This window comes from Sphingobium sp. (assembly GCF_048594625.1).
Lineage (GTDB): Bacteria > Pseudomonadota > Alphaproteobacteria > Sphingomonadales > Sphingomonadaceae > Sphingobium.
This window is the reverse complement of record NZ_JBMDWL010000114.1, coordinates 1-46,337: the sequence shown is the minus strand read 5'-3', so window position 1 is coordinate 46,337 and position 46,337 is coordinate 1. Positions and strand designations below refer to the sequence as shown.

Genomic DNA, 46,337 nt, shown 5'->3' with positions numbered 1-46,337 from the left:
CCGTTCAAGATCGTCAAATATGCCACGGCGGTCACGCGGGAAAAGCTGCGTCAGGCCGACCATCAGGGGCAGATCGCCGCGATCCACAAATCGCAGAGCGTGGTGTCGTTCGACGTGGACGGCACGATTCTGGACGCCAATGACAATTTCCTCGACCTGACCGGCTATCGCCTGTCGCAGGTGCGGGGCCATCATCATTCGATGTTCGTTCCCGGCGACGAACGCGATAGCGAAGCCTATAGGGATTTCTGGCGCGATCTGGCGTCGGGGCAGTATAAGAGCGGAGAATTCAAGCGCATCGGCCATGACGGCCGGGAAATCTGGCTTCAGGCGTCCTACAACCCGATCCTCGACATGAATGGCAGGCCGTTCAAGGTGGTCAAAAATGCCGTCGACGTCACCGAACAGAAACTGCGTCAGGGCGACTATGAGGGGCAGATTGCCGCGATCCACAAGTCGCAGGCGGTCATATCGTTCGACCTGGACGGCATCATTCTGGACGCCAACGACAACTTCCTGTCGCTGATGGGGTATAGCCTGCCCGAAGTCGTCGGCAGGCATCACCAGATGTTCGTGCATCCCGAAATATTGGCCGGGGAGGAGTATCAGCAGTTCTGGGCCGCGCTTCGTGAAGGCCGGTTCATGTCGGCGAAATTCCGCCGCATGGCGCGCAGCGGCGCCGATGTCTGGATTCAGGCATCCTACAACCCCATCTATGACCTGAACGGCAAGCCGTTCAAGATCGTCAAGATCGCGGCCGACATCACCGCCGACGTCATGCTGGCCGCCGATCTTTCGCGGGCGCAGAAGGAAGTGCAGCATGACGCCGCCACCGGATTGCCCAACCGGCTTGGCCTGCGCAGGTTCATGCGCGACGTGCTGGCCGCGACCGATAGCGAACTCGCCTTATTCTATCTCGATCTGGATCATTTCAAACCGATCAACGACACGTTCGGGCATGATGTCGGCGACCTGGTGCTGCGAACGGTCGCGTCGCGGTTGCAGGCCGCCACGGGCGCCGGACAGATTGTCGCGCGTATCGGCGGCGACGAGTTCGTCGTCGCGGCCACCGGCCTGTCGCACGATCGGATCGTGCAACTGGCCGAACATCTGATCCAAACGGTGTCGCAACCGATCCCCTATGGCGACAGGTGGCTGGAAGTCGGCCTGTCCATCGGCATCGCGCTGACCCCGCAGGACACGCTGGAGGAAGACGAGCTGTTCCGCTTCGCCGATGTCGCCCTGTACCGGTCGAAGGGCAGGCAGCGCGGCACATTCACTTTCTATGCCGAAGATACGGAGATGTCGGCGGAAGCAGAACGCCATCTCGCCAATGACATGATGTTTGCGATCAAGGCCCGGCAGTTCGATCTGGCCGGGGCCGTGCGTCGCTCCGACGACGGATCGGCTGCGGTCGAACTGAGCGCATTCTGGAATCACCCGACCCTTGGCCGCATCGGTGCGGAGCGTTTTCTGCGCGTGGCGGAACAGAGCGGCCTTATCGTGCCGCTGGGCGACTGGATGCTGCGTTCGGCCTGCGCCTTTGCCAGGGATTTGCCCGACGTCACGATATGCGTGCCCGTCTACCCCAGGCAGCTGCTGGTCAGCGACCTGCCCGAAACGGTAATGCTTGCATTGCGGGAGAGCGGTCTGGCGCCACATCGGCTGGAACTGCGTCTGGAGCGCGGCACGGCGCGGGTCAATCCGGATGGCCTGCGAAACGACCTGATGAAATTGCGGCGGATCGGAGTCACCATTGTCGTGGACGACGCCATTTTGAACGACGCCATCCTCGCCGCGCCTGCGACATGGTATATGAACCGGGTCATGGCAAATTCCCGGCTGCGCGCATTTGTGCAAAGGCATGCCGCGCCGGTGAGTGACGCGATCAAGCAGGCTGACGCGGCCCATGCCCAAATGGGACATGGGGGCAGGCGCCTGCTCGAAATCGATGCGGATCAGGCGATCCATGGCTTCGTGCTGGAGGATGCGGTCGCATTGGACAGCCTGTTGAAACAGTTCAAACCCCGTTCAATAGAAGCCTGATCGGCATTCCGTCGAAGGAGTAGGCGAACCGACGCACCCCGTCAGACGCAGCAGACGGGACGGTTGGCTGTCCGAACGGCTCAACCATCGCGGCATGAAAGGGGTCGTTATCGGCCGGATATGCTGCGGACGTTTATGCGTACCGGTGGCAATTGCCCGGCCTGAACGGTGATTGCGGCGCTGCCTGCCTGAACCTTGGATTGCAGCACCGCGACGGCGCGGCCGTGGAAGCTGTGGGTGCTGCCCGACGTCAGGCTTTGCGATAGCGCAGGATTGCCGCCAGCAGCGCCTCGGATCGCCCCTGCGCCCGATGCGGTAAAGCGGATCGGCAGATCGTCGCCCTGCGCATAGATGGGGGTGCCGTTCGCATCCACCAGTTGCGCCGTGACATAGATCAGATCTTCGCCATTGGCGCGGAAACCGTCCCGGTCGATCGTGACGCGGACGCTCGCCGGGCGGCCGGCCGTGCGCAATGTCCAGCTGGACAATGGCTTGCCGTTTTCATCCAGGCCGGTGGCGGTCAGGATGCCGGGCGCGTAGGGGAGTTTGAAACGGGCCTTATATTCCGTGGCGATGCCGGTATCGGCGCGGCCCACGACCCGGTCGTTCAGGCGCAGCTCCACCCTGGGATAGGCGGAATAGACGACGACATCCAGCGGCCTGCCTTCCTGTCCCGGCCAGGTCCAGCTGGGGTGGACATCGTCCAGCCGCCAGTCGAGCGGGGCGGGCGGGTCATACATGTCGCGACCGGGCAGATCCTGCGTCCCGGCCGGTTGCTGGACGAAGGCGGCGATGGGATTGCTGCCGGTTTTCCAGACGATCTCGCGATAATAGGCGGCGGGGCGCTTGCGTCCGGTCGCGTCGATCTCCCCCGCATAGGCAAGATGGAAGGGGTAGGGGGCGAGCTTTTTCCAGTCATGGCTGAAACCGGTCCAGCCTATGCCCGATTCGCCCAGATAGTCGAAGGCGGTCCACACGAAGTCGCCGATGACCCACGGCATGGTTTCCACCGCGCGCCAATAGGGAAAGGCTTCCTTCGACAGGGATTCCGACGTGTACATCACGCGGTCCGGAAAATTCCGATGATCCTTTTCGAACAGGTGCGCGCGATAATTATAACCGGCGATGTCGAGTTCAGCGAAATGCCGGGCGACATCGTCGGTCGCGAACGATCCGGTATTTTGCGGACTGTCGATATTGATGCCTTGCGTCACCGGTCGGGTGGGGTCCAGTTCGCGCACGCGGTTGGCCAGCCTGTGCGCGGTGGCGATGCCCTTTGCCGTGCCCTGTTCGGGGATTTCGTTGCCGATGCTCCACGCGATCACGCTGGGGTGGTTGCGCCCGCTGACGACCAGACTGTCGAGATCGGCGTGCCAGTCCGTGGCGAAGAAACGGGCATAATCCTTCTCGCGCTTGGGGTTTTCCCACATGTCGAAGGCTTCGTCGATGACCAGCAGGCCCAGTTCGTCGGCGGCGTCCAGCGTCGCCTGACTGGCCGGGTTATGCGCGCTGCGGATCGCATTATAGCCCGCGTCCTTCATCAGCGCGACCTTGCGCGCGTCCGCATCCGGCCAGCCGGCCGCGCCGATCATATAATTGTCGTGATGGAAATTGCCGCCGCGCAGCTTGATCGGCTGGCCATTGATGCGCAGGCCCTGTTGCGCGTCGATGCTGATGGTGCGGATGCCAAAGCGGGTGGTGCGCCGGTCCGTGACCGATCCGCCGACCCCGACTTCCTGCACCAGCGTGTAGAGATTGGGGCTGTCGGGCGACCAGAGATGCGGCCGTTCGACGGTCAGCGTCTGGGGAATGACGGCCTGACCGGGTTTCAGCGTCTGGCGCTGCTGCGCGGTGGCCACGACCCGGCCAAGTGCGTCGCGGATGGAGGTCGTCAGGACGACCGGGCTGCTTTTGCCGGTGCGATTGACGATGGTGGTGCCGACAGCGACCTGCCCCTTGTCCGCGGTGGCGACCGGGGTGGAAAGGGCGACGCCGTCCGGGTCGATATGCAGCCGGTCCAGAACCTCCAGATGCGCGGGGCGGATGATGCCCGATCCGGCATACCAGCGGGACGAGGGGTCTTCGTGATTGACGCGGATGGCGATGACGTTGCGGCCCGGCTTCAGCTTTCCTGTCAGGTCGATCGCAAAGGCCGAATAGCCATAATGATGCTGCGTCAGATGTTCGCCGTTCAGCCATATGTCGGCGTTCATATAGATGGCTTCGAACCGCAACTGCACGACGCTGCGCAGCATGGCGGCGTCGGCCTGCAATTCCCGGCGATACCAGCCCGTGCCGCCGGACAGATAGCCATAGTCCTGACCCGACTTCGCGGACCGTTCGAAGGGCGGGCTGCCATCGGGCCTGTCCTCTATCGCCCAGTCGTGCGGGACCGCGACCGGACGCCAGGACGCGTCCTGAAAATCGGTCGCCTGCGCGCCATCCGCCGCCCCTTTATGGAACCGCCAGTCCTGCGACAGGCTGATCCGTTCGGCGCGCGCGGGCATGGAGGGAAAGAGCGTCGCCATGGCCGCCACCCCGGTCAAAAGCCTGACTATGTGGTCGATGATGCTCTCTCCCCCCTTATCTTTCGTTTCTGCAGCCCGGACCGGCCGATCAAAGCCCTGACGGACAGGCTGCGGCGCCAAGGCTGGTGGCGACGCCCTTTGCCGCGAACCGACCGGCGCGGCCGTCTTCGGGCGAGCGGACCAGCACCGATGCGATCCCGCCTTCGGCCTGAACCTGCGCCGGGCCGACAATCTGCCATCCGTTGGTCGCGGTAAAGGCGATGCTGTCCGCGCCATTGAATACCGGATGCCCGGCGGCGTCCAGCATATGGGCGCGCAGGAACAGCAGATCCTTCCTGCCCGTCGCGACGCCCGCATCGTCCAGCCTGACGCACAGTTTCGTCGCCTTGCCGGGGGTGGTCACGCTGTGGCTGGCGACCGCCTTGCCGTTCAGATAGGCGACGGCTTCCAGCTTGCCCGGTTCGAACCGGGGCAGATGAAACTGCACCGGTGGGTGGGGCAGACGCTGGCTGATCCGGTCGCGCTGGGGCGCCTGCCGCGCGATCGCCTTGCCATTGAGGCGCAGTTCCACCTCGTCCGCATTGGTGAAGACGCGGACGTCGGTGCTGGAAGAGGGCGTCCATTCGCTGGCGATGCGGACCATCGGGCCGCCATCATAGCCCTTGCCACCTTCGATCGCATCGCGCTGCGACCGGAAGAACCAGTAGGCATATTTGGGCAGGCGATCGATGCTCATGATGCCCGACAGTTCCAGATCGTCGGCATAGCCGCGATTATAGTCGAACATCACCCAATACCCATCGGCAAAGGCCGGGGTCGACCGGTTGTCGTCGTGCGATTCCTGCACATTGGTCGCCTGTTGCAGCAGGCGTGCTTCGCCGCTGCCCAACGCCTGACGCGATGTGCGAGCCTCTTCCTTCAGGTCGCCCCAGTTATTCTGCGCGAACCCGGCATTCTGGGCATAATATTCCCAGTCGCCATATTCCGACACGATATAGGGGCGATCAGGCGTTTCATAATGTTGCAGGCGGTGCTGGCGGGCCTGAACATAGATGTCATAGCCGTCATTCTGCCAACCGGCGGACCAGCTTTGCGGCCCCGGATGTTCCTGATGGATCACATCGTTGAACTGCCGCACCATGTCCTTCGACATTTCGGTTTCGTTGAGCGAACATTCCCATGCCAGCACGCTGGGATGGTTGCGGTCGCGGCGGATCATGTCGCGGCATGTGCGCATGACCTGCGCCTGAAACGCCGGGTCGGGATTATTATACTGCCACGCCGGGATCGCATCCAGCACCAGCAGCCCCAGTTCGTCCGCCGCCGCCATGAAGGCGGGCGATTGCGGATAATGGGACAGCCGGACATAGTCGAACCCGGCTTCCTTGATCCGCTTCGCATCGCGATAGTCGGCCTGCGGCGACAGGGCATAGCCGATATAGGGATATTCCTGATGCCGGTTCACGCCGCGCAGGAACATGCGTTCGCCGTTGATGGAAAAGGCGCCGCCGTCATAGGCGAAGCTGCGCACGCCAATGCGGGTTTCGGTCATGTCGGGCGGATTGCGGCCATCATCGACGGTGGTGACCAGCCGGTAGAGGTGCGGTGCGCGTGGCGACCATAGCTTCGGCCGGTCGATCGACAGTTGCTGATCGTCACGCTGATAGCTGCCCGCCGCGATGGTGACCGTGCTGCTCTGTTCCGCGACCTTGCGGTTGCCATCGAACAGGGTCTGCGTCACCTTTGCCGTTGCCGGAACTGTGCCCGAATTGCGCAGGTCGGCGGCGATCTTCACGCTGGCCTGCGCGGCCGAAACGGACGGATAGGTGACGAACAGGCCGCCGCCCGCCACCTTGTCCGCCAGCATTTCATCGCTGAGGTGCACGGGCGGCTTCACGATCAGGCGGACGCCGCGATACAGCCCGCCATAGGTGTTGAAATCCAGCAGCTTGAGCGGCTTGGGACCCGTGACCGGATTGTCGCGATTGTCGAGCTTCACCCGGATGTCGTTGCTGCCGCCGATCTTGAGATAAGGCGTCAGGTCGACCGTGAAGGGCAGGTAGCCGCCCAGATGGGTCGTCAGATGCTGGCCGTTGATCCACACGTCGGCGACATTCATCGCCGATTCGAAACGCAGCATCACGCTCTGCCCGCGCCAGGATGCAGGCGCGTCGAACGTACGGGCATACCAGGCATCGCCCTGCCACTGATCATTCACCACGCGCGGTTCGATGCGCGTCGTGTGGGGCAGGGACACCGGCTCCGCACGGGCGGGGTCGAAGGCGGTGCCGTCGCGATGGAACAGCCAGCCATCGTCAAAGGGCTGGTCGCTGGCCCGCGCGGCCGACGCGACGGACAGCAGCATCGCCATGGCAGACAGGCCGGTGGCGATGCGCCGTGCGGTCTTGCGGGCCATCGCCATCAGAAGCGCGCCCGTACGCCGAAGCTGACCCGGCGATCGGTGACATAGGTTTCGCGCGGGCGGAACCGTTCGCCGAAATAGGTGATGGTGGGCGTGCGGGTCAGGTTCGCGCCGTCCAGCGTCACCGAAATATGGTCAGTCAGATCATAGTTGACCGACGCATCGAGCACGCCGCCCCCCTTGTTGAAGATCGGGTTCGCGCCCGACCCCGGACCTGCCGTGGTTTCCACGAACGAACCGCGCCAGTTATAGGCGAGACGGGCCGAAAACGGCCCTTTCTCATACAGGCCGATCAGGTTGTAGCTATGCTTTGACAATCCTTCCAGCGGCACGGTCTGGCCCACCAGCGGGCCAGGCGCGGCGCTGTGCACATAGGTGTAGTTCGCCTGGAAACCCAGACCGTCGAAGGGCGCCGGCAGGAAGTCGAGAAACTGGTTCCAGCCCAGTTCGAAGCCGCGAATCTTGCCGCTTTCGCCATTTTGCGGACGACGGATCTGGAAGACCTGACCATCGATCACTTCATCGGCGATCACATTGGTGATGAAGCCATCGACATTCTTCATGAAGCCTGCGGCGTAAAGCAGGCTGTTGTTGGACAGATAATATTCGAGCGACAGGTCGAATTGATCGGCCGTCAGCGGTTGCAGGTTGGGATTGCCCGCAGACCCCGTCAGGAACAGATAGTCGAGCGACAGCGAAGGAGACAGGTTGGAGAAGCTGGGCCGGGTCAGCCCGCGCGATGCCGCCGCGCGCAGCGTCAGCTTGTCGGTGAACTTCACGCGCAGGTTGAAATTAGGCAGCGCGTCCAGATAGGAGCCGCCCACCGACAAGGGCAGATATTCCCCGTTTTCACCAAGCTGGTTGCCGGTCGTGCTGTTCTTCGTTTCGATCACGCGGACACCGGCATTGCCGCTGATTTCCACCGCGCCGATCGAAAAGCCGTAATCGCCCGAAATGTAGAAGGCGGTGGTCTTTTCCGACAGTTCGAACTGGGACATGGGCGAGAGTGCAGGCTCACCCTGCCCCAGCCCGAATGCGTCCCGAACGCTCTGATAATTGCGGATCACGCTCAATGGCGCGGCCGCAAAGCTGCCGGGAAGCCGGGAGCCGCTATATTTGCCCTTGCTGAACAGATCGATGTCCACGATGTTCGATCCGGCCGGGAAATAGTTGCTGGCATAGCTGGTCAGGTCATAAAAGACGTAGACATTGCCGTCCGTCGCCTTTCGGTTCGCGTAGCGCAGGCCCATTTTTACGGACTTCAGGAAATTGCTGTCGATCGCAAATTCCGCGTCGGTCTGAACGGCAAATTCCGACCCGCTGTTGCGGGCGATATATTCGGCCGCATGATCATAGGTATAGTTGGCAAGGTTGGTGAGGTCGATGCCGCCGGGGACGAGCGTGGCGAAGCCGCCCGACAGATCCTGCGTCAGAGTGGGGGCGGTGCCGCGGAACGACAGCTGGCGGAAAGCCGACCGCGTCTTGGCATCGGTGTAGGCGACGTCGGTGCGGGTCTTGATACCGTCATTTTCCCAGCGGACGCCACCGGCCAGCTGCCAGGTTTCCGAACGACGTTCGTCGGTATAGGCGCTGGAATCGATGCGGACATTCTGCCAGGTGCCCGACCGGAAGCTGTTCGTGCCTTCGAAGACCGAGAAATTGCCCAGCGCCTGCATGTCCGCCGGGTTGGATGAATCCCCCAGCAGATAGAGCATGTGGGTGCCCGAATTGATTTCGTAGAGCGAATATAGCCCATCGACATAGAATTCGAGCGAGTCGGTCGGACGCCACTGGATCGCCAGATTGGCGCCATAACGGTCGCGGGTGCCCAATGTATGTTTGATGCCGCCGCCGCCCGGCGCATAGATGGCGTCGGCTTCGTCGCCCAGGGCGCCATTGCCGTTCAGGTCGACAAGGTCGCGGCGCAGGTTGAACGGTTCGACCGCATTATAGTCGGACCGGAAATTGGTCCGCTGATAGGCGCCCGACAGCAGGATGCCAAATTCGCCGATGCCCGTTTCCCAGCGGTTGCTGACCATCGCCGATACCTGAGGCGAGGCCTTGTCCACGAAGTCGTAATAGGTGCCGCGTGCCTGCACGGCGGCTTCGAACCCCTTGAAATCGAGCGGCTTGCGCAGGCGCAGGTTGACGAGGCCGCCAATGCCGCCTTCGATCTGGTTCGCGGTCGGGCTTTTGTAAACGTCGGCGCCGGCCAGCAGTTCGGACGGCACATCTTCGAACGAGAGCGAACGGCCGCCGGAGGTGAAGATGGAGCGGCCGTCGATTTCGGTCCGCACCTGCGTCAGGCCACGGATGGCGATGCCCGACCCTTCACCCTGATTGCGGCTGATCTGCACGCCGGTCACGCGCTGGAGCGCTTCGGCAAGGTTGACGTCGGGCAGCTTGCCGATGTCCTGCGCCACGATCGAATCCACGATCTGGGTCGCTTCGCGCTTGCGGTTCTGGGCGCTGCGCAGGCTGGCGCGGATGCCGGTGACGACGATTTCCTCGGCCACCTGATCGTCCGCTTCAGGATCGGCCTGGGCGACGGGCGCGGCTTGCGGCGCGGGGGCGGCGCCCATCGTCTGCATCGCGATGGGGCGCATATAGCTGTTTTCGATGACGAGCGTGCCCTGGCTGCCGGTACGGGCGGACAGGCCGGTGCCCCTCAGCAGATGGCCAAGCGCCTGTTCGGCCGACATGGTGCCCTGAACCGCGTTGCTGCGCTTGCCAGCCACGACCTGCGGTGAAAAGACCAGTTCACGCCCGGTCTGAAGCCCCAGTTGCGACAGGGCGGTGGACAGATTCTGGGACGGTATGTTGAGACCCCGGCTGACCGATGCCTGTGCCGCCGACTGAACAGGGCACAATGTGGCGGACGCGGCGATCAGCGCCAGCGTCGACAGGCCATGGATGTTTTTCACTAGAGAACCCCTCCCGAAAATTCGATGCGCAGTATTTTACTGCCTCGAACCGGAGGACGCAGGCTTTCTCAAAAGCCTTACATTTTGTCGGACAAAAAAATCGACGATAACATATGCTATTGTTTTACATCGGTTTTTAATTTTATCTCGATCCCCATCTGCGTATCGACAGGCTGGACCGGCAAGATTTCAGCAATATTGTTGACGAACTGTTCGGCCGAACCGGTCCTGAAAATGCCGCTGATGTGCAGCGCCGCGACGCCCGGATCGCGCACCGACAGCTGCTTTTGCGAATAGCGGTTGATCTGGCCGATCGCATCGCCCAGCGCGACGTCCTCGAACGCGATCAGCCCCTTTTGCCAGAGCAGGGCATTGTCGACATCGAACCGTGCGACCACGGGACGCATATGGGCGGCGCTGGTCAGCGACTGGCCAGCGTCGAGCAGGACGGGTTCGGGCCGGCGCCCCCGCGCGCTTTTGCCCGTGTCGATCGCCACGCGCCCTTCGACCAGCATGATCTTCAACCCCGATGGCTGATAACTGATGTCGAATACCGTCCCCAGCGCCTTTACCGCATGGTCGCCAGCCCCCACGACAAAGGGCCAGTCGGGACGCTTGGCGACTTCGAACAGGGCCTGCCCCTTTACCAGCCGCACCGATCGCGTGGTTCGGCTGAATGCGACATCGACCACCGTGTCGGTATCCAGCGTCAGGGTGGAGCCATCCGGCAATGTGGCGTTGAGCCGTTCGCCCCGCTGGGTGGCGTAGCGTTTATGGTCGAAAGTCTGCGTCTGATCCGTCGTGGCGACGGCCGCCGACCGGACGTCATTCTTCATGCCGATCGCCAGCACCGTGGCGGCGATGGCGCACAGGCCCGCGACCGCCGCGGCGATCCGCGCAACCGGGCGGAGGCGGCGAGCGGGACGCGCGCTCAACGCCGCTGCATGCATGGCCCTGAGATGCGGATCGTCCGCTTCATCGAACAAGGCCCAGATCGCACTGGATTTCTGCCACGCCGCCCGATTTTCAGGCGCGGCATCCAGCCAGTCTTCGAACATCCGATGCCGGTCGGCATTCATCATGTCCGATTCCATCGCTGCCCGCCAATAGGCAGCGCCTGCCTGTGGCGAGGATGGCGCGGGGGACGTGAGCGGCACGGCATGTCTCATTGCATATCCAGTCGCTGATACAGAAAGGCCATGGCCTGGCGCATATGTTTTTCCACGCCGCTGACCGACAGGCCGAGGCGGGCGGCAATATCCTGATACCGCAGCCCTTCCAGCCTGCGCAGAATGAACACATGGCGCGTGCGTTCCGGCAGTTCCAGCAGCGCGACGGATGCGTCATGCAGGCGTTTCTGTCCGTCCAATATGCGGTCGGGCGCAAAGTCCGTGCCGCCATGTTCGTCCACATCGAAGGGGTCGTGCAGTTCGGCGGCCCTGACCTTGCGGCGGCGCGCCCGGTCGCGCAGGACGTTGGAAGCGGTTTCGAAAATATAGCCGCTCAGATTATCGATGCTGCCGCCCGATTTGCGTTGCGCGATGCGCACGAACACATCGTGGACGAGATCCTCGACTTCGGAATCGTCGCGCACCTTCTTCTGGAAGAAACGCTGAAGCGCGTTGCGGAACAACGACAATTCTTCCATGTCGCGCAACCTGTCGTCGACCTCTTCGGTCTGGAACGGCGCCTCTCTCAAAACAAAGTCCACTTTTTCGGCGTACCGGGGGCCATGATCATGGGAGCATGATCATGGCATCTATCGACTGCCATTGGCCAATCGCCGAATTTGCGTTCTCGATCAAGGGATGGCCTGCCCGCAAGCAGATGGACGTCCATTTATCAGAGTGGGTGAAAGTCAAAATCCATGCCGTCCCGCATCGAAAGGACAGGCGGATGAAGCGGCTAAAGAGGCCGCGCTGTATGTGTCGCGAAAATTCCCTAGTATATCCGGAAGATCATCAGTGCATGAAACAATGCTTCCCGCGATGAAATGCCCATCTTGCTGTAAATCTGTCTGACGTGGCTTCGTACCGTGTCGACGCTGATGTCGAGATTGTCGGCGCATTTTTCGACGACATGTCCGGACAATAGTTGCTGGACGACCCTGTCTTCTGCAGGGGTCAGCCCGAAATAGGAGCGGTAGCCGGCATATTGCGCTTCATGATCCTGATTTTGCCGCCGCAGTTCGATGCCATACAGGGCATCCTGCTCCACGGCGTCCGGCAACATCCGGGCGACCAGCAGAATGTCGTCATCGCCGGTTTTGACGCCTGCATGCACCAGAATATCTTCATCATGCAGTTTCGACAGTTCGCTGGTCAACGACCCCAATCCGCAACCGGTCAGGAGCATCATCGAGTCCCCCTTGGTCTCGATCCATCTTTTTTCTGTCAAAATGTTTCTGGCGGACCGATTGGCCCAGATGATCATGCAATCTGCGTTAACGATCATGCGCGCGGTTCTGTCGGCATTCAGCCAGCCGAATGCCGCATTATGCACCAATGCCTTGTGGTCCGCCATACATCCCCCACCTCTTATATTCTCCGAACTTATTATTATTTTTCAATGTCCTGAATGGACATCCATCTAGCCGGAGACGGGCGACCGCAAATTAACATTACATTAATATCTTGTTCTCACCAATTTTGGTGATGCGAATCGTTGAGGTTCGATCTTACACATGCGCCATCACGGTGAGCAATGAGCATCTTTGCAACCTGATATAGCCACCTAATTTGCCCGATGGTGCAACTATAGCTGCGCCAATGGCAAATATTCGTGCTTAAAATGATTGTTTGATTGCGGGTCGCTTCGCAGTTTGACGGATTTTTTGACGGGGGGGGTGCTATGAAAAGACATCCATATATTTCGGGATCGATAGTGTCGCTGGCTGCCGCTATGGCATTGCCGCAAACGGCCAGGGCTTCGGATCTCGTCTACACGCCGGTCAATCCTTCCTTTGGTGGCAATCCATTCAATTCGGCGCACCTGCTGGGTGTCGCGAACGCCATCAACAAATATAAGGATCCCACGGCCACGACCAGTTCCGATCCCGCGGCGCAGTTCCTGCGGACGCTGCAAAGCCGTCTGCTGTCCACGCTGGCGTCGCAGATCACCGAAGTCATATTCGGCGAGAATGCGCAGGAAAGCGGCCTCATCAAATTTGGCGATCAGGAAATCAGTTTCGTGCGCGGGATCGATTCCGTCACATTGACGATCAGCGATCTGGCGACGGGTTCGGTCAGCGAAATCGTGGTGCCGCTGTTGCAGGGAGCGGGCTGATGGCGCGCTTTTCATCGCTGGCGCTGGCGTCCATCGTGGCGTTGCTGGCGTCGGGTGGCTGTGCCACCAACAATCCGGCAAGCTGGCAACCGCCCACCATGGCTAAGCCGTCCCCAGTGCAGAACCGGCTGCTAGCCCTGCCCAACAGCGGCAAGCGCATTGCGATCGCCGTCTATGGCTTTACCGACCAGACCGGCCAGTTCAAGCCGACCGACGGCGTGCAGACATTGTCCCGCGCCGTGACGCAGGGGGCCACGTCCATTCTGGTCAAGGCGCTTCAGGATGCGGGAAACCGCCAGTTCTTTCAGGTGATAGAGCGCGAACGGCTGGACAATGTGCTGCGCGAACGCGCGGTCATCCGGGAAATGCGCGCATCCTATCTGGGGGAAAAACAGGTCAATCCTCAGGCCCTGCCGCCGCTGCTGTTCGCAGGGCTGCTGCTGGAAGGCGGTATCATCGGTTTCGATTCCAACGTGAAGACCGGCGGGGCCGGTGCGCGCTTTCTGGGCATCGGCGGCAGCTCGCAATATCGGGAAGATACCGTCACGCTCTATCTGCGGGCGGTCAGCGTGAAAACGGGCGAGGTGCTGACGTCGGTCAATGTGCGCAAATCGATCGCTTCGGTTGCGCTGGGGGCCAACGCGTTCCGTTATGTCGGGTTCAAGGATCTGCTGGAACTGGAAGCGGGCGTCACCTTCAACGAACCGGATCAGCTGGCCGTGCAGCAGGCCGTCGAAAAGGCGGTCTATGCCCTGATAGCGGAGGGGGCGTTGCAGGATCTGTGGTGTTTCGGCACGACCGACGATTATGCCGCAACGCTGGTCCGCGATTATGTCGCCGAACGCGAATCCATCAAGGCGGCTGATGTGAAGCTGCCGATGCGGGCGGATGGCAGTACGATTTCCGGCGCATGCCGGCCGATGACGCGGCCGACGGCGATCGCCCCTGCAACAGGCGGACGCCCGGCCGTGCCACCTACGGCCATGCCGCGCGCGGCCAGCGGTTCGTAAAGGAACATGACATGAGACATTGAAGAATTGGACTGATCCGCCGGCGACAGTGATTGGCGTCAAGACGCCGACGGATCAGATCGGACATGGTTGCGGAACCAGTCCGGAATGCGGATGAATATCCACGCCTCATAATGGCACAGATTGGCGTTGCCGGGCAAGTACCCTGCACGTCGGCATGCACAGCATCATGCCTCATCCGTCTTCCATGCTTTCCGTCGGCTGCCAGGGGCCGGTCCGGCAGCTGCTTCACCCTCCGGCCAAGGCGCGATGCCGACGCTCCGTGTCGGCATCGGGGGCAACAAAGCCCAGTTATGGAGAGTATGGCATGAAGAAGATCCTTTTGACCGCCGTGTCGGTCTTCGCACTCAGCACAGCTGCTCAGGCAAACAACTCCACCAGCAACGTCACGCAAAGCGGCAACGGCCAGAACGCGACCGTGCAGCAGTCCGGATCGATGACCGGTGGCGCATCGGACATCGTGCAGAGCGGTGCGACCAACGTCGCCAATGTGACGCAGGCCGATGACGGCACCGGCAGTACCCCGGTCCAGTCGTCGTCCGTCCTTCAGGCGGGCACCGGCAACCAGGCCGACGTCACCCAGACGATGGAAACATCCTTCAACTACCCGCCGTCGACCGAAAACCGGTCGAGCGTGTCGCAGACCGGCAACAACAACGACGCCACCGTCACCCAGAATGACGATGGCCAGAGCAGCACCATCGACCAGACCAGCAGCAACAACGTCGCGACGGTGACGCAGGGCGTGGCCGCTTCGGGTGACAGCACCTACGAAAACAGCTCCTATGTGTCGCAGGGCGGATCGGGCAGCCATGAAGCCACCGTCAGCCAGACCGGTCGCCTGAACGACAGCGCCGTCGTGCAGACCGGCTTCAACCAGTTTGCCGATGTCGACCAGAGCGGCAATGACAACACCGCCGGCGTCAACCAGAGCGGCAACAACAACCTGTCCTACACCAATCAGGGCGGCAGCGGTAACGCGGCCTACACCACGCAGGGCGGCGTTGACGGCAGCATTTCGACCATCGACCAGATCGGCGACAACAATCTGGCGGTCGTCAGCCAGACTGACGACGGCAATAATCTGAGCGCCCCGCCGCTGAACAATTCCGCCATCACCCAGGGCGGCAACGGCAATCAGGCCTATGTCGATCAGAATGCCCAGACCTTCATCCTCGACAATGTGTCGACGATCAATCAGGGCGGCGACGACAACGTCGCCAGCGTCGCGCAGAAGGATGATGCCCAGACGTCGGGTATCGTTCAGAGCGGCAGCGGCAACAGCGCATCGGTCGCGCAGGGCGTGACCCAGGTCGGCAGCGGCGACACCAGCTGGGGCAACACCAGCTATGTCAACCAGTCGGGCGATGACAATCTCGCACAGGTCGAACAGATCGCACGCAGCGGCTATTCGAACATCGCCCAGGCCGGCGACGGCAATCAGGCCTATGTGTCGCAGACCGCCTTCGACGAAACGTCCGACATCAACCAGAGCGGCGAAGACAATCTGGCGTCGGTCATCCAGTCGGGCGGATCGAACTTCGCCTACACCACCCAGTCGGGCGACGACAACCTGTCGGGCATTCTGCAGAGCGGATCGGGCAATACCGCCACCGTCACGCAGCTGACCGACGGCAACAGCTCCTACGTTACGCAGCTGGGCACCGGCAGCACCGCCACCGTCACCCAGTAAATGCATCGGGTCCGGGCCGTCATCGGCCCGGACTTTTTCTCCTTGAGGGGATAAGGTCATGAAAATCTTTCTGTTGGGCGCGGTTTCGGCGCTCGCCCTTGCCACCGCCGCCCATGCCAGCGACAGCACCAGCAACGTCACCCAGTCCGGCGCCAGCCAGAATGCGGTGGTGCAGCAAAGCGCCGCGAACAGCTCCACGTCGGAAGTCGTGCAGAGCAACGCCAATAACGACGCTTTCGTGACGCAGGCCGGGGCGGATAATCTGGCGGCGGTCAACCAGTCCGCCAATGGCGCCTATGCCGACGTCAATCAGGACAGCGGGCCGGACGCGCCGACCAGCAACGATCCGACCAACGCCGCCTGGGTTACCCAGACGGGCGCATCGACCGCCGACGTCGATCAGGATGGCGAAGGCAATCTGACCTACGTCACCCAATCGGGCGCGGGATCGAACGCCACCGTGACGCAGCTCAATGCCAACCGTCCGGGGCCGGGCATGGCCAATCGCGTCCAGACGGCCGTGGTCGAACAGGCGGCGGACGGCGCCAGCGCGTCGATCAACCAGAATGGGGAGGGCGGCTATTCGGTCATCACCCAGTCGGCGGCGGCCGACGGATCGATCGCATCGTCCGTCCAGTTTGGTGAAGATAATATCTCCAGCATCAACCAGACCGGTCCCAACAACAGCGCCACCGTCTATCAGCAGTCCGGGCCGGGCATCGCGGGCAATGGCAGCTACAGCTATGTCGATCAGAGCGGCAGCGACAATGACGCCGACGTGTTCCAGCTGGGCATCGGCAACCAGTCCTATGTCATGCAGAATGGCACGGCTGGCGAAGTCGATGTGCGGCAGGAAGGCAATGGCAACTTCTCCACCATATCGCAGACCGCGATCGGCGGCAGCAGCGTCGATGTCGACCAGAACGGCCAGAACAACTATTCCGAAGTCTATCAGGCCGCGACATCCTCTGCCGTGACCGTGGATCAGGACGGCACGTCCAACGTGTCGACCGTTGGCCAGATTGCAGGCGCATCGGTGGTCAATGTCGATCAGCTGGGCGATGGCAACTATGCGCAGGTCGGGCAGCTGACGGCGCTGGGTCTGGTCAACGTCAATCAGGACGGCACGGCCAACATCGCGACCGTCGGTCAGGCGGGGCTGGGCGTGGTCGTCAATGTCGATCAGAATGGCGACAACAACCTGTCCAACACGCAGGAAATTGCCGCCGCCGCTGCCGTTGCCGTCGATCAGGACGGGGACGACAATGAATCGCAGGTCGGTCAGCTTGGCTTCACCGCGCTGGTCGGGGTCACGCAAAATGGCGATCGCAACTATTCGTCGGTGGGTCAGGCCAGCGGTCTGGACTTCGATGCGCAGTTCAGCACCGTCAGCGTGACGCAGATCGGCGACGACAATCTGTCCAGCGTCCTTCAGGGCGGGCTGGATCAGCAGGCCGTGGTCTATCAGGATGGCGACCGGAATGAATCCGCCATTCTCCAGACCGGGGCCGATCAATATGCGGCCGTGCTCCAGACCGGCGACGACAATTATTCGTCCGTCACCCAGTCCGGATCGCTCAACATGACCTTCGTGAACCAGATGACCAATGGGAACGCATCTTATGTGACGCAGTCCGGAACGGGCAACTTCGCTTCCGTGACTCAATAACCCCCCCCGGGGCGGCGGCGGATGCTTGCGTCCGTCGCCGTTCCCCCCTTTGATGGAAGGGACAATATCATGCGACCGACGATGACAGCCCTGTTCCTGCTGACGGCTTTCCCGACCATGGCTGTCGCCCAGACGACCGCCACGATCATCAGTCGCGGGACCGGCAATATGGTGCGGGTCGATCAGTCCACGGCGGTCGCCGCACTGGTGGATATAGAACAGATTGGCGATGCTGGCCGGATCGTCGTCGCCCAGGCGGGCGGCGCCCATCGCGCCATGATCAAATCCACGGGCATCGCCAACGGCATCGCCGCCACGCAATCGGGCGCTGGCGTCAACCATGCGCGGCTTTCGACGTCCGGCAACGATAATATCGCCAATGTCGAACAGCAGGCGCAGGCAGGGGCAGGGAACGGCCTGTCGCTGGAACAGATGGGCAGCGCCAATGTCGCGAACCTGACGCAGCTGGCCTATGCCGGGATCAATGACATGGTGCTGAACCAATATGGCGACGGCAACATGGCGACGCTGAGCCAGAATGGTGACGGCAACCAGTTGTCGCTGACGCAAAACGGCAATGGCAACAATGCGCAGTTGAACCAGATCGGCAACGGCCTTGCCCTTGGGCTGACCCAGTCGGGCGGCGCGACGATCGCCATCACCCAGACGACGCCCTGATCAAAAGGATATTCGGATGCCAGGCCTGACCCTGATCCTGACCTTGCTGCTTCAGTCGGAGGCAGCATTGCCGCAGCCCGAAGCGAAGAAGGATGTCGATGTGGAGCAACTGGCGGTGCCCGGCGGGCATGTTCGGGACATGGACATTCCCAATGTCGCATCCGGGAAAGGCGCCGATCCGTCCCAGATTTCGCAGCTTCCCCCGACGCTCGACGCGCCTGTCGGCGCCAGCAAGGGCGAAGATGTGCTGAAAGGCGGCGACCAGCATGATCGCAGGCGCTTTGCCGATGAAGTCGCGCGCGTGGCGGGCACGCTGCGCGAACGCGGCCAGCAGCCGACACCCGAAGCGCTGGCGCGGGAAATCGGGCCGGATACCCTCGCTCAATATCTGAGCGTCGATCCCGCCATGCTCGACAGCTATGGCGCGATCCCCGAACATGGCGATCCTGTCCCCGTGCCGGACGGCGGCGCGATCGCGATCCCCGTTCCCCCGCAATAAGGTGCGCCGATGCGATCCCGCCTTTGCCTGTTCATCCTGATCTGGGGAATGTCCATGTCGCCCGCAGCCCATTCCGGCGATCGCGCCGCCGATCGTCCCGTCGACCTGCTGGTGGAGGAGGGGGATAGGGACGTCAGGCTGTCGGTCGTCGGCCAGTCGTCCAGCGACATCCGGGTCGATGTCGAACTGACGGTCGAAGGGGCGTCGCGCCTGCACACCCGCAGCAGCGCGACATTGCGTGCCGGTGCGCCCGCCGTCACCATCAGCCGCGCGCAGGTGCAGGCCCATGTGCCATGGCATGCACGCCTTTCGGTGTCCGGCCCGGCGATGGAGGCCTATGACATCATCCGCGGAACCCGGCTGGATCGTTGAGCGTCAGGACATGTCGCAATGTCAGGACCGGTTGGGGTCGGGGCTTGGTCGGAGACAGGGCCGGTCGGGGCGGAACGCTGCCCTGATGGATGGACCGATGCTGCCGCGCGACATACCCCACTCCCGTCCTTCCCCATAAGCCCGGCCATATAAACTTGGCCACATAAGCCCGACTTGTCAGCATAGTGGATCATTGCGGCTGTTGCGTCGTTGCCGCCTGCGATATGGCGCGCATGCCTGTCATGGGAAGGGAATAGTCGATGGCCTACACGCTGATCACCGCCAACCGCAATTACAGCAGCTGGTCGTTGCGGCCATGGTTGCTGATGCGCGTTCTGGGCATCGCGTTCGACGACCGGATCGAACCCTTCGCTGCCGCCACCAACTATGCCGCCTTCCGCAGCTTTTCTCCCACCGGACAGGTGCCGGCGCTGATCGATGAAGATCGCACCATGTGGGATTCGCTCGGCATCACCTTATATCTGGCCGATCGTCATCCCGGCGTCTGGCCCGCCGATGAGGCCGCGCGCGCTTTCGCCCAGTGTGCGGTGACCGAAATGCACAGCGGCTTTGCGACCCTGCGCAACGATTGCACCATGAATGTGGGCGTGCGCGTCGAACCGCATATGCATTCCCCGGCGCTCAACCGCGACATCGCCCGGCTGCGCGAATTGTGGGAACAGGGGCTGGACCGGTTCGGCGGGCCGTTTCTGGCGGGCAAGGCGTTTACCGCGATCGACGCCTTCTATGCGCCCGTGGCCTTCCGCGTGCGCACCTATGGTCTGGATGTCGGCCCCCATGCGCAGCGCTGGGTCGATCATATGCTGGAACTGCCCGCCATGCGTCAGTGGGAGGAGGAGGCCCTCGCCGAAACATGGCGCGAAGATAGCCATGAAGCGGAGATCGCGGCGGCGGGCCGGATCATCGAAGATCATCGGGCGGTATGATCGGAGTGTAACTTTCTTGCCCGCCTGATAGGAAAAACAGCTAAATTCGGTCCCGCACCCCCTTTCCCGGAAAGCCGGACGGGTCTAGGGGGTGGGGACTATGGTTAAATCCCGCACCCTGTATGAAAAGATCTGGGACGCGCACGTTGTCGAACGGCGTCCCGACGGCACCTGCCTCATCTATATCGACCGGCACCTCGTTCATGAAGTGACGTCGCCGCAGGCGTTCGAAGGGCTTCGCCTTGCCGGGCGCAAGGTGCGCCGCCCGGATCTGACCCTTGCGGTGCCGGACCATAATCTGCCCACGACCCCGCGCCGCGACGCGGACGGCAACCGCATCCCCATCGCCGATCCGCAAAGCGCGGAGCAGCTGGCGGCGCTGGAACGTAATGCGCCCGAATTTGGCGTGCGCCTGATCGGCGACGCGGATCGGGAACAGGGCATCGTTCATGTGGTGGGGCCGGAACAGGGCTTTACCCTGCCGGGCACGACGCTGGTGTGCGGCGACAGCCATACCAGCTCGCACGGCGCGCTGGGCGCGCTGGCGTTCGGCATCGGCACCAGCGAGGTGGAACATGTGCTGGCCACCCAGACACTGCTGCTGAAACAGTCGAAGACGATGGCGGTCGTGGTCGATGGCGAACTGGCGCCGGGCGTCACGCCAAAGGATGTCGCGCTGGCGATCTGCGGCGCCATCGGCACGGCGGGCGGCACCGGCTATGTCATGGAATATCGCGGTTCCGCGTTCCGCGACATGTCGATCGAAGGGCGGCTGACCGTTGCCAACATGTCGATAGAGGCGGGCGCGCGGTCCGGCCTGTTCGCCCCCGACGAAAAGACGTTCGCCTATATCAAGGGGCGCCCGATGGCCCCCAAGGGCGTGGATTTCGACGCGGCGGTCGCTTACTGGAAGACGCTCGTCACCGACGAAGGCGCTGTGTTCGACAAGACCGTGGTGATCGACGCCGCCGACATCGTGCCCACCGTCACCTGGGGCACCAGCCCGGAAGACGTCGTCGCGGTGACCGGCGTGGTGCCCGATCCCGGCAGCTTCGCCGATCCGTCGAAACAGGCCGCTGCGCAGAAATCGCTCGATTATATGGGCCTCGTCGCCGGGCAGAAGATGGCCGACGTCGCCATCGAACATATTTTCATCGGCAGCTGCACCAACAGCCGGATCGAGGATTTGCGCGCCGCGGCGGAACTGCTGAAGGGGCGGCACATCGCGGCGGGTATCAAGCATGCGATGGTCGTGCCCGGCTCCGGCATCGTCAAGGAACAGGCCGAATCCGAAGGACTGGACCGCATCTTCCTCGACGCCGGGTTCGAATGGCGCGAACCGGGCTGTTCGGCTTGCCTTGGCATGAACCCGGACAAGGTGCCTGCGGGCGAACGCTGCGCATCGACCAGCAACCGCAATTTCATGGGCCGTCAGGGGCCGGGGTCGCGCACCCATCTGGTATCGCCCGTCATGGCGGCGGCGGCGGCCATCACGGGTCGCCTGACCGACGTGCGCGAACTGCTGAACGGCGTGTCTGAGAAAAATGGTGAGGGGATGGTCGCATGAAGAAGATTTTCTGGGTATTGACGCTGGGCGCTCTGGCCAGCGCGGCGATGGCGGCAACGCTGGGCCGGGCCGAAGACACGCCGCCACAGGCGCAGGTGAAGAAGGCGCGTTGATGGAAAAGCTGACGACCGTCGACGGCCGGGCCTACCCGTTCGGGATGAAGAATGTCGACACCGACATCGTCATCCCGGCCCATTGGCTCAAGACCATTTCGCGCAGCGGCCTTGGCAAGGGCGCGTTCGAAGTGCTGCGCAAGGAACCGGGCAACATATTCGACGATCCGGAATATGCGGGCAGCCCGATCCTGATCGCGGGCGACAATTTCGGATGCGGGTCCAGCCGCGAACATGCCGCATGGGCATTGGGCGATCTGGGCATCAAAGTGGTGATCGCGCCCAGCTTTTCCGACATTTTTTCCGGCAATGCGTTCAAGAACGGTATCCTGACCGTCGTCCTGCCGCAGGATGCGGTGGATCGCCTGCTGGATGTGGCAAAGACCGATCCGATCCATGTCGATCTGGAATCGCAGACCGTCACCACGCAGTTTCAGGATCGTTTCAGTTTCGAAATCGATGCGTTCCGCAAACATTGCCTGCTGGGCGGCCTTGATGAAATCGGGCTGACGCTGGGCGAAGCGGACGTGATCGACGGATATGAGGCGCGTCAGGCGCAGGAACGGCCGTGGCTCGTGCCCGCCGCCGTTGCCTAATCGCGCGACTCTGCCTATCAATTACTGCAATCATGGTACGCAACGGGGCTTTTGACGCATGACCACCTTCGACGATCGCGAACGGGCGTTCGAAAATATGTTTGCCCACGATCAGGAAATGCAGTTCCGCATTCAGGCGCGCCGCAATCGGCTGCTGGGTGAATGGGCCGCTGCGAAAATGGGCCTGACGCCTGAAGAAACCGACGCCTATGCCAAGGCCGTGGTACAGGCCGACTTCGAGGAAGCGGGCGATGAAGATGTCATCCGCAAGCTGCTGGGCGACATGACGCAGGCTGGTCTCGACATCGACGAAGCCGGTGTGCGCACCGCGCTGGACGAACAGGCGGTGATCGCCCGCCGCATGTTCATCGAAGCACAATAAGGGCGCACGATCCATGCCGATGGCAGCCGATGAGATTGCGGACATGATCCGCGCGGCGATTCCCGATGCGCAGGTCGAAATTACCGACCTGGCCGGGGATGGCGATCATTATGCGGCGAAGGTCGTGTCCGAAAGCTTTCGCGGGATGACCCGCGTGGCGCAACAGCGCGCGGTCTATGCGGCGCTGGGCGGTCGCATGGGCGGCGTGCTGCATGCCTTGCAACTGACCACCGGGCTTCCCAATTAACGCGCATATATTCGCGCCCGCGCGCCGGGCGCCAGACAGGAATGGAATATAATATGACCGACGCCGTGCAGCAGCGGATTGCCGACATCGTCAATGGCAATGACGTGGTGCTTTTCATGAAGGGCACGCCGCTTTTTCCGCAATGCGGTTTTTCCAGCCGCGCCATCGCGATCCTGGAACATCTGGGCGTCGCCTATGACACGGTGGACGTGCTGCAGGATCAGGCCGTGCGTCAGGGCATCAAGTCCTTTTCCGACTGGCCGACCATTCCCCAGCTTTATGTGAAGGGCGAATTTGTGGGCGGCAGCGACATCATGATGGAAATGTATGAAGCCGGTGAGCTTCAGCAGCTGATGACCGATCAGGGCGTCGCCGCCGCCAGCTGATCCGGCCTTCGGTCGATCGAACAGGAAAGGGCGATCCGGCAGCGGGTCGCCCGTTTGCTTTTGGGACGGAGTCCCGGCGACTGCCCGCGCAATCCGCCTTTCAGCAATCGTCCATTTCGGGCGGCGCCAGTTTTTCATGCGGTCCGTCGATCCAGAGGCGGCAGATATGCTCCGCCCCGTCCCGCGTGCAGCTGATCGATCCGCTCCCTTTATGCAGGCCGCTTGCGCCACATTCCGATCGTGCGCCCTTGCCGGGCATGCGGTCGTAAAGCTGCCTGGCGGCTTGGCCGGTCACGATCATTTCGACCACGCCATCGTCATGCGGGAAGGCCCTTGCCGATCCATCGTCCGTCATGGCGCCCGACACAGGCGGCCCCGCACCGATCAGCAGAAGGGGGCCGATACTCAGCAAAGCCAGCTTGTGCCTCATGGGGTCACCTTCGTCAGTTCGATCTGATCGTCCATGGGTTCGGCCGCCACCGCCAGCATCTGCCGATGCAGCAATGCCCGGCTGGGAAAGGTACAGCTGGCCGCCGACTGCGGATCGCGCGCGACCGATCCGCCATGTGCGCGGACGATCGCGCCTGTCTCCGCATCGCATGGCAGGATGGAGATCAGCATTTTGTCATCCCGATTGTCCAGCAACAGATACATGGCCTTGGGCGCGCGATCCGCACTGGCGGGATCGATTTTCTGTAACTGGACGATGAAGCGGCCCGGATAGTCGCTGCCCAGCGGAATGGTCAGCGCCTGCATCGGATGATCGCCGCCTTCGATCGACAGGCTTTTGTCCGCCCGCTGGCGGATCGTGATCCGGTCGCCGTCCGCCATGTCGGACCCGGCCTCGCTCATCCGATATACGCCCTCGGCAATGGCCGGCGCGGCATCCGCCGCCGTGTAGAAGGGCAGGCCGCTCCAGCAGGCGGACAGGGGCCATATCGCGGCCAGCAGGAACAGGTATCGCATGGGCGTGTCGGTCCTGACGGATGAATGTCAGGCATCAGCATATCGCGCTTTCCCTCCCGAAATCCATGGCTTTGCTGCGCGATTGCCGACGCGTCTGCGTGCGCCATGCTAATAGGACTTTCCAGCTCCGATTTCTGCGACTAGAGGGGCGCATCCCCGGGGGGCCGCTCATGCGTGGCTGAGAGGTGGTTGGCAGACCACGACCCGCTGAACCTGATCCGGCTGATTACCGGCGTAGGGAGGGCACAGCGGCACGCCGCCAGTCCCTCCGCGTGGAGTGGACGTAAGATGACGATGAACTACAGGATTTTTGCCAGCCGGGCCGCATTGGCGATCGCCCTGATCCTTCCCCCGCACGCTGTCGTTGCGGCAGAGGATGATCAGCAGGATCGCGCGACCATAGAGGTGACGGGCTATCCCGATCCGCAGGGCCTTCTGCCCGATCAGACCGCGCCAAAGGCCGTCAGCTCGATCGCCGAAGCCTTCATCGGCAAGCAGGCGCCGACCCTCAACGCCTTTCAGCTGGTCAACCTGCTGCCCGGCGCGAATGTGTCGTCCAGCGATCCCTATGGCCTGTCCGCGACGTCCAGCCTGACCCTGCGCGGTCTGGGGCAGGATCAGATCGGGGTGCTGCTGGAAGGCGCGCCGCAAAATGACATCGGTTATTATTACGCCTATCCCTCGCAATTCGCCGACGCGGAAAATGTCCGCCAGATCGCGCTGTCGCAGGGCGCGGCCGACATCGATGCGCCGGTCGTCGCGGCGGCGGGCGGCACGCTGTCGCTGACGCTGGACGATCCGAAGGCGACGATGGGCGCTTTGGTCAACCTGTCGGCCGGTTCCTACGACCAGCGTCGCGCCTTCCTGCGTTTCGACACGGGCGACATCGGGGGCAGCGGCGTCAGGGCATTTCTGTCCTATTCCAATAACCGCGCGGACAACTGGCGCGGGCCGGGCCATGACAGGCGCCAGCATATCGACGCGAAGCTGCTGCACGAATGGGGGGAGGGCAACCGCGCCAGCCTCGCCATCTCCTATAATGACGCGATTACCTCCACCTATCCCAGCCCGACCATGGCCGACTGGAAAGCCGATGGACGCGGTTTCAACTTCACGAAAACATATGGCGATGGCGATACCAGCTATTGGCGGCTGTACCGCGCGCCATTCCGCAATCTCTATTTCGCCGCGCCCGTGCATATCCGGCTGACCGACGCGCTGGCGTTCGACAGCAGCGCCTATCTGCAAATGGGGCACGGCAATTCGCCCTATGGGACGCAACTTGCCACGACCGGCAATTATCTGGGCACCGAAGAACTGACCCAGCCGATCGCGCTGCCCGGCGCGGTCGATGGCGTTGCGACGGTGCTGGGCAACTGGACCGGCAGGCAGAGGCGCGTGGGCGATGTGAGCAAGCTGACGCTTCAGGCGGGCAATCACAGGATCGTCGCCGGCCTGTGGTTCGATTATGGCACGGACCGCGTGACGCAAAGCTATACCTCGGTCGATGCAAATGGTCGTCCGTTCGACGCCTGGGGTTATCAGGACAAGGCGATCCGGACCGCCGACGGCCGCCTGCTTGCCTATGAAAATCAGCGCACGGTCACCGTGACGAAGGGCTTTTTCCTGTCGGACAGCATCGCGCTCACCCCGCGCCTGACGATCGATGCGGGGTTCAAGGGCGTCAGCCTGCTGCGCAACGGCCGCAATTATCTGCCCGGCCCGCAGTCGAAGGTTCATGTCGACAGCTTCGCCGCCCTGCCGCGCGCGGCGGTGCATTACCGGCTGGACGACCGGCAGCAACTGTTCGCCAACATCACCACCAACTTCCGCACGCCCAATGAATTTGCGCTCTACAACGCCTATTATGACGGCGAACTGGTATCGCAGGGCACCGATGCGCTCAGGAATGAATATAGCGTCTCTCAGGAACTGGGCTATCGCTATATCGGGCCGAACCTGTCCTTTTCGCTGACGGCCTTTCACTATCATTTCCGCAATCGGCAGGTGGCGACCGTGGTCAACAGCGGCGGCGCGCTGGTCAATGCGACGATCAACGGGGGAAGCCAGACCAGCTACGGTCTGGACGGCGAGATCGACTGGCGTCCGGTGCAGGGTTTCAGCCTCTATGCGTCCGGCGAATATCTGCACACGCGCCTTGACGACGATCTGATGGTGGGCAGCGACCTTTTGCCGACGAAGGGCAAGCGGGCGGTGGCCAGCCCGCGCTTCCAGTTCGGTCTTGGCAGCACCTATGACGATGGTCGCCTGTTCGGCAGCGCGGCGCTCAAATATGTCGGCCGCCAATATGCGACCTTCATGAACGACGAAAGCATTCGGGGCTATGCCACGCTGGACATGGCGATCGGCCTGCATCTGGCCGGGCTGATCGACGCGCAGCGCATGGATGTGCGGCTGAACGCCATCAACCTCACCAATCCGCGCGTCCTGTCGGGCATTCAGGCGATCGGCAGCAATGCGGGCGATGTCGTCGGCCGCAACGGCACGCTGATCGCGGGATCGGCGCCGGGCTATTATATCGGCAGCGGCCGCGCCTTCGTGGTCACGCTGTCGCGGGCCTTCTGACGATGAGCGGCGGCCATCTGGTGCATGGCATGGGCATGGCGCTGGAAACGCCAACATGGCCCGCCATCACCATGGCCGATGCGCAGGCGGTGCTGGCCCATTTCCCGGCGGCGGGGCGGCTGGTCGACCTTCACTGGCATTCGCCGCGTCCCTTCTCGGCGGCGGCGCTGATCGACACCGACAGGGGCCTGCATTTCCTCAAACGCCATCACCACCGGCTCCGCACCCCTGCCGCTCTGGTGGAGGAACATCGCTTCATGGCGCATCTGCGCGCCGCGGGCCTCTGTGTGCCCGAAATCGTGTCGACGGCGGACGGCGACAGCGCGGTGGCGCTGGGCGAATGGACCTATGAACTGCATCGCGACGCGCCGGGGGCGGACCTGTATCGCGACCGACAGTCATGGACGCCTTTCCTGTCGTCCGGCCATGCCCATGCGGCGGGGGAGGCGCTGGCCCGGCTCCATCGCGCATCGCGCGATTTCGCGGCGCCCGCGCGCGGCCCGCACCCCCTGATCGCCAGCTTCACCATTCTGCCTGCGCTTGATCCGATGGCAGCGGCGCAGGCCTATGTCGCCGCTCGTCCGGCCCTGTCCGGCTGGCTGGCGGACAGGGCATGGCAGCGGGAACTGGCGCGGTTGATCGCTGCACTGGGGCAGGGGCTGTCCGAACGGATGGCGGGGCAGCCTGCGCTCTGGACCCATGGCGACTGGCATCCGTCCAACCTGCTCTGGACCGATGGGGGCGGGGTCGCCGCCATATTGGACTTCGGACTGGCGACGCGCAGCTGCGCGCTGCACGATCTGGCCATGGCGATCGAGCGCGCCGCCTTTCGCTGGCTGGATCTGGGCAACGACGATGCGATTGGCGATGTGGACGCCGCCATGGCGATCATCACCGGCTATCGCGGCGTCGCGCCCATCGCCGCTTCGGACATGGAAACGCTCATTGGCCTGTTGCCGCTGATCCATGTGGAATTTGCCCTGTCGGAAATCGACTATTTCGCGGGCATCGTCGGCGATCCTGATCAGGCCGCCATCGCATGGCAGGATTATCTGGTCGGCCATGCGGACTGGTTCCTGTCCGTGGCGGGGCAGGATTTCCTGCGCCGCCTGATGGAAAGGGCCATGGCCTGATGTCGTTTCTGGAAATCTTCGCCGTCGTCATCAGCTTCCTCGGCATCTGGCTGACCGCGAAACGGAGGATGCTGTGCTGGCCGGTCAACCTGCTGGCCTGCGCGCTCTATTTCAAAATCTTCCTTGATGTGCGCCTGTATGCCGACATGGCGTTGCAGGCGCTGTTCGGCGGCGCCGTCCTGTATGGCTGGTGGCAATGGGCGCAGGGCAGAGAGGATAGGGGGCAGGTCGTCGTGATGCCCCTGCCGCCGATGCGCGCGCGCTGGAGCCTTGCCATCGGCGCGGTCGGCGCGCTGGTCATCGGCGGGCTGATGCATCGCTTTACTGACGCCGCGCTCCCATGGCTGGACGCGGCACTCAGCAGCTTCAGCCTCGTCGCGCAATATTGGACCGCGCGGCGTCACCGGGCCAGCTGGCTGCTGTGGATCATCCTCGACATCATCTATGTCGGCATGTTCGCGTTCAAGCATCTGTGGCTGACGGCGGGCCTCTATGCTGCGATGATCCTGCTCGCCATTCTGGGTTACTTGCGCTGGCGGGACGGGGCCGTCGAACCGGGGGCGACCTCGCCCGGTCGAAATACGGGCAAAGCTCATAATCCGTAAGGGTAATTCGAGATATATACGATTAATGTCCCATTTACCGGTACTTAATCCCAAATTATGCTCCGTATTTCATCGCGCAAAAAAGTGTATTCGTCGCATGATCATTGATGGTGCGGATGCTGCGGGCTTATCCCACGCGCAGGAAGTTTAGCGTTAAATCATACATTCAGCTTTCGGTTTAGCCGCCGATCTTCCTGACAAGATTATTATAAAGTAAATTGGGAGAGAGATATGAAGGCGTGGTGGATTCCGGCTGCGTTGAGCGCAGGCTGCTCATTATCGTCGCTGATCGTGGCACAGGCCATGGCGGCGGAACCACAATCGGCCGATGTCGCCGCGCCCGCATCCTCCAGCGTTGCGCCACAGGCGTCCGGGTCGATCGACGATGATCAGGCCAATGCCGCCGAAATCGTCGTGACCGGCATCCGCGCCAGCCTCAGTTCCTCTGCCCAGACAAAGCGCAACGCCGAACAGATCGTGGATTCGATCAGCGCGGTCGAAGTCGGCAAGTTCCCTGACGCCAACATCGCGGAATCGCTGCAACGCATCACCGGCGTCGCCATCGACCGTTCCGGCGGCGAAGGGCAGTTCATCACGGTTCGCGGCCTTGGCCCGGAATTCAACACCGTCCTCGTCAACGGCCGCGTCATGGCGACGGACAATGCGGGCCGTGAATTTTCGTTCGACGTGCTGTCTTCGAACATGATCCAGCGCACCGACATCTTCAAATCGTCCGTGTCCGAATTGCAGGAAGGCGGCATCGGCGCCACCGTCAACATCGTGACCGCCCGCCCGCTGGAAGGGCGGGACGGCTTCCACGCCACCGCGCAGATCGGCGGCATATATGACACGCTGCGGGAAAAGGCGTCGCCCGACATGGCGGCCAACCTGTCCTACGCCAATCCGGAAAAGACGTTCGGCATCGTGCTGGCGGGCAGCTATACCAAGCGCCGCAACCAGATCGATACGATCGCTGTCGACGGGTGGATCAACGGTCGGCCCGACATCGTGTCGATGATCGGCGGCGTGCCCACATTGCTGACCGGGTCCGACCCGCGTTATCCGGTCGAAGGCAATGTGAACATGCCGCAAAGCCTTTATTATCAGCGGGCGCAGGAATCGCGTGAGCGCATCAACCTGTCCGGCACGCTCCAGTATAAGCCCGCTGACAATCTGGAAATCACCATCGACGGCATCTACTCGAAATTCAATGTTTCGGGCGTGACGCGCAAGATGGATAACTTCATGGCGGCGCCCTATTTCGAGCCGACCTTCGATGAAAACGGCACCGCGACCAGCCTGACGATGATCGGTCGTGACTTCATCAATCAAAACCCGCAATTCCTGGCCGATTATGGCGACCGGCTGGTCAACAACGGCGTCAATGCCAAGATCGACCATGTCTACAATCTGACCAACCGCAAATCCGACAGCTATCAGATCGGCGGTAATGTGAAGTGGCAGCCCGCCGACAATATCGAACTGAGGTTCGATGCGTCGATGACCGGCGCGAACCGGAAATCGCCCAACAAATATCTCGTGATAGGTGGCCTGCTGCCCTACAGCTATGATTTCCAGCTGGACGGCGGCGGCGGTATCCCGACCGTGTCGTTCGACAATGCGATCATCAACGATCCCAACGCGATGCGCCTGCACTATATGGGCATCGACAATAACCGGTCGCGCGACCGTGGGTCGGAATTCCATTTCGACACCAAATGGGACATCGACGATTCCGTCCTGAAATCGGTGCAGATCGGCCTGTCCTATACGCAGCGGCGCAAGATCAACCGGTCGTTCAACAACAGCGATTCCAGCTGCACCTATTGCGGTTATCAGATCCCGATCCCCAACGGCCTTCTGTCGGCCTATGACTGGAGCGACCTGCTGGGTGGCGGGCGGAACATTCCGCCCACGGCGTTCGAATTCGATGCCGACGCCTTCCTCGACTATCTGAACGATCCCGCCACGCTGGCCATCCCCAGCAACGGCCGTACCCCTGAAGAACAGGCCGCCTTCGCGCAGCAGATGCTGGCGCTGGACGGCGGACCGTTCGGGGTGCGCGAACAGCTGCGCGGCACGGTCAATGTCCGCGAAAGGCTGACGGCGGGCTATATCAGCATGCAGTTCGGCGGACCGCGCTGGACCGGCAATGTCGGCATGCGCGTGGTGAAGACCGACGTTCTGTCGTCCGGCTTCAACACCCCGGTCACCAGCATCGCCAACACGCCGGGCGACGACACCCTGCAATATACCTATGGTCCCGCCACCGCGGTTTCGGTCAGCAACAGCTATGTGAACGCGCTTCCGTCCGCGAACGTCAAATATAATCTGACCGACGACCTGATCGTCCGTGCGGCCTATTCGGAAACGATCACCCGGCCGACGCTGACCGACCTTGGCGTCAACAATGACTTTGGCGGGCGCATTTCCGTGCCGCAATCGTCGGGCGGCAATCCGTCGCTGCGGCCGTTCCGTTCGACCAATTATGATGCGTCGATCGAATGGTATATCTCGCGGGTCAGCTATGTCAGCGTCGGCGGCTTCTACAAGGATCTGTCCGACTTCCTGGAACTTCAGACCCTGCCGGTCGAACGGTTCGGGCGCATATTCCAGGATACCCGCACCCGCAACGGTCAGAGTGGCAAGATCAAGGGCGTGGAAGTCGGCGGCCAATATTCCTTCGATGCGCTGGGTGGTTTCGCGTCGGGCTTCGGCGTGACTGGCAACTATACCTATGTGTCGAGTTCGGCGAAGCGGGATCAGGCGCTGAACGATTATCCCTGCGGCTATAACGGCCTGTCGCCCCATTCGGCGAACGGCAGCGTCTTCTTCGAAAATTACGGTCTGTCGGCGCGCGTATCCTATAACTGGCGGTCGGATTATCTGCGCAATTGCCGCGACAGCCAGTCCCGCCCGCGCAACCGGTCATCCTATGGCCAGTGGGACTTCAACATCTCCTACGACCTGACGCCCAATTTCCAGGTCTATCTGCAGGGCGTGAACGTCACCAATGAAAAGGTGAACGAATGGTCGGCGGTGAAGGATCGGTTCCTGCTGCTGCAGGATACCGGCGCCCGTTACAATTTTGGCGTCCGCGCGAAATTCTGATCGGATAGCGGGCCTGAAACGGGCTGATAGGGCAAGGCCCGCTCCACCTTCCCGATCCTGCGATCGGGTTGGCGGGGCGGGCCTTGTCGTGTGCGTCTTATCTCCATCCTCCGCGCCGGTGATGGCGCGGGCGGCGGCAATGGCGGAAAATCAGCGTTCGATCTGGCTGACGTCGCGCACCGCGCCCTTGGCGGCATTGGTGGTCATCGCGGCATAGGCGCGCAGCGCCGGGGACACTTCGCGCTTGCGACCAAAGGGCTTCCACGCCCTGGCCCCGCGCGATTCCATCTCCGCACGACGCTCGGCCAGCAACGCATCGTCCAGATCGACCTTGATGACGCGCGCCGGGATGTCGATGACGATGGGATCGCCCGTCTGCACCAGCGCGATCATGCCGCCTTCCGCCGCTTCGGGCGACACATGGCCGATCGACAGGCCCGACGTGCCGCCGGAAAAGCGCCCGTCGGTGATGAGCGCGCATGCCTTGCCCAGCCCCTTGGATTTCAGATAGCTGGTCGGGTATAGCATTTCCTGCATGCCCGGCCCACCCTTTGGCCCTTCATAGCGGATGATGACGACGTCGTTCGCCTTGACCTCATTGCCAAGGATGCCCGCAACCGCCGCGTCCTGACTTTCATAAACCCGCGCCGTGCCGTGGAAGACGAGGATGCTTTCATCCACGCCCGCCGTCTTCACGATGCAGCCTTCGGGCGCCAGATTGCCGTAAAGGACCGCGATGCCGCCATCCTTGGAAAAGGCGTGTTCGACCGAGCGGATGACGCCCTGCTCACGGTCTGTGTCCAGTTCCTCCCACCGTTCCGACTGGCTGAACGCCACCTGCGTCGGCACGCCGCCGGGCGCGGCGCGATAGAAGTTGCGGACCTCTTCGCTGTTGGTGCGGCCGATGTCCCAGCGGGCCAGTGCTTCGCCCATGGTGCGGCTGTGCACAGTCGGCAACGACGCGTCGATCAGCCCGCCACGCTCCAGTTCGCCCAGGATCGCCATGATGCCGCCTGCGCGGTGGACATCCTCCATATGCACGTCGTTCTTGGCAGGCGCGACCTTGCACAGGCATGGCACCCGGCGCGACAGCCGGTCGATGTCGGCCATGGTGAAATCGATGCCGCCCTCGAAAGCGGCGGCCAGCAGGTGCAGCACCGTGTTGGACGATCCGCCCATGGCGATGTCCAGGCTCATCGCATTTTCGAACGCGGCGAAATTGGCGATGTTGCGCGGCAGGACGCTGTCGTCATCCTGCTCATAATAGCGCTTGGTAATGTCGACGATCAGGTGCCCGGCTTCGCGGAACAGCCGCTCGCGGTCGGCATGGGTCGCCAGCGTGGACCCATTGCCCGGCAGCGACAGGCCCAGTGCTTCGGTCAGGCAATTCATCGAATTGGCGGTGAACATGCCCGAACAGCTGCCGCAGGTGGGGCAGGCCGACCGTTCGATGGTCTTCACTTCTTCGTCGGTGTAGCATTCGTCGGCGGCAACGACCATGGCGTCGACCAGATCCAGCGCAACCTTCTTGCCGCGCACGATCGTCTTGCCCGCTTCCATCGGCCCGCCCGAAACGAAGACGACGGGGATGTTGAGGCGCATCGCGGCCATCAGCATGCCGGGCGTGATCTTGTCGCAGTTGGAAATGCACACGATGGCGTCCGCGCAATGGGCGTTGACCATATATTCCACGCTGTCGGCGATCAGGTCGCGGCTGGGCAGGGAATAGAGCATGCCGCCATGGCCCATGGCGATGCCGTCATCGACCGCGATGGTGTTGAACTCCTTGGCGACACCGCCCGCCGCTTCGATTTCCCGCGCGACCAGCTGGCCCAGATCCTTCAGATGGACGTGGCCCGGCACGAACTGGGTGAAACTATTGGCAATCGCGATGATCGGCTTGCCGAAATCCTCGTCCTTCATGCCCGTTGCGCGCCATAGGCCACGCGCGCCCGCCATGTTGCGGCCGTGGGTGGTGGTGCGGGAACGATAGGCAGGCATGACTCACAATCCTTCAGACAATGGTGCGGCCCCTCTACAGAGTGTAACGCCGGTGTGAAACATTTTATTCCTCATAGGCGGCAAATTCTGTCATTTTATTACGAGGTGCTTGCGGCGATGACGATCCCCATCCTGTCCCACGATGGGACCGGCCCGTCGCGGCGCCAAAGCCGGGCTGGCGCTGGCGGCAATCATGGTTAAGAAACCATTATGCCTTTTCCGCCTGCTTTTCTGCGTGCCTCTGCCCTGGCGTCCGTGCTGGGTCTGTCGCTGATGGCGGGCGGATCGGCCGATCCGGCGCAGGCACAGGCGCAGGTGGGGCAGGCGCTGGGGGAACAGGCGCTGGCGCCCGGCGGCTATCGCTGGCTGGGGGCGGGGCCATGGGATGGTCCCATCTATATGGTCATCAGCATCGAACGGCAGATGATCCATGTCTATAGCGGCGATCAGCTGATCGGCATGGCCAGCGTATCGACCGGGGCAAAGGGGCATCGCACCCCGACCGGCGATTTCCCGATATTGCAGAAACGGCAATGGCACCGCTCCAACCTGTACAGTAATGCGCCCATGCCCTTCATGCAGCGGCTGACATGGGCCGGCATTGCCCTGCATGCCGGGCATAATCCGGGCTATCCCGTCAGCCATGGCTGCATTCGCCTGCCCTATGCCTTCGCGCGGCAGCTGTTCGCGCTGACGCGTATCGGCATGCCGGTGGAAGTGACGCAGGGGCGCCTCAGCGCCGCGCTGAAATATGATGCGCTGATCCTTGGCGATCCGGGCAGCAGCGTCGTCACCTTCACGCAGGACCGGCCGGGACCGGCGCGCCCCGCCATGCCTCCCGCGCGGATGGACGACGTCCCGATGCTACAGGTCGATCCGGCGATTTTCGGCAGCTGGGGACGTCGGGATCGTTAGGCCGCGTTCGTCGTTCCTTCGACGGCGCTTTCCCTGGGGCCGGTCATCCCGCATGACGGGTCGCCACGCCGGTTGAAGGAGCATCGATGCAGGCCGATCCACGACAGCCATATGCGCATCCCCATTCGCCCTTGCCCCGGCGATCCCTGGCGGTGGCGGCGCTGTCCACCATCGTCGAATGGTATGACTTCACCCTCTATCTCTATTTCGCGACGGTGCTCTCGCGCATCTTCTTCGGCGGCGGCGCAGGGGGGCTGGGGGATGCGCTGGCGGGCTTTGCGCTCGCCTATCTGATGCGGCCGGTTGGCGCGATCGTCTTTGGCCATATCGGCGATCGATACGGGCGGCGGCGCACGATGATCCTGTCGATGGCGATGATGACCGCCGCGATGCTGGCGACGGCGATGCTGCCCACCCATGCGCAGGTCGGCCCGGCGGCGGGATGGCTGATGATCGGCCTGCGTTGTCTGATGGCCTTTTCCGTCGGCGGCGAATATACCGGCGTGGTCGCCTATCTGCTGGAGGGCGCGCCCAATGATCGCCGCGGGCTGGTGACTTCCCTTGCGTCGGCGGCCAGTGAAGTGGGCGCCCTGCTGGCGGCTGGCGTGTCCGCGCTGACGGTCGCATCCCTCAGCGAAGCGGCGCTTGCCGGATGGGGCTGGCGCATCCCGTTCTTCGTCGGCGCGGCATTGGCCGGGATCATCCTTCTGGCCCGATCCACGATGGAGGAATCCCCGGACTTCCTGCGCCAGCAACGGGCCGCCACCACGCCCACATCGCCGCTGCGCCACAGCCTGCGCCATCACCGCGCGGCCATCGGCCGGGGTTTCGCGATTTCGGCGCTGGGGTCGATCAGCTATTATGTCGGCATCACCTATGTGCCCAGCTTCCTGTCCGCCATGGGCGCGACCGGCGAAGCGGACGCCCTGTGGCTGTCCACGCTGGCGGCGCTGGCCGTCATCATGGTGACGCCGCTGACGGGCTGGTTGACCGACCGGGTGGGGCGCAGGCCGGTGCTGGTCGGCCTTGCGATCGCGGGCGTCCTGTTGCCGATGCTGCTGTTTCTGATGATGCAGGGCGGTTTCGCCATGGCGCTGGCGGGCGCGGTGCTGCTCGCCTGTCTGGGCGGCGCGGTCAGCGCGGTCGGCGCGGTCGCCACCGCCGAACAGTTTCCGGGGGAAGGGCGCCTCAGCGGCCTGGCCTTCGGCGCGACCAGCGCGACGGCGCTGTTCGGCGGGCTGACACCGTGGCTGGCGCATCATGTGGTGGAAGGCAGCGGCTGGGCGGCGGCGCCCGGCGCGATGATCGCGCTGGTGGCGCTCTGCGTGCTGCCGGTGCTGATCGCCCTGCCGGAAACGGCACCCGGTAAAATGAGGCCGGAAACGGCGCCGCGCAAAATGAAGGCGGCCGATCCGTCGCCGGACTGGCCGCCTGTATCATAGTAACGCGTTCGGGGCGTTATGCCGCCTGCGCCGCATCCTCGCTGGCGGGCAGGCGGATCAGGTAATCGAACGCCGACAGGGCCGCCGTCGATCCTGCGCCCATGGCGATCACGATCTGCTTATACGGCACGGTTGTGCAGTCGCCCGCGGCGAAGATACCCGGCTGGCTGGTTTCGCCACGCGCGTCGATCTCGATTTCGCCACGCGGCGACAGGGCGATCGCGTCCTTCAGCCATTCGGTGTTGGGCACCAGACCGATCTGGACGAAAATCCCTTCCAGTTCGATGTCATGTTCCGTGCCATGGTTGCGATCCTTGTAGGACAGGCCCGTCACCCGTTCGCCATTGCCGTCCACCTTGGTGGTCAGCGCCGACGTGATGATCTTCACGTTCGGCAGGCTGGCGAGTTTCCGCTGCAACACCGCGTCGGCGCGCAGCTGGCTGTCATATTCGATCAGCGTCACATGGGCGACGATGCCGGCAAGGTCGATGGCCGCTTCCACGCCGCTATTGCCGCCGCCGATCACCGCCACGCGCTTGCCCTTGAACAGCGGGCCGTCGCAATGCGGGCAATAGGCAACGCCCTTGTTGCGATATTCCTCTTCGCCCGGCACGCCCATCTGCCGCCAGCGCGCACCGGTGGACAGGATGATCGTGCGGCCTTTCAGCGACGCGCCATTTTCCAGCACGACTTCATGATAACCGCCCTCGGTCCTGGCCGGGATCAGCTTCGCCGCCTTTTGCAGGTTCATGATCTCGACATCATAATCCTTCACATGGGCTTCCAGCGCGGACGCCAGCTTCGGCCCTTCGGTGCGCGACACCGAAACGAAATTCTCGATGTCCATCGTGTCCAGCACCTGACCGCCGAAACGTTCGGCCGCCACGCCGGTGCGGATGCCCTTGCGCGCGGAATAGATGGCGGACGCCGCGCCAGCGGGACCGCCGCCGATCACCAGCACCTCGAACGGATCCTGTTTGCGGATCTTTTCGGCTGCCTTGGCTTCCGCGCCACTGTCGATCTTGGCGACGATCTGTTCCAGTTCCATGCGGCCCTGACCGAAAGGTTCGCCGTTCAGGAAGATGGTGGGCACGGCCATCACCTTGCGCGCGTCCACTTCGTCCTTGAACAGCCCGCCGTCGATGGCGACATGGCTGATCCGGGGGTTGAGCACGCTCATCAGGTTCAGCGCCTGCACCACATCGGGGCAGTTCTGGCACGACAGCGAGAAATAGGTTTCGAACGCGAAATCGCCGTCCAGATCCTTTACCTGCTGGATGACGTCCTGCGCCGCCTTCGACGGGTGGCCGCCGACCTGCAACAGCGCCAGAACCAGCGACGTGAACTCATGCCCCATGGGTAGGCCGGCAAAGGTCACGCCGATGTCGGTGCCGACACGGCGGATCATGAAGCTGGGCTTGCGCTTGTCGGCGCCCGTCACGACGCTGACCTTGTCGGACAGCTGCGCGATGTCGTTCAGCAATTCGCCCATTTCGCGCGACTTCACGCCATCGTCCAGCGACGCCACCAGCTCGATGGGCTGCGTGATGTTCGCCATATAGGCCTTCAACTGGCCCTTGAGATTTGCATCCAACATCTTGTGCTACTCCATGGGGTTGGCGCGCCGCTGCGGGGCACGCACGCATCGGGCGGAAAAGTGGAAACCGGTTTTTCCAAAAACCTGATGCGAAAACAAAAGCTCTCCTGTTGCCGGGATGGTGCGACCCGAAGGCCCGGCAAGGAAGATAGTCATGAATTTCGGTATAAAAACCCCGCCGGGCCGGGGAGCGTTCTGCTCGACCCGGTCCGGCAGGTGCCTTCTCAGGACTTTATTTTTAGATCTTGCCGACCAGGTCGAGCGAAGGAGCCAGCGTTTCGGCGCCTTCTTCCCACTTGGCGGGGCACACTTCACCCGGATGGCTGGTCCAGTACTGAAGCGCCTTCACCTTGCGCAGCAGTTCGGCGGCGTTACGGCCGACGCCTTCGGGGGTGATTTCAACCAGCTGGATCACGCCTTCGGGATCGAGCACGAAGGTGCCACGATCGGCCAGGCCGACGCCTTCGCGCAGCACGCCGAACTGGTTCGAAATGTCGTGGTTCTGGTCGCCCAGCATGTAATAGTTGATCTTGCCGATGGCGGGCGAGGTGTCGTGCCATGCCTTGTGGCAGAAATGCGTGTCGGTCGACACCGAATAGACTTCGACGTCCATGCCCTGCAGGGTGGGGTAGATGTCGGCCAGATCTTCCAGTTCGGTCGGGCACACAAAGGTGAAGTCGGCCGGGTAGAAGAAGAATATGGCCCACTTGCCCTTCACGTCGGCATCGGTGACGTCAACGAACTTGCCTTCCTTGTAGGCGGTCGCCTTGAAGGGCTTGAGGGGAGTGTTGATAAGAGCCATGGGCTGTCCAGTTCCTTTGGAGGGTTGCTGTTGCCCCACCCATGTAGGGAAGCGGATGATTCGTGGGAAATTGCTTTTCTCGGATGTGTTAAGTGAGAAAAACGATCAATGCCTGTCGAATTGATCGAACGATCCGTCTTCAACCTGTAATATCGCGTTCATGGCCTCCTCGACCATCGCCTGCGCCTCTTCGGGGGAAAAGGCCGACCGGTCGAGGCACAGCTCCAGCCACAGCCCGTCCACCAGCGCCGTCAGGCTGATCGCTGCGATCCGCGTCTGCGCCGGGGTCAGCGCCGGGGCGGCGGCGCGCAGCCTGTCTTCCAGCTGGGCCCGCGTCGCGCCATAGACTTCGGCATGGATGGCCGCGACCGCCGGGTCGGACTTCACCAGACTCCAAAAGGCGATCCAGGTCGCAAGCAGATCGGGATCGAGAATCGGTTCGCGGAAATTGGCGAGCAGGCAGGCGCGCAATTGCGCATGCGGATCATCGCCCGCCGCCTCGATCGCCGCGTCCAGCGCCGCCGACACGCGGGCGCCTACATCGGAATAGGTTGCCAGGATCAGCGCATCGACCCCGTCGAAATAATGGGTCAGCAGCCCGGACGAAACGCCCGCCCGCGCGCAGATGCCGCGCACGGATGTTCCGCCCACGCCTTTTTCCGCCAGGCATCGCGCCGTCGCGTCGATCAGCGCCTGACGCCGCACATCGGGCGCGGCCCGCACGAAACGCGCCCTGCTCTTGCCCCCTTCGATACCTAGGCTGCGACTGTCACTCATATATAGTCCCCCCATATATGCCTTTGGGCGCAGACGGGGCGGCTGGCAAGGCGTCGTCTCTATGCACCTGTATGATTGAGGGATCATAACGGCCCGTCCAATGGTTCTGGCCGGGTGGTTCCGACATGTTGAATAAGGAGATGAACCGATGATCCGTACCCTTTCGCCGCTGTTGCTGCTGCCCGTGCTCCTAGCCGGTTGCGGCAAAAATGCGGAGAATGTGGCGGTGGCGAACAACAGCGCCAACGGCGCCGCCGCGGTCGAAACCTTCGATGAAAGCGACGCCGCGCCGGTCGGCAATGACGGCGTGGCTGCGCGGCCGGTCACCGACGACTGGGTCGGCAAATGGACCGGGCCGGAGGGGCTGTTTCTCGACATTCAGCCTTCGCCCGATGGCAAGCCGGGCCATTATGCGCTGACCAACAAGGATAATCTGGACCGTCAGGGCGATTATCAGGGCGTGGCCAACGGCGCGACTATCCGCTTCGTGCGCGACGGGAAGGATCTGTCGATCCGTCCGGGCAGGGGCGATGAAACCGGCTTCAAATATCTGGCGGGCAAGACCGACTGTCTGATCGTGCTGCCGGGTCAGGAAGGCTATTGCCGTTGAGGTGAGAAAAGGGCGGGCAGGGCATCGCTCACCCGCCCGTCCTTCACTCGCCCCGCTGTTACCCGCCCAGGCCCTCCAGTGCGGAAAAGCGTTGCGACCATAGCGCGCCATGGACCGCCATCCACTGGATCACCGGGCCAAGCCCCTTTACCCGCGCGGCATACCATGTCTCGCGCCCGGAACGGCGGGCGGTCACAAGGCCCGCACGTTTCAGCTTGGCCAGATGGCGCGACACCATCGGCTGTGACACGCCAGACATCTGCGTCAGGGCAACGACATTCTGTTCCCCGTCCCGTACCAGCTGTTCCAGCAAGGCCCGGCGCGTGCCGTCGGACAGGGCCTTGAACAGTGCATCGGTGGCGGCCCCGCGATCGGCATTTTGTGATTCACTCGTCATCGCGAATTCATAATCAGATAGTTATGAATTGGTCAAGTTTCGGGCGGCGACTCGCCTGATTTTCGCCGTTAACGAAAAAAGTGACTGGCCCGGCAATGGCGAGTCTTTTGTGTCACACCGCCCGATATTGAGTCTGGCGCGACTCGACCGACTCAATATCTTGTGTGTGCCCCTTTCGTTCTCATGGCTGTCAGGCAATGTCTGAACGTCCCTGCCTAAGCCGCTGATCTTGACGGCGGACTCCCAAGGACTCATCGCTTGGCTTCAAGACGATAGGGGGCTTTCCACATGGGTGTTATGGAGCGCGTCGCAGCGCCGCGACGGAAAAAGGCGATTGCGCCCGTAGAGATCGAGGCCAACCGCCTGCTGCGTGGCGACTGCGTCGCCGAAATGGCGAAGCTGCCCGACGCCTGCATCGACATGATCTTTGCCGATCCGCCCTATAATCTCCAGCTGGGCGGCGATCTGTTCCGCCCGGAAGGCAGCCGGGTGGACGCGGTCGACAATGACTGGGACAAGTTCGACACGCTGGGCAGCTATGATCGCTTTACCAAGGCATGGCTGCGCGAAGCGCGCCGCATCCTCAAGCCCAACGGCTCGATCTGGGTGATCGGCAGCTATCACAATATCTTCCGCGTCGGCACCGCGCTTCAGGATGAAGGTTTCTGGATTCTCAACGACATCATCTGGCGCAAATCCAACCCCATGCCCAATTTCAAGGGCACGCGCTTTACCAATGCCCATGAAACGCTGATCTGGGCCAGTCAGGGTGAAGACGCGAAATATACGTTCAATTACAAGGCGATGAAAACGCTGAACGATGAGCTTCAGATGCGGTCCGACTGGGTTCTGCCCATTTGCGGCGGTCAGGAACGGCTCAAGCGCAACGGGACGAAGGCGCACCCCACGCAAAAGCCCGAAGCGCTGCTCTATCGCGTCATGCTCGCCTGCACCAAGCCGGGCGATGTGGTGCTCGATCCCTTTTTCGGCACCGGCACCACCGGCGCCGTGGCCAAGCGCCTTGGCCGCCAGTGGATCGGCATCGAACGGGAAGACGATTATATCGAGGTCGCGCTGGAACGGATCGAAGCGGCATTGCCGCTGGACGAATCCTCGCTCACCATCATGCAGACCGCGCGTCAGCAGCCAAAGGTCGCCTTCGGCACGCTGGTCGAAACCGGCTATCTCAATCCCGGCACGCTGCTGATGGACAGCAAGCGCCGCTGGCAGGCGGTCGTGCGCGCCGACGGATCGCTCAGCGTCGGCACCGACAGCGGCTCCATTCACAAGATGGGCGCCACCCTTCAGGGCGCGCCCAGCTGCAATGGCTGGACCTTCTGGCATGTGGAGGTGGATGGGAAGCTGGCCGCCATCGACACGCTGCGCCAGACCTATCTGCTCGCCAACGAACCCTGAGCATTTTGAAGCCATCCGGCACGGATGGCGGCTCGCAAAATGCGATAAAGAATAGACATCAGCCGCATTTTGAAGCCATCCGGCACGGATGGCGGCGCGCACAATGCGGCTGGGAAAAGACATGCGGAGCATGGTCCGATCGAAACCGATCGGACCATGCTCCAAGCCTTCCTGCGCAATGCCGTCAGGAGTGGACGAAGCCGACGTCCCAATCCTCAACCCACTCCGTGCCTGAGCGGGTCGCGGGCCTCTCGCGCCGTTCGCTGTTGCCCTGTGGCTTTGCGCAGGGCAAACGGGAACATAGATGACACTTCCGCCCCACGCCCGCCTGTACCTCAAACCCACATGGTTCGTGCCCACCCCCATCGGCCTGCCTGATGGCAGCGTCGCGCGCATGGCCAATGGCCTGATCTGGTTTCAGGCCTATGAGCTGACGGCGTTCGACGGGGCGCGTCCCATTTTGCGCGAAACCGTGCCGGTCGGCGGGCTGGACGCGGCGCTGGCACAGATGCCCGACAGGCTGGCGGAACGGGGGCGCAGGCTGGCGGCGAACATCTCCGCCCAGCGCGCGCCGCTGATGCTGGCGGGGCGCACCATCCGTTTCGACGCGCCTCAGGTGATGGCGATCCTCAACATCACGCCCGACAGCTTTTCCGATGGCGGCCGACATATGGACGATCCGCAGGCGGCGGCCGATGTCGGCTTCGCCATGGCGGCGGCGGGCGCGGCGCTGATCGATGTCGGCGGCGAATCCACCCGACCCAAAGCCGCGAAACTGTGGGAAGGCGACGAAATCGCCCGCATCGTGCCCGTCATCGAACGGTTGGCGGCGGCGGGCGTCGCGGTGTCGGTCGACACCCGCCGCGCCGCGGTGATGGAGGCGGCACTGGCCGCAGGCGCGGGGATCGTCAACGATGTCAGCGCGCTGGCCCACGACCCGCGCAGTCTGGACGTCGTGGCGAAGGCGGGCTGCCCCGTCATCCTGATGCACGCCCCTTCGGCCGGGGACGACCCGCATGACAATCCCCATGGCTATGGCGATGTGGTGGCCGATGTGTTCGACCATCTGGAAGCGCGCATCGCGGCGTGCGAAGCGGCGGGCATCGCGCGGGACCGCATCATGGTCGATCCGGGGCTGGGCTTTGGCAAGACGCTGGCCGACAATCTGGCGCTGGTGAACGGTCTGGCGACCTTTCAGGCGCTGGGCGTGCCGCTGCTTTTTGCTGGCAGCCGGAAACGGCTGATCGGCGCGCTTTCGAACGAAGCCCCGCCGTCGGAGCGTCTGGGCGGGTCGGTCGCGCTGGCCTTCCGCGCGGCGCAGCTTGGCGCGCAAATGGTGCGGGTGCACGACGTCAGGGAAAGCGTGCAGGCGCTCCACCTTTGGCGCGGTCTGGCCGATGCAGGCCTTAGCGCGGTCTAGGATCGGTTTCGATCGGAATGACGGCCATAGTCCCTCACCTTCAGGGGGGGAGGGGAAGCGTCGCGGCAACGACGATGGCAAAGACAAATCGGAAGCGCGCTTGGCTCGCCCTGTTCAAATGATCCATGTGCTTTGTCTGAATTTAAAGGGACGGGGCCAGAGGCAGGAGCCGCGCCACAAACTGTCCTACCGCACCATCCTGTGATAGGGGTGACAGCAGATTCTCCTACATCATGTCGTGCGCAACAAAATGTCCCGCTTCTGTTCTGAAATGTCCGAATAAGCGGGAAATGTGCGAAGTTAAGCGAAACGCCCGCCGTCTTCCGGCCGTAAATCAGGCCAGCGCCCTCCCGTAAAATCGCGTATCGACCGCCATGCGGGGAAAGGCGATGGGCAACGCTTCGACGGGCACCGGGGCAAAGCCATTGCGTTCGTAAAATCGATGCGCCGCCACGAACAGATCGGTGGTACCAAGCCAGATCTGCTGCACGCCACGATCCCGCGCATCCGTCAGCAGGCCATCCAGCAAGGCCTGCGCCACTCCGGCCTCACGTCCGCGATGCGACGCGGCGACGAACATCTTGCGCAGCGCGCCATGGCCCGCCCCGATGTCTTTCAATGCGATGGTGCCGATGATCCGGTCGCCGTCTGTCGCCACCCGGAAATCGCCATGGCCCGTTTGATAGAAGGCCGGAATATCGGTCAGGTCCGGCTGATCCTTCGCGGTGATGGCGACGCCATATTCGTCCCGCTGGATCGACAGGATCAAATCCAGCACCCCCTGCTGATCGGCAGGGGTAAAGGGGCGGATCGTCAGGCTCAGTTGGCGGGCTTCTTCGTGGCAGCAGCCGGGGCCGCCGCGTTGGCTGCTGGCGCCGGGGCGGCCTGATCGCCCTGCGCCTTGGCGGCGAACACGCGCAGGCTGGACAGCGTCTGTTCCGCCACGCCCTGATATTGTTCGCTCAGCATTTCAGGATAGACGAAAGTTGCGGTCACGATCGCGCCGTCGGGCTGCTTCAACAGCCGGATCGCCACATTATTGCCTTCGCCGTCATTGGCGGTGCCGCGATATTCATTGTCACCGATGAAATCGCCGTCGACGCCTTCCGCGCCGCTGCTGACCGCCTCGACAATCTGTTGCAGCGTCTGGTCATTGTCGTTCTTCTGCCAGAATACCCGAACGTCGGCCCCCGCGCCGGGATCGACATAGACTGCGCCGTCGGCATTGCTGGCTTCCTTGTCGACCGTCCATCCTTCGGGGAAGGTCACGGAAAAACCGCGATCCTGATTCACATAGTTGCGCGTGTCGCTGACCTCGTCCTGCGCATTGGCGATGGCGTTGGCCGCTGCGGCATTGGCGGCGGCGGCCAGTTCTTCCTGCGTCGGCATGTCGGCCACCGGTTCGGTCCGGCCACAGGCGGCGAGCAGCAGAACGGGCAGGGCGGCGGCGAGTGCGGCATGTTTCATGGCCAGACCCAAAGCATAGGCGCGCGGATAATTCAACGGGGCAGGCATGCTGCCCCGTTCATCCATTGCGGTAGGTCGTTGCAGCAGGCCGTTATAGCCTGTCGTTTCGGCAGGCCGTCGCAGCGCGGCGTTCAGGCCGAGCTGTCGATGCCCAGTTCGGCGAGCTTGCGGTACAGGGTCGAACGGCCGATGCCCAGTCGCCGTGCGACCTCCGTCATGCGACCGCGATAATGGCCGATGGCCAGCCGAATGACGTCCGCTTCGATTTCCGCCAGTTGCCGGACATGCCCGTCACCTTCGAACAGGGTGATGCCGGCGCCGTCGCGGTGCGGCTGGCTGGCGTTGCGCGGCCGCATCGGCAATATGCTGGCGCCCGCCTGAATATGGGCGGCGATCTGCGGAAAATCCTGCGGCGTCAGCGCGTCGCCCTCGCACAGCACGGCCGCGCGGAACAGGGCGTTCTGCAACTGGCGCACATTGCCCGGCCAGCCATGCTGCATCAACAGCGCCAGTGCATCGTCGGTCACGCCCAGGCTGCGCAGGCCCGGCTGGGTCGCGATGCGGGCCAGCAGGTGGCGGCTGAGCGCAGGAATGTCGCCCATCCGTTCGCGCAGCGGCGGGACGGTCAGTTGCACGACATTCAGACGATAATAGAGATCCTCGCGGAAACGCCCCGCTTCGACTTCCTCGATCAGCCTCTTGTTGGTCGCGGCGATGACGCGGACGTCGACATGGATCGGGCGGCGCGCGCCGATCGGCTGGACTTCGCCATCCTGCAACACGCGCAACAGCTTTACCTGTGCATCCAGCGGCATTTCGCTGACTTCGTCCAGAAAGATGGTGCCCATGTCCGCGCTGGCGAATTTGCCGACATGCCGGTCGAACGCGCCGGTAAAGGCGCCGCGTTCATGGCCGAACAATTCCGATTCCACCAGGTTGGCCGGGATGGCGCCGCAATTGACGGTGACCATCGCCTGTTTGTGGCGGGGGGATGCGGCGTGGATGGCGCGCGCGATGACATCCTTGCCGACGCCGCTTTCCCCTTCGATCAGGACGGGGACGCGGGCGCGCGCGGCCTTTGCCGCGATGGCCAGCGCCGCGCGAAACTGCGGGGCGGAACCCACCACATCTTCGAAAGACAGCGGCGCGGTGATCTTTTCGGTCAGTGGACGCAATTCGCCCGCGGCCGCGCCATCGGCCAATGTCGCGTTCAGCGCGGCGAGCAACCGGTCGGGCGCAATCGGCTTCGACAGATAATCGGTCGCTCCGGCCCGCATCGCCTCCACCGCAATGGCGACATTATTGTGCGCCGTCAGGATCAGGATCGGCAATGCCGGGCGGCGTTCGCGGATTTCGCGGATCAGGCCCGACGGCTCATAATCGGGGCTCCACTGGTCGAGGATGATTGCGTCCAGCATCATCCCGTCCTGCGTGCCCAGGGTCGCGATGGCGGTTTCCCCGTCGGCGGCAAAGATGGTCCGCCATCCCGCCCGCGCGCCCAGCGCAGACACCAGTCGTCGCTGCGCCGGTTCGTCATCGATCAGCATCAGCATCGGTACGCCGTCGCGCGTCATCAAGCCCCTCATTCGCAAAGTCGGGGCCATGGTAAGCGCAGGGGGTAAAGTTCGGCTTAACCGCGACGCAAATTTATACAGGGCGGGTTGAGGGCGTGAACCCTTGACGATAAGAGATGAAGAAAGAACCGAC

The 46,337-nt window shown here is 62.9% G+C and carries 39 protein-coding genes and 1 riboswitch; of the genes, 23 read left to right on the top strand and 16 right to left on the bottom strand.

Going from position 1 to position 46,337, the window contains the following annotated elements; translation table 11 throughout:
* On the top strand, positions 1-2,046 hold a 2,046-nt coding region (locus ACOJSJ_RS14835), incomplete at its 5' end, for a putative bifunctional diguanylate cyclase/phosphodiesterase (RefSeq protein ID WP_420145742.1).
* Positions 2,047-2,153: 107 nt separating this feature from the next.
* Here ACOJSJ_RS14835 and ACOJSJ_RS14830 read toward each other — a convergent pair.
* The 6 genes from ACOJSJ_RS14830 to ACOJSJ_RS14805 form a co-directional block, all read right to left on the bottom strand.
* Complete coding sequence (locus ACOJSJ_RS14830) at positions 2,154-4,574, bottom strand: glycoside hydrolase family 2 TIM barrel-domain containing protein (RefSeq protein ID WP_420145741.1); 2,421 nt, start codon at positions 4,572-4,574, stop codon at positions 2,154-2,156.
* Between the two features lie 88 nt (positions 4,575-4,662).
* On the bottom strand, positions 4,663-6,996 hold the full coding sequence (locus ACOJSJ_RS14825; RefSeq protein ID WP_420145740.1) for a glycoside hydrolase family 2 TIM barrel-domain containing protein: 2,334 nt from the start codon (positions 6,994-6,996) through the stop codon (positions 4,663-4,665).
* Complete coding sequence (locus ACOJSJ_RS14820) at positions 6,996-9,920, bottom strand: TonB-dependent receptor (RefSeq protein ID WP_420145739.1); 2,925 nt, start codon at positions 9,918-9,920, stop codon at positions 6,996-6,998. The genes ACOJSJ_RS14825 and ACOJSJ_RS14820 overlap by 1 nt, the downstream gene beginning before the upstream one ends.
* 116 nt (positions 9,921-10,036) lie before the next feature.
* On the bottom strand, positions 10,037-11,077 hold the full coding sequence (locus tag ACOJSJ_RS14815; RefSeq protein ID WP_420145738.1) for a FecR family protein: 1,041 nt from the start codon (positions 11,075-11,077) through the stop codon (positions 10,037-10,039).
* Positions 11,078-11,085: 8 nt separating this feature from the next.
* Positions 11,086-11,631 (bottom strand): RNA polymerase sigma factor, encoded by a 546-nt coding sequence (locus tag ACOJSJ_RS14810; RefSeq protein WP_420145737.1) that lies wholly within the window; start codon positions 11,629-11,631, stop codon positions 11,086-11,088.
* A gap of 230 nt (positions 11,632-11,861) precedes the next feature.
* Positions 11,862-12,422, bottom strand: coding sequence for a helix-turn-helix transcriptional regulator (locus tag ACOJSJ_RS14805; protein WP_420145746.1), 561 nt, complete (start codon positions 12,420-12,422; stop codon positions 11,862-11,864).
* A gap of 348 nt (positions 12,423-12,770) precedes the next feature.
* Here ACOJSJ_RS14805 and ACOJSJ_RS14800 point away from each other — a divergent pair, with 348 nt between their 5' ends.
* From ACOJSJ_RS14800 to grxD, 13 genes are all read left to right on the top strand, one after another.
* Entirely contained in the window at positions 12,771-13,205 is a 435-nt protein-coding gene (locus tag ACOJSJ_RS14800; protein ID WP_420145736.1) for a curli assembly protein CsgF, read from the top strand.
* Complete coding sequence (locus ACOJSJ_RS14795) at positions 13,205-14,215, top strand: CsgG/HfaB family protein (protein WP_420145735.1); 1,011 nt, start codon at positions 13,205-13,207, stop codon at positions 14,213-14,215. The genes ACOJSJ_RS14800 and ACOJSJ_RS14795 overlap by 1 nt, the downstream gene beginning before the upstream one ends.
* Before the next feature lie 328 nt (positions 14,216-14,543).
* Complete coding sequence (locus ACOJSJ_RS14790) at positions 14,544-15,929, top strand: hypothetical protein (RefSeq protein ID WP_420145734.1); 1,386 nt, start codon at positions 14,544-14,546, stop codon at positions 15,927-15,929.
* A 58-nt stretch (positions 15,930-15,987) separates the two neighbouring features.
* The gene (locus tag ACOJSJ_RS14785) at positions 15,988-17,598 is read left to right on the top strand and encodes a hypothetical protein (RefSeq protein WP_420145733.1); all 1,611 of its coding nucleotides are present in this window, start codon (positions 15,988-15,990) and stop codon (positions 17,596-17,598) included.
* Between the two features lie 81 nt (positions 17,599-17,679).
* Positions 17,680-18,276: a hypothetical protein gene (locus ACOJSJ_RS14780; protein WP_420145732.1), complete on the top strand. Its 597-nt coding sequence runs from the start codon at positions 17,680-17,682 to the stop codon at positions 18,274-18,276.
* Positions 18,277-18,292: 16 nt separating this feature from the next.
* Positions 18,293-18,775 carry a hypothetical protein gene (locus ACOJSJ_RS14775; RefSeq protein WP_420145731.1) on the top strand — a complete coding sequence of 161 codons (483 nt, stop codon included), beginning with the start codon at positions 18,293-18,295 and terminating at the stop codon, positions 18,773-18,775.
* Between the two features lie 9 nt (positions 18,776-18,784).
* Positions 18,785-19,147, top strand: a complete 363-nt coding sequence (locus ACOJSJ_RS14770; RefSeq protein WP_420145730.1) for a hypothetical protein — start codon at positions 18,785-18,787, stop codon at positions 19,145-19,147.
* Between the two features lie 260 nt (positions 19,148-19,407).
* Positions 19,408-20,094, top strand: a complete 687-nt coding sequence (locus ACOJSJ_RS14765; RefSeq protein ID WP_420145729.1) for a glutathione S-transferase family protein — start codon at positions 19,408-19,410, stop codon at positions 20,092-20,094.
* Between the two features lie 100 nt (positions 20,095-20,194).
* Positions 20,195-21,661 carry a 3-isopropylmalate dehydratase large subunit gene (leuC, locus tag ACOJSJ_RS14760; RefSeq protein ID WP_420145728.1) on the top strand — a complete coding sequence of 489 codons (1,467 nt, stop codon included), beginning with the start codon at positions 20,195-20,197 and terminating at the stop codon, positions 21,659-21,661.
* A gap of 112 nt (positions 21,662-21,773) precedes the next feature.
* The gene (gene leuD, locus ACOJSJ_RS14755) at positions 21,774-22,370 is read left to right on the top strand and encodes a 3-isopropylmalate dehydratase small subunit (protein ID WP_420145727.1); all 597 of its coding nucleotides are present in this window, start codon (positions 21,774-21,776) and stop codon (positions 22,368-22,370) included.
* Positions 22,371-22,428: 58 nt separating this feature from the next.
* Entirely contained in the window at positions 22,429-22,752 is a 324-nt protein-coding gene (locus tag ACOJSJ_RS14750; protein WP_004210904.1) for a DUF1476 domain-containing protein, read from the top strand.
* Positions 22,753-22,765: 13 nt separating this feature from the next.
* Positions 22,766-22,999 (top strand): BolA/IbaG family iron-sulfur metabolism protein, encoded by a 234-nt coding sequence (locus ACOJSJ_RS14745; protein ID WP_420145726.1) that lies wholly within the window; start codon positions 22,766-22,768, stop codon positions 22,997-22,999.
* A gap of 53 nt (positions 23,000-23,052) precedes the next feature.
* Positions 23,053-23,385, top strand: a complete 333-nt coding sequence (gene grxD / locus ACOJSJ_RS14740; RefSeq protein ID WP_420145725.1) for a Grx4 family monothiol glutaredoxin — start codon at positions 23,053-23,055, stop codon at positions 23,383-23,385.
* A gap of 100 nt (positions 23,386-23,485) precedes the next feature.
* Here the strand turns inward: grxD and ACOJSJ_RS14735 are convergent, their stop codons facing one another.
* Both ACOJSJ_RS14735 and ACOJSJ_RS14730 read right to left on the bottom strand, forming a co-directional pair.
* The gene (locus ACOJSJ_RS14735) at positions 23,486-23,815 is read right to left on the bottom strand and encodes a hypothetical protein (protein ID WP_420145724.1); all 330 of its coding nucleotides are present in this window, start codon (positions 23,813-23,815) and stop codon (positions 23,486-23,488) included.
* The gene (locus ACOJSJ_RS14730) at positions 23,812-24,351 is read right to left on the bottom strand and encodes a hypothetical protein (RefSeq protein WP_420145723.1); all 540 of its coding nucleotides are present in this window, start codon (positions 24,349-24,351) and stop codon (positions 23,812-23,814) included. The genes ACOJSJ_RS14735 and ACOJSJ_RS14730 overlap by 4 nt, the downstream gene beginning before the upstream one ends.
* Positions 24,352-24,505: 154 nt before the next feature.
* Positions 24,506-24,595, top strand: a riboswitch (TPP riboswitch).
* A 44-nt stretch (positions 24,596-24,639) separates the two neighbouring features.
* On the opposite strand from ACOJSJ_RS14730, the gene ACOJSJ_RS14725 reads away from it, so the two are divergent.
* The 4 genes from ACOJSJ_RS14725 to ACOJSJ_RS14710 all read left to right on the top strand — a co-directional run bounded on the left by ACOJSJ_RS14725 (position 24,640) and on the right by ACOJSJ_RS14710 (position 31,786).
* On the top strand, positions 24,640-26,937 hold the full coding sequence (locus ACOJSJ_RS14725) for a TonB-dependent receptor (protein WP_420145722.1): 2,298 nt from the start codon (positions 24,640-24,642) through the stop codon (positions 26,935-26,937).
* Positions 26,934-28,070, top strand: coding sequence for a phosphotransferase enzyme family protein (locus ACOJSJ_RS14720; protein ID WP_420145745.1), 1,137 nt, complete (start codon positions 26,934-26,936; stop codon positions 28,068-28,070). Before ACOJSJ_RS14725 ends, ACOJSJ_RS14720 begins: the two co-directional genes overlap by 4 nt.
* Complete coding sequence (gene pnuC, locus ACOJSJ_RS14715) at positions 28,070-28,675, top strand: nicotinamide riboside transporter PnuC (protein WP_420145721.1); 606 nt, start codon at positions 28,070-28,072, stop codon at positions 28,673-28,675. Before ACOJSJ_RS14720 ends, pnuC begins: the two co-directional genes overlap by 1 nt.
* Before the next feature lie 231 nt (positions 28,676-28,906).
* Positions 28,907-31,786, top strand: coding sequence for a TonB-dependent receptor (locus ACOJSJ_RS14710; protein ID WP_420145720.1), 2,880 nt, complete (start codon positions 28,907-28,909; stop codon positions 31,784-31,786).
* A gap of 150 nt (positions 31,787-31,936) precedes the next feature.
* On the opposite strand, the gene ilvD is transcribed toward ACOJSJ_RS14710, so the two are convergent.
* Positions 31,937-33,787 (bottom strand): dihydroxy-acid dehydratase, encoded by a 1,851-nt coding sequence (ilvD, locus tag ACOJSJ_RS14705; RefSeq protein ID WP_420145719.1) that lies wholly within the window; start codon positions 33,785-33,787, stop codon positions 31,937-31,939.
* Positions 33,788-34,060: 273 nt separating this feature from the next.
* Here ilvD and ACOJSJ_RS14700 point away from each other — a divergent pair, with 273 nt between their 5' ends.
* The gene (locus ACOJSJ_RS14700) at positions 34,061-34,702 is read left to right on the top strand and encodes a L,D-transpeptidase family protein (protein ID WP_420145744.1); all 642 of its coding nucleotides are present in this window, start codon (positions 34,061-34,063) and stop codon (positions 34,700-34,702) included.
* Positions 34,703-34,788: 86 nt separating this feature from the next.
* Entirely contained in the window at positions 34,789-36,144 is a 1,356-nt protein-coding gene (locus ACOJSJ_RS14695; protein WP_420145718.1) for an MFS transporter, read from the top strand.
* Positions 36,145-36,160: 16 nt separating this feature from the next.
* Here the strand turns inward: ACOJSJ_RS14695 and ahpF are convergent, their stop codons facing one another.
* From ahpF to betI, 3 genes are all read right to left on the bottom strand, one after another.
* A complete protein-coding gene (ahpF, locus tag ACOJSJ_RS14690; RefSeq protein WP_420145717.1) occupies positions 36,161-37,741 on the bottom strand; it encodes an alkyl hydroperoxide reductase subunit F in 1,581 nt (526 codons plus the stop codon).
* 238 nt (positions 37,742-37,979) lie between these two features.
* Positions 37,980-38,543: an alkyl hydroperoxide reductase subunit C gene (gene ahpC, locus ACOJSJ_RS14685; RefSeq protein WP_420145716.1), complete on the bottom strand. Its 564-nt coding sequence runs from the start codon at positions 38,541-38,543 to the stop codon at positions 37,980-37,982.
* A gap of 105 nt (positions 38,544-38,648) precedes the next feature.
* Entirely contained in the window at positions 38,649-39,320 is a 672-nt protein-coding gene (betI, locus tag ACOJSJ_RS14680; RefSeq protein WP_420145715.1) for a transcriptional regulator BetI, read from the bottom strand.
* A gap of 148 nt (positions 39,321-39,468) precedes the next feature.
* On the opposite strand from betI, the gene ACOJSJ_RS14675 reads away from it, so the two are divergent.
* A complete protein-coding gene (locus tag ACOJSJ_RS14675) occupies positions 39,469-39,930 on the top strand; it encodes a hypothetical protein (protein ID WP_420145714.1) in 462 nt (153 codons plus the stop codon).
* Positions 39,931-39,988: 58 nt separating this feature from the next.
* Here the strand turns inward: ACOJSJ_RS14675 and ACOJSJ_RS14670 are convergent, their stop codons facing one another.
* Entirely contained in the window at positions 39,989-40,327 is a 339-nt protein-coding gene (locus ACOJSJ_RS14670; RefSeq protein ID WP_420145713.1) for an ArsR/SmtB family transcription factor, read from the bottom strand.
* A 288-nt stretch (positions 40,328-40,615) separates the two neighbouring features.
* On the opposite strand from ACOJSJ_RS14670, the gene ACOJSJ_RS14665 reads away from it, so the two are divergent.
* On the top strand, positions 40,616-41,743 hold the full coding sequence (locus ACOJSJ_RS14665; RefSeq protein ID WP_420145712.1) for a site-specific DNA-methyltransferase: 1,128 nt from the start codon (positions 40,616-40,618) through the stop codon (positions 41,741-41,743).
* Positions 41,744-42,047: 304 nt separating this feature from the next.
* The gene (gene folP, locus ACOJSJ_RS14660) at positions 42,048-43,163 is read left to right on the top strand and encodes a dihydropteroate synthase (RefSeq protein ID WP_420145711.1); all 1,116 of its coding nucleotides are present in this window, start codon (positions 42,048-42,050) and stop codon (positions 43,161-43,163) included.
* A gap of 334 nt (positions 43,164-43,497) precedes the next feature.
* Here folP and ACOJSJ_RS14655 read toward each other — a convergent pair whose 3' ends face one another.
* The 3 genes from ACOJSJ_RS14655 to ACOJSJ_RS14645 all read right to left on the bottom strand — a co-directional run bounded on the left by ACOJSJ_RS14655 (position 43,498) and on the right by ACOJSJ_RS14645 (position 46,204).
* Positions 43,498-43,941, bottom strand: coding sequence for a GNAT family N-acetyltransferase (locus tag ACOJSJ_RS14655; protein ID WP_420145710.1), 444 nt, complete (start codon positions 43,939-43,941; stop codon positions 43,498-43,500).
* A 41-nt stretch (positions 43,942-43,982) separates the two neighbouring features.
* A complete protein-coding gene (locus tag ACOJSJ_RS14650; RefSeq protein WP_420145743.1) occupies positions 43,983-44,630 on the bottom strand; it encodes a hypothetical protein in 648 nt (215 codons plus the stop codon).
* Positions 44,631-44,761: 131 nt separating this feature from the next.
* A complete protein-coding gene (locus tag ACOJSJ_RS14645) occupies positions 44,762-46,204 on the bottom strand; it encodes a sigma-54-dependent transcriptional regulator (RefSeq protein WP_420145709.1) in 1,443 nt (480 codons plus the stop codon).
* Between the last annotated feature and the right edge of the window lie 133 nt (positions 46,205-46,337).

Coding starts and splice junctions, on each gene's coding strand:
- ACOJSJ_RS14770 (WP_420145730.1), top strand. CDS start 18,785: ATGCGATCCCGCCTTTGCCTGTTCATCCTGATCTGGGGAATGTCCATG.
- ACOJSJ_RS14765 (WP_420145729.1), top strand. CDS start 19,408: ATGGCCTACACGCTGATCACCGCCAACCGCAATTACAGCAGCTGGTCG.
- grxD (WP_420145725.1), top strand. CDS start 23,053: ATGACCGACGCCGTGCAGCAGCGGATTGCCGACATCGTCAATGGCAAT.
- ACOJSJ_RS14800 (WP_420145736.1), top strand. CDS start 12,771: ATGAAAAGACATCCATATATTTCGGGATCGATAGTGTCGCTGGCTGCC.
- ACOJSJ_RS14710 (WP_420145720.1), top strand. CDS start 28,907: ATGAAGGCGTGGTGGATTCCGGCTGCGTTGAGCGCAGGCTGCTCATTA.
- ACOJSJ_RS14700 (WP_420145744.1), top strand. CDS start 34,061: ATGGCGGGCGGATCGGCCGATCCGGCGCAGGCACAGGCGCAGGTGGGG.
- betI (WP_420145715.1), bottom strand. CDS start 39,320: ATGAGTGACAGTCGCAGCCTAGGTATCGAAGGGGGCAAGAGCAGGGCG.
- leuD (WP_420145727.1), top strand. CDS start 21,774: ATGGAAAAGCTGACGACCGTCGACGGCCGGGCCTACCCGTTCGGGATG.
- ACOJSJ_RS14725 (WP_420145722.1), top strand. CDS start 24,640: ATGACGATGAACTACAGGATTTTTGCCAGCCGGGCCGCATTGGCGATC.
- ACOJSJ_RS14665 (WP_420145712.1), top strand. CDS start 40,616: ATGGGTGTTATGGAGCGCGTCGCAGCGCCGCGACGGAAAAAGGCGATT.
- ACOJSJ_RS14645 (WP_420145709.1), bottom strand. CDS start 46,204: ATGACGCGCGACGGCGTACCGATGCTGATGCTGATCGATGACGAACCG.
- ahpF (WP_420145717.1), bottom strand. CDS start 37,741: ATGTTGGATGCAAATCTCAAGGGCCAGTTGAAGGCCTATATGGCGAAC.
- ACOJSJ_RS14670 (WP_420145713.1), bottom strand. CDS start 40,327: ATGACGAGTGAATCACAAAATGCCGATCGCGGGGCCGCCACCGATGCA.
- ACOJSJ_RS14780 (WP_420145732.1), top strand. CDS start 17,680: ATGACAGCCCTGTTCCTGCTGACGGCTTTCCCGACCATGGCTGTCGCC.
- folP (WP_420145711.1), top strand. CDS start 42,048: ATGACACTTCCGCCCCACGCCCGCCTGTACCTCAAACCCACATGGTTC.
- ACOJSJ_RS14650 (WP_420145743.1), bottom strand. CDS start 44,630: ATGAAACATGCCGCACTCGCCGCCGCCCTGCCCGTTCTGCTGCTCGCC.
- ACOJSJ_RS14775 (WP_420145731.1), top strand. CDS start 18,293: ATGCCAGGCCTGACCCTGATCCTGACCTTGCTGCTTCAGTCGGAGGCA.
- ACOJSJ_RS14695 (WP_420145718.1), top strand. CDS start 34,789: ATGCAGGCCGATCCACGACAGCCATATGCGCATCCCCATTCGCCCTTG.
- ilvD (WP_420145719.1), bottom strand. CDS start 33,787: ATGCCTGCCTATCGTTCCCGCACCACCACCCACGGCCGCAACATGGCG.
- ACOJSJ_RS14675 (WP_420145714.1), top strand. CDS start 39,469: ATGATCCGTACCCTTTCGCCGCTGTTGCTGCTGCCCGTGCTCCTAGCC.
- ACOJSJ_RS14795 (WP_420145735.1), top strand. CDS start 13,205: ATGGCGCGCTTTTCATCGCTGGCGCTGGCGTCCATCGTGGCGTTGCTG.
- ACOJSJ_RS14730 (WP_420145723.1), bottom strand. CDS start 24,351: ATGCGATACCTGTTCCTGCTGGCCGCGATATGGCCCCTGTCCGCCTGC.
- ACOJSJ_RS14745 (WP_420145726.1), top strand. CDS start 22,766: ATGCCGATGGCAGCCGATGAGATTGCGGACATGATCCGCGCGGCGATT.
- leuC (WP_420145728.1), top strand. CDS start 20,195: ATGGTTAAATCCCGCACCCTGTATGAAAAGATCTGGGACGCGCACGTT.
- ACOJSJ_RS14825 (WP_420145740.1), bottom strand. CDS start 6,996: ATGGCGATGGCCCGCAAGACCGCACGGCGCATCGCCACCGGCCTGTCT.
- pnuC (WP_420145721.1), top strand. CDS start 28,070: ATGTCGTTTCTGGAAATCTTCGCCGTCGTCATCAGCTTCCTCGGCATC.
- ACOJSJ_RS14830 (WP_420145741.1), bottom strand. CDS start 4,574: ATGGCGACGCTCTTTCCCTCCATGCCCGCGCGCGCCGAACGGATCAGC.
- ACOJSJ_RS14790 (WP_420145734.1), top strand. CDS start 14,544: ATGAAGAAGATCCTTTTGACCGCCGTGTCGGTCTTCGCACTCAGCACA.
- ACOJSJ_RS14785 (WP_420145733.1), top strand. CDS start 15,988: ATGAAAATCTTTCTGTTGGGCGCGGTTTCGGCGCTCGCCCTTGCCACC.
- ahpC (WP_420145716.1), bottom strand. CDS start 38,543: ATGGCTCTTATCAACACTCCCCTCAAGCCCTTCAAGGCGACCGCCTAC.
- ACOJSJ_RS14735 (WP_420145724.1), bottom strand. CDS start 23,815: ATGAGGCACAAGCTGGCTTTGCTGAGTATCGGCCCCCTTCTGCTGATC.
- ACOJSJ_RS14750 (WP_004210904.1), top strand. CDS start 22,429: ATGACCACCTTCGACGATCGCGAACGGGCGTTCGAAAATATGTTTGCC.